Origin of the sequence: Streptomyces xantholiticus (genome assembly GCF_014651015.1) — a bacterium.
Classification (GTDB): Bacteria; Actinomycetota; Actinomycetes; order Streptomycetales; family Streptomycetaceae; genus Streptomyces; species Streptomyces xantholiticus.
The window spans coordinates 1-57,173 of record NZ_BMWB01000034.1 but is presented as its reverse complement, the minus strand read 5'-3'; the positions used below and the strand labels follow the sequence as shown (position 1 = coordinate 57,173).

The following is a 57,173-nucleotide window of genomic DNA, read 5'->3' as shown; positions in this document are numbered from 1 at the left end:
CATCGCACCCCTTGAACTGGGGTGTTGCGACGACCACTAGAACCTAAGGGACGGCTCCGGCCCCTTCTTCTACGACAAGCGCTGCCGATCAGCCGCGCAGGGCCTGGACCGCGGCCTCGAGCCGCTTGCCGAAGTCGCCGTCCGCCTGACGGAAGTTGTTGATCGCACGCTCGGCGATGTCGTCGCGGGCGACGCCGGAGATGGCGCCCGCGAGGTTGTCGACGAGGCGCTGCTTCTCACCCTCGGACATCAGACGGTAGAGATTGCCCGCCTGGACGAAGTCGTCGTCCTCTGCATGCCGCGGCGTGGGCTGCTCGCCGGTCTCGCCGGTGACGGCGATCGGCTGCCACAGCGCACGGTCCGTCTGGTGCGGGCCGCCGAAGCTGTTCGGCTCGTAGTTCTTCGCACCCTTGTGGCGGCCGTCGTACAGGAAGCCGTCACGGGAGTTGGTGCGTGCCTCGGTGGCGTGCGGGCGGTTCACCGGGAGGTGGTCGGCGTTGATGCCGACGCGGTAGCGGTGGGCGTCGCCGTAGGCGAAGAGCCGGCCCTGCAGCATCTTGTCCGGGGAGGGGCCGATGCCGGGCACGAAGTGGGCGGGGCTGAAGATGGACTGCTCGACCTCGGCGAAGATGTTCTCCGGGTTGCGGTTGAGCTCCAGCTTGCCGATCTCGATGACCGGGTAGTCCGCGTGGGGCCACACCTTGGTGAGGTCGAACGGGTTGAAGCGGTACGTCGCCGCCTCCGCGACCGGCATGATCTGGACGCCGACGGTCCAGGACGGGAAGTCGCCGCGCTCGATCGCCTCGCGCAGGTCACGCTGGTGCGAGTCGGGGTCCTTGCCGGCCAGTTCCTCGGCCTCGGCGGCGGTGAGGTTCTTGATGCCCTGGTCGGTCTTGAAGTGGTACTTGACCCAGAAGGCCTCGCCCGCCTCGTTGTTCCACTGGTAGGTGTGGGAGCCGAAACCGTCCATGTGGCGGTAGGAGGCCGGGATACCCCGGTCACCGAACAGCCAGGTCACCTGGTGGGTGGACTCCGGGCTCAGCCCCCAGAAGTCGAAGACGTTGTCCGCCTCCTGCGAGCCGGTGTACGGGTCGCGCTTCTGGGTGTGGATGAAGTCGGGGAACTTGATGGCGTCCCGGATGAAGAACACCGGGGTGTTGTTGCCGACGAGGTCGTAGTTGCCCTCTTCGGTGTAGAACTTCAGCGCGAAGCCGCGTGGGTCGCGGACCGCGTCGGCCGCACCGAGGCTGCCCGCGACGGTCGAGAAGCGCAGGAACGTCTCGGTCTGTTTGCCGACCTCGGAGAGGAACTTGGCGCGGGTGTACTCGGTCACGTCCGCGGTCACCGTGAAGGTGCCGTAGGCCCCGGCGCCGCGCGCGTGGACGACGCGCTCCGGGATGCGCTCGCGGTTGAAGTGCGCGAGCTTCTCGAGGAGCAGCTGGTCCTGGACAAGCACCGGCCCACCGACGCCCGCGGTCTCGCTGTTCTGGTTGTCGGCGACCGGCGCCCCGGCCTCCGTGGTGAGCGGTCCCTGCGTCACGTGCGCCTCCTGCGTCATGTACTGCCCAGTCATTGCTTCCGGCACTTCCTGCCCTTGGCCTGTGCCGCTGTCGATCCTACAATGGACTTTGTCCAAGTCAAGGAGGCATCCAAAGTCATACCCATTCGGAACACCGTCCCCCACTGTTAGGCTGACCCCATGAGTGACCTTTTGGAGCGACTGCGCGGACGCGGCTGGCGCATGACCGCACAGCGGCGTGTCGTGGCCGAGGTCCTCGACGGCGACCACGTTCATCTGACCGCCGACGAGGTCCACGCTCGCGCGGTCGAGAAGCTGCCGGAGATCTCCCGGGCGACCGTCTACAACACCCTGGGCGAGCTGGTGAGCCTCGGCGAGGTCCTCGAGGTGTCCACCGACCGCCGCGCCAAGCGGTACGACCCGAACGCGCACCGGCCGCACCAGCACCTGGTCTGTGCCCGTTGCGGCGCCATCCGCGATGTTCACCCGGTGGGCAATCCCCTGGCGGACCTGCCCGACACCGAGCGTTTCGGCTTCACGATCTCCGACGTCGAGGTGACGTACCGCGGCACCTGCCCCAACTGTGCGGCCGGCTAGCCCTTACCGACGACGAGAAGGCCCCGACGCGAGCGTCGGGGCCTTCTCGTGGTTCGCGACCGAAACGCCACAAAGGTCTGCGGGAAACGCCCAAGGGCCCGGATCCTTGAAAGATCCGGGCCCTTGGATTTCAGTAGCGGGGACAGGATTTGAACCTGCGACCTCTGGGTTATGAGCCCAGCGAGCTACCGAGCTGCTCCACCCCGCGTCGGTGAACACAACCTTACGGTACCCCGCCGACCAGCGCAAATCCCTATGCCGTGAGCTCCTGGAGCAGCGCCTCGCGCAGCCGCGCGGCCCGCTCCGACACCTCCGCCGGGCCGAGTTCGACGGCCGTCGCGCACCACCGCTGCCCCTCGGCCAGCTCTCCCCTGCGGGCGGCCAGCAGCGCGAGACGCAGTGCGGCCCTGCCGTGGCCGGCCCGTGCGGCGCGGGTCCACCACAGCGACGCCTCACGCTCGCTGCCCTCGCGGGCGAGGAGCAGCCCGAGGTTGAACGCGCCGCTGCGGCTGCCCGCCTCGGCCGCCTCCCGGTACCAGCGGGCGGCTTCCGTCATGTCACCGCGGCCGGCGGCCAGCATGCCGACCCGCACCTGGGCGCGGCGGTGCCCCTGCTCGGCGGCCCGCTCGTACCACTCCTCGCACTCGCTCTTCTCCGCCACCGGCTCGCCGAGCGCCGGCGGGCCCGGCAGCGGGCGGCGGGAGTCCAGCACGGTGGCGAGCCGGAACGCCGCCTCTGCGCTGCCGCTGCCCGCGGCGCAGCGCAGATGACGCTCCGCTCCCTGGTCGTCGCCGTCCCTGAGCAGGGCGATGCCCACCTGGAGCGCCGCCTCCGTGTGGCCGGCCTCGGCGGCCCGCTCGTACCACGTGAGAGCCGTACGGTCGTCGTCCCGGCCCGCGTGCAGGATGCCGAGGTTGAAGGCCGCGTCGACGCTTCCGGCCTCGGCCGCCTTGGAGAACCACGGCTCGGCGCCCACCGGGTCGCCGGCCTGCAGCAGAAGGACGGCAAGCGCGTTGGCGGCCTCACGGTGACCGGCGTAGGCGGCACGGCGGTACCACTGCTCCGCCTGGGGCGTGCGGTCCTGGGCGGCACAGAGCAGCCCGAGGTTGTACGCGCCGTTGACGTCGCCCGCGTCCATGGCCGCGCGGTACCAGCGCTCAGCCGTCTGCTGCTCGCCGCGTGCGGCGTGCAGGGCACCGAGGGCATTGGCCGCGTTGCCGTCTCCGTCCTGGGCGGCACGCAGCCACCACACGGCGGCACTCTCCTCGTCGCCGGCGTCGCGCAGCAGGAAACCGAGCGCGCACGCGGCACGGGCCTCGCCGTCCTTGGCGGACGTGAGGTACCAGCGGCCCGCCTCCCTGAGCTCCCCGCGCTTCTCGAGGATCGCGCCCAGGTGCAGCGCGGCCCGCCGGTGGCCGCGCGCGGCGGCCTGCCGGTACCACTGGGCGGCCTCGTCGAGCAGGGCCTCGCCCGGGCCCGATGGCCGGCGGTCCGCAGCGGGGCTCTCGCCGCTCCGGTCGGTCACAGGCCGACGGTCGGCGCCGGTCCCGTTCACGGCGCTCCGTGCCCGGCGTCCGGCCCGGCCCGTACCGTGCGCTTCGGTGTCGGCAGCCGGATCGGTGTCGACCCGGCCGGCGGCGGCCTCCGCGTCCGCGAGCCTGCGCAGCGCGGCGTCCGTCTGCCAGACGGCGCCGGGGTGCGCCGCGTCGCCCTGCCCCCAACCGCCCGCAGCCGGCTGGGCGGCCTCGGCGGTCCGTGCACGCCGCGCGGGGGCAGCCTTGCCGGCCGGGCCCCCGTCGATCGATCGCGGCAGCGCGGCGCCGGCTCGCCCACCCTGGACACCGCCGGTCCGCGCGGCGTCCGTGGTCGCTCCCTGGTCGGCCGGAGCTCGGTTGACCAGCCGGCCGATCTCGTCGCTCTTGCGGCACTCCTCCGCCGCACGCCGCTCCAGGGCGCGGGCGAGCCGGTACTCCGCCTCACGGTGGCCCTGCTCGGCCGCAGTGCGCAGCCAGCGCTCAGCCCCCGTGTCGCCTCGATGCTCCAGCAGGTCGGCGAGCGCGTACGCGCCCAGCGCGTGGCCCTGCTCGGCGGACTGCCGCAGCCAGTACTCGGCGGCGGGCTCGTCGCCCCGCTCGCGGAAGTGGCGTCCCAGGGCGTGGGCCGCGGCGGCCGAGCCGGCCACGGCCGCGATCCGCCACCAGCCGGCAGCCTCGTCCGCATAGCCGCGCTGGTGCAGGAGCACGCCGAGGTTGTTGGCCGCGGCTCGGTCACCGTCGGCGGTCGCGCCCCGCAGATAGGGCTCTGCGCCGTCGAGGTCTCCGCGGCGCAGCAGCAGCGCACCGAGGACGCTCATGGCCGCGGTGTCCCCGGCGTCGGCGGCGCTCCGGTGGCGCGCCTCCGCGCCGGCGGTCTCCAGCGCGTCGGTGTTGCTGTCGTCGGTGTCGTTGTTGCCGTGGCGGTCGGCGCCGACTACCGCGTCGATCGCGTCCGCCACCTTCCCGGCATGCGGCTGCACAAACCGCCCTGTCTCCAACAGAGTTGCCCTGTCCCCCATAAAATCCATCGTCGCACCACCTGCAACCCGCGTAAACCTGGTATACCGCAGCCAGGGAGGTCACTTCAGCGTTTTGTCGACATGCCCACAGAGAGACAAGTCAAACACGTTCGGCCCCAACTCACGGCGCGCGGCACGCACTTCCGCGCCACAAAGAAGCGGGCAGCATGCCGGACAGCACGAAGAGGGCCCGGATCCTGGAAGGATCCGGGCCCTCTTCTTCAGTAGCGGGGACAGGATTTGAACCTGCGACCTCTGGGTTATGAGCCCAGCGAGCTACCGAGCTGCTCCACCCCGCGCCGTTGTGATGCAACCGTATCACGGCGCGGGACGGTGCCTGCTCAGTCCCCTGGAGCCCCTTCGTCCGGTGTGGACTCCGGTTTCGCGTCGGGCTTCGCATCGGACTCGGCGCCCGGCGCGGAGTCCGGCTGGGCCTTCTGCGCCTCGGCCGCCCGCTTCAGGGCCGCCTCCAGATCGGCCTGCGCCTTGCCGTAGGCCGCCCAGTCCGTCGGCTCCTTCTCGAGAGCCGCCCTGGCGTCGTCGTACGCCTTCTGGGCGTCCGCGATGGCGTCCCTGAGCGCCGCGTCGCCGGTGGCGGGGGGCTCGGTGGGCTCGGCCGGCGGCTCGTCCGGTTCCGTCGGCGGGGTCTCCTCGTCCGGTGCGCCCGCCGCTCCGAAGACCTGGCTCAGCGCTCCGGCGAGGTCGTCGGCGAAGCCGATCTTCTGTCCGTAGACGACGGCCACCTTGCTCAGCAGCGGGAACTCGGAGCCGCGTCCCTGTGCGTAGATGGGCTCGACGTACAGGAATCCGCTGTCGAGGGGAACGGTCAGCAGATTGCCGTACTTGATCGTCGAGTCCGCTCCCTTGAGGTCGCGGACGTAAGTGGCGATCGGCCCGTGTCTGTTGAGCCGGCTCTGCACCTGCTCGGGGCCGTCCACGTTGTCGTCCGTCACCCGCAGCAGCTCGATCTTGCCGTAGTCCGCGCTGTTGGCGTCCGCGTCGACCGCCATGAAGGCCCGGAGGTTGGGCCGTCCACTGGGGGTGAACGTCGTCGTCAGCGAGAACTGCTGCGCCTTGTCACCCGGCAGTTTCATCGACAGGTAGTACGGCGGAACCGCGTTGCTGTCCGACTTGGTCGGGTCGTTGGGCACCTGCCAGGCGTCACTCGCGTTGTAGAACTGGTCGGCGTCCGTGACGTGGTAGAGAGCGAGCAGTTCACGCTGCACCTTGAACATGTCCTGCGGGTACCGCAGGTGGTCCTCCAACTCGTCCGGGATCTCGGCCCTGTCCTTCACCGTGCCCGGGAAGGCCTTCTTCCAGGTCTTCAGGACCGGGTCCTTCTCGTCCCACTCGTACAGCGTCACGGTGCCGTCGTAGGCGTCGACGGTGGCCTTCACCGAGTTACGGATGTAGTTGACCTGGTTCTGCTGTGCCACCACGGCACGCTGCCGGTCGGTCAGCGAGTCGGCGGTGGTGTCGCCCAACGTGGTCCGCGAGGCGTAGGGGTAGCCGTTGGTAGTGGTGTAGGCGTCGACGACCCACTGGACCCGCTTGCCGATCACGGCCGGGTACGCGTCGCCGTCGATGGTCAGCCAGGGAGCGACCGCCTCGACGCGCTGCTTGGGCGTGCGGTTGTAGAGGATCTTGGACCCGTCGCCGATGGCTCCCGAGTACATGATCTGCGGCTCGCTGAAGGCGACGGCGTACGCGGCACGGTTGAGCGGGCCGGAGACGTCGATGCCGCCCTTGCCCTTGTAGCTCGTGGTGACCTGGCTGCCGCCGTCCTGCTCGTAGTCGAGCTCCTTCTGCGGGCCGCCGACGATCGAGTACTGCGTGGTCTTCTCGCCGTAGTAGATCCGCTGCTCGTAGTCGCCGAGCATGCCCTTGGTCGGCAGGCCGGACTCCGTGAAGGCCGGGGCACCGCTGGTGCCTTCGGCGGTCGCGGTGCCCTTGGCCGTGACGGCGCCGAAACCGTGGGTGTAGGTGAAGTGGTCGTTGATCCAGTTGCGCTTGTCGACCCCGGCGAGGTTGAGCTCACGCAGACCGATGATCGTGTCCTGGCCCTTGTACCGGTCGATGTCCAGGGTCGAGGGGAACTGGTAGTACTTCCGCTCCTGTTCCAGCTGCTGGAACGTCGGCGAGACGATGTTCGGGTCGTTGATGCGATAGCTGGCGGCGGTATCCGCGTTCTTCCGCTGCTGCTCCGGGTTCTTGACCTCACCCCTGCCGGTGTAGTCCCCGGGCTTCACCCCGTCGATGCCGTAGGCCTTGCGCGTCGCCTCGATGTTCTTCTCGATGTACGGCGCTTCCTTGGCCTGCTCGTTCGGCTGGACCTGGAACTTCTGCACGATCGCCGGGTACAGGCCGCCGATCAGGATCGCCGACAGGACCATCAGACCGAAGCCGATCACCGGCAGCTGCCAGGTGCGGCGCCAGAGCGTCGCGAAGAACAGCAGGGCGCAGATGACGGCGATGCAGAACAGGATCGTCTTCGCCGGCAGATAGGCGTTGGCGTCGACGTAACGAAGGCCCGTCCAGTTGTCGGTCGCCTTGAAGTCGCTGGACTTCACCGCGAGCCCGTACCGGTCCAGCCAGTACGCCACGGCCTTCAGCGTGACGAAGAGACCCAGCAGCACCGACAGATGGCCGGTGGCCGCGGCGGTCGCGCGGGCTCCTGGACTGGTGATGCGCAGCCCGCCGTACAGGTAGTGGGTCAGCGCGGCGGCGATCAGCGACAGCACGATGGCCGCGAAACCGAAGCCGAGCAGGAACCGGTACCAGGGCAGGTCGAACGCGTAGAACGCCACGTCCATCTTGAACTGCGGGTCCTTCTCGCCGAAGGACACCCCGTTCACCCACATGAGCCAGGTCCGCCACTGGCTCGTGGCGGACGCTCCGGCGATCAGCCCGACGAGTGCGATGATCCCGAGGAGCACCCACTTCTTGTACGGGGCGATGCCCATGCGGTACCGGTCGAGGCTCTGCTGCTCGAGCGACATCGCGCTGAGCGGCGGCCGCAGCCGGTGGGCCAGCCAGATGTTCACACCGACGGCCACGGCCATCAGCAGACCGAACACGGCGAACAGGCCGATCTTGGTCCACAGGGTGGTGGTGAACACGGACGAGTAGTCGACCGAGCGGTACCAGAGCCAGTCGGTCCAGAACCCGGAGAACATGACGAACACCATGGCCAGGACGGCCAGGACACCCAGTGTCATGAGCAGGGTGCGGACACGCCGGGACGGCCGGCCCACTCTGATCCGTGGCCCTGTCGGGCCTCCGCCGCGGTCCGGCATCTGGAAAGCCAACGTGCGCACCTCGAAGTTCGCGGTTGTGTGAATCGGGCCCCGCGATCGTAGAGCCCCACTCATGCAACTTACTGAGGCTTTACCTAGTTCCCGTCGCGGGGCAGGAAGGAGGCAGGATATTGGCCATGCCCAACGTTTCCTCTTCCGGCCCCCCGATGGCCGCAAGCCCGCTCACCCGCGCCGTGCTCGAGATCGACGAGTACGCAGCCGGTCTCGGCTGGGACCAGCCGGCCCGCCTCTTCGCTCTCGTCGACACCGTCCGCCTGCGCTCCCAGGAGCCGGGGCTGGCCTCCCAGCTCGGTCTCGACAGCGGTGAGGCGGCCGCCCCGCTCACCCCCGTCGAGCAGGACGAGATCCCGGCCGGCACCCCGCTGGACGAGTTCCTCGGCACCATCGCGTGGCCCGACGCGGTCGCCGGCTGCGCCCTGACCGTGGAGCGGCTCATGCTGCCGCCCTCGGCGGAGGCCGACGTTCCGGTCGGTCTCGACGACACCGCCCTCACGAAGTGGGTGGCCGAGCACCCCGACCGCCAGGAGGTCCGGATGACGGTGGCCGTCCTGCGGGACGGCACGCGCGAGTCCGCGCTGCGGCTGCGCGCCAAGGACTCCCCGAACGAGGTGCTCACCGGAGCAGGCCTGGTCCCCGGGCTGGCCGAGGCCCTGACCGCGACCTTCGAGGCGTAACCCGCGCAACGGCCGACGCCGCGCCACCCGGTTCGGGGGCGCGGCGTCGCTGTTCGTCCTTCGTGGTCCCGCCGGTCGCGGCTCGTGGACCTGGCTCGCGGGTCGAGGGGTCAGCCGGCCGTGCAGCTCGGCAGGGCGGCGGCGTCGCCCGCGTCGATCTTGGCCAGGGACGCCCGCGCGTCCTTGATGGTGTCCACCTTCACCAGGGTCAGCCCGTCCGGGATGTCGGAGGCCGCGGCTGCGCAGTTGTCGCTGGGCGTGAGGAAGTACTCGGCACCGGCGTCGCGGGCGCCGACGAGCTTCATCTCGATGCCACCGATCGGTCCGACCTTTCCGGACTCGTCGATGGTGCCCGTGCCGGCGACGAAGTTGCCGCCCGTCAGGTCCCCCGTCGTGAGCTTGTCGACGATGCCGAGCGCGAACATCAGACCGGCGCTCGGCCCCCCGACGTCCGCCAGATTGATGTCGACCTCGAACGGGAACGTGTGGTCGATCCCGGCCTGGATCCCGACGATGGCCCGGCCGTCGTCCTCCGCCTTCACCGTCCTGACCGTGACCTTGTCGGTGCCCCCCGGCTCCTTGCCGGCCTTCTCCGCGGCGGCGGCCTCGTCGGCCGGTACCACGGTGAAGACGACGTCCTCGCCGGGCTTGTGCTTCACGACGGCCTTCGCGACGTCCTCGGGCTGTTCGACGGCGGTGCCGTCGACGGCACGGATCACGTCCCCGGCATGCAGCCTGTTCTGCGACGGCGAGCCCCTGACCACGGAGGAGACGACGACGCGCTCCTTGACAGGGATCTTCAGCTCACGGAGCGCGGCGACCTTGGCGCTCTCCTGCGACTGGCTGAACTCCTCGGCGTTCTCCTGCGTCGACTGCTCCTCCGTCTTCCCGTTGGGGTAGAGGGTGTCGTGCGGCACGACGACGTTGTCGTGTGCCAGCCAGCCGTAGACCGCCTCCAGGAGGTTCATCTGATAGTCGGCGCCCGTGACCCTGACCGTGGTCATGTTGAGATGACCGGTCGTCGGATAGGTCTTGCGGCCGGAGATGTCGAGCACCGGCTCGCCGTCGGCGGACCCGAGGGTGTTCACCGTCGGTCCGGGCGACATCTCCGCGTAGGGCACTTTGAGGAACACACCGGCACAGAGCAGCGCAATGAAGATGAGCGTGGAGGCGAGCATCGTCGCGGTGCGGCGTGGCATGGAACGACAGTACGGGACGGGCCTGTGGGCGCACCGTCGGGGCCGGTCCGTCCGGGGCCGCTCGGCGGCTGCGGAACGGGCGGGTCAGGGACGTACGGCGTCGGTACCGGAGGCGGCCTTCTCCATCGCGTCACGAAAGCGCTCGTAGCCGGCGAGCTCGGCGACATCGCCGGTCGTACGGTTTCTGGACGCCCAGCCCGCCCATATCGCCGCACCGACAGCGGCGAAAAGCGGAATCAGCAACCAGGCCAGAACTGCCATCGCGACCTCCCTACCCCATGAGCGAACGCAACCAAGTGATCAGCAGATTAGCCGTCTGCCGCTTCAACGCTCACGGCAGGGGTGCGGTTACGCAAATCGGGCGGATGGGTACCGACCGGGTTTCAGGCCCGCCGGATCAGCACGTGCCGTCAACAACTCTCAGCAGGCGCCGACCACCACCCCTCGACGACGGCGCTGATCGCCGGCCCGCCCGTAGCCCGATCGCCCCCTCATGGACGGCGCTATGCGCCGACCCACTCTTCCGAGCCGTCCGAGAAACGCTGGTGCTTCCAGATCGGCACTTCGTGCTTGAGGTCGTCGATCAGCTTCCGGCAGGCCTCGAACGCCTCACCCCGGTGCGGGCACGACACGGCGACGACCACCGCGAGATCACCGACCGCCAGATCACCCACACGGTGGACCGCGGCCAGTGCCCGGACGGGGTACTCCGCGGCGACCTTCTCCGCGATGCGTCGCATCTCCGCCTCCGCCGTGGGATGGCAGGAGTAACCGAGGTGGTCGACATCGGCGCCGCTGTCGTGGTTGCGCACGGTGCCGACGAACAGCGCCGTGCCTCCCGCGGCGTCATCGCCGACCGCCGTGAAAACCTCGTCGAGGGACAGCGGTGTGTCCCGGATCGCCAGCAGTCGGATCGGGTCCTTCGCCGCCTGCTCACCTGGGTGGTCGTACGTGCGTGCCATGGCGTCCATCGTGCCGTACCGCACCGACAACGCGGAATAGCCCATTCGACCGTTCGGGGGCGATCCCGCCTGGAGCCTCGTACAAGCCGGGCGCCCCGGCCTGTGAGCCGGCCCGTCTCCTCAGATCCTCCGCCGTGCCTTGCGCGCCCGGCGGACCAGAGCGGCCGTGCCCAGCAGCGCGACGGTCGCGCCCGCGGCGCCCGCGGCCGTGGCGTCCTTGCGGCCGAGGCGGCGGCCTGCCACCGTGTGGCGGCCCTCGACCTCCTCCAGGAGTGCGGCCAGCACCTCCTCATTGGTCCATTGCGGACGCCAGCCGGCGTCGTGCAGCCTGCTGACGCTCACCACCCAGGGGTGCATCGTGTACGCGAGGTCCCCGGCCGGCGAAGGCGTGAGCCCGATCCGGTGGAGGCGTGCCGCCGCGCCGAGGGCGACCGCCGACGGCAACTCCATGCGCCGGATACCGCTGAGCTCCTCGACCTCCTCCTGCTCGAGCCACCCGTCGCAGCCAACGACGAGCTCCCCCTCGACCTTCTCCAGAGCGGCGTACTCCAAGGCGCTCACCAGGTCCTCGACATGGCAGAACTGCCAGGTGGGGCGCGATCCGGCGACCACGAGCAGGCGGGGCGACTCGAAGTAGCGGGTGAGCGCCGTGTCCGTGCCGCCCACCAGGACGGCGGGCCGGACCACCGTCACATTGAGGCCCGGGTGCGCACGGGGCGCACGGCGGGCCAGCCGCTCGATCTCCAGGAGGTCGCCGACGCCGGTGGCCTCCGCCGTCGCGCGCAGCTCGGCGTCCTCGGAGAGCGGGATGTCGTTCTCCGGCAGTGCCCCGTAGACCATGGCCGAGGTACACAGGACGACCCGGTGGACCCCGGCGGCGGCAGCCGCGGTCAGCACAGTCTGGGTGCCGCGGACGTTGTACGCGGTCCGCGCGGCGGGGTCGGACTCCAGGCCGAGGTCGAGCGCCAGATGCACCACGACGTCGACGCCGCGGAGCTTCTCGGCGATGGCCGGATCCCGTACGTCGAGAATGTGCCACTGCGCCTCGGACACCTCGCCGCGGCGCTCGTCGAGGGCAACGACCTGCTTGACCTCCTCGGACACGGCGAGGCGCCGGGTGAGCAGGTCGCCGACGCCGGTGGCGGCACCGGTGACCGCGACGACGGGGCCACGGCCGGACGGCCCGCGGCCGGCGGCCGGGGTTGAGTGGTTTCGCGCTGCGCGAACCTGCGGATCTGGGGAACTCACCAGGCGTCTCCAGCGGTTGTCTTCAGTACGTAAGCGAATGACGCATACGCACCAGGTGGCGTCCATCCTGCCGCAGGCGAAGTGTCGGCGGAGCACCGAGCCCGTAAGCGGTTCGGATGTCTACGCTGGTGGTGTTGTCGGGCAATCGCCGCCGGCAGGCAGCCGGCGGCCCTACGAGCCGAGGAAACCCGTGAGTGACACCCCATTCGGATTCGGCCTTCCGCCGGAGGAGCCGGAAGACGGCGACGAGGGCAAGAAGAAGAATCCCGGCGGAGGTGGCCAGGGCTCCGGCGGGACCCCGGCCGACCCCTTCGGGTTCGGTTTCGGCAGCGGCGGCGGGGACAACCCCTTCGCGGCCATGTTCGGCTCCCTGAACCCGAACGACCTGGGTGCGGCCTTCCAGCAGCTCGGCCAGATGCTGAGCTACGAGGGCGGCCCGGTCAACTGGGACATGGCGAAGCAGATCGCCCGCCAGACCGTCTCCCAGGGCACGCCGGACGGCACCAAGGACTCCAGCGTCGGCCCCGTCGAGCGGACCGCGGTCGAGGAGGCGGTGCGGCTGGCGGACCTGTGGCTGGACGGCGCGACGTCGCTTCCTTCGGGAGCGAGCACCGCCGTGGCCTGGAGCCGTGCCGAGTGGGTCGAGGCGACCCTTCCGGCCTGGCAGCAGCTCGTCGACCCGGTGGCCGAGCGCGTCGGCCTCGCCATGGGCGATGTGCTGCCCGAGGAGATGCAGGCCATGGCCGGGCCGCTGATCGGGATGATGCGGTCCATGGGCGGTGCGATGTTCGGTCAGCAGATCGGGCAGGCCGTCGGTGTGCTGGCCGGTGAAGTGGTCGGCTCGACCGACATCGGACTGCCGCTCGGCCCCGCCGGCAAGGCCGCCCTCCTTCCGCTCAACGTCGACGCGCTGGGCAAGGACCTCGGCGTCCCCAAGGAAGAGGTCCGGCTCTACCTGGCCCTGCGGGAGGCCGCCCACCAGCGGCTCTTCGCCCATGTGCCGTGGCTGCGCTCGCACCTGTTCGGCGCGGTCGAGGGGTACGCCCGCGGGATCAAGGTCGACACCACCAAGCTCGAGGACGTCGTCGGCCAGTTCGACCCGACGCATCCCGAACAGCTGCAGGAAGCGCTCCAGCAGGGCATGTTCCAGCCGGAGGACACCGCTGAGCAGAAGGCGGCGCTGGCCCGTCTGGAGACCGCGCTCGCGCTGGTCGAGGGCTGGGTGGACGCGGTGGTGCACGAAGCGGCCTCGTCCCGGCTGACGTCGGCGAGCGCGCTGCGCGAGACGCTGCGCAGGCGCCGGGCCTCCGGTGGTCCCGCGGAGCAGACGTTCGCGACCCTGATCGGCCTCCAGCTTCGTCCGCGCCGGCTGCGGGACGCCTCACGGCTGTGGGCCTCCCTCACGGACGCCCGGGGCATGGACGGGCGTGACGCGCTGTGGGAGCACCCGGACATGCTGCCGACGGCCACCGACCTCGACGACCCGGACGGCTTCGTCCACCGCGAGCAGCTGGACTTCTCCGAGCTGGACAAGATGCTCGGCGAGGCCGCCGGAGGCAAGGGCACGAAGCTCGACAAGGATCTCCCCGAAGACTCAGGGTCCTCCGGTGCCCCGGGAGCCTCCGGGACTGACGAAGCCCGCGGGACCGACGAGGGCGACGCCGACAAGTGAGCCTCCACGACGACGCGGTCCTCGTGCTGAAGGGCTACGACGCCCAGGAGGACCAGGCAGAGCTGCGGCAGACCTACCTCGATCATCTGGCGGCGCACCCGGACGGGACGTGGAAGTCCTGTCATGCCGGGCATCTGACGGCCAGCGCCCTGGTGATCGACCCCGAGCGCGGGCGGGTGCTGCTGACACTGCACAAGAAGCTCGGCATGTGGCTGCAGATGGGCGGCCACTGCGAGCCGGACGACACCAGCCTGGCCGCGGCGGCGCTGCGCGAGGCGAGGGAGGAGTCCGGGATGCCCGGGCTCTCGCTGCTGCCCGGCGGGCCGGTCACCCTGGACCGGCACCCCATCCCGGCACCGTGTCACTGGCATTTCGACGTGCAGTACGCGGCGCTCGCCCCGGCAGGGGCGGCCCCCGCGATCAGTGACGAGTCACTCGATCTGCGCTGGTTCCCGTACGACGAGGTGGCGGGTGTCGCCGACGCCTCTGTCGTACGGCTGATGGAGCGCACCCGCGCGCTCCTCTAGCGCGTCGGACGGCACGGGTAAGGGGCGGTTGCCCGGGCGACCGCCCCTTGTCCGTGCCTGTCGTGTGTGGATCAGTTCCAGGCGTTGTTCTGGTTCTGGGAGCGGGACCCGTGCTGGCCGACTCCGAACTGGGCGCGGACGCCCTGCCCGAGGTCCGCGTTCTGCGGGGGCATGACCTCGCTGGGCTGGACCAGCGCGAAGCCCTGGCCGAGGAAGCTCAGTTCCCAGCCTTCGCCGGTGTTGCCGCGGCGGCGGCGCACACCGGAGGAGTGCGTCTGCGCCTGCATCTGCACCCGCAGCCCGGAGGACCAGGCGACGATGGCGTCGGCGTCGGCGTTGACGTACTTGTCCGGGGTGACCTGCATCATCAGCGGCTGGCCGGAGGTCATCAGCGCGACCTTGCCCCGGCCCGAGATGTTGAGCTGGTACTTGCCGGACCCGGAGATGCCGTACTGGCTGTCCACCGCGATCACCTCGGTGTGCAGCGTGGAGTCGAGCGCCAGGACGTAGGCGCTGTCGACGGTCATGCCCTCCTGGTCGACGTCCACCACATGGATGTACTGCGCGAGGTTGGCGAAGTAGACCGTGCCCTGTCCTGAGCAGCGCATCAGGTCGAGGCCCTCACCGGTGTTGGCGCGGGCGCGGCGCTGGGTGCTCGTCTGGTACTCGCCGTCGAAGTCGACCAGTCCCTGGTACGCCACCATGGCGCCCTTGCGGGCGAGGACGTCGTCGTGTCCGGTCAGGGCGACCCGCAGCAGCTGCGGGTTCTGCACGACGTACCGGTCCTGGCTCTGCTGTTCTGCGTAGCTGAAAAGCGGGCTCTGCATGATGTGTTCTCGCTCCCCCTCAGTGCCGGATCCGCAGGCGGTCGGTACTGTCCTCGCTCGGCTGTACGACGACGATGCCCTGGCCCGAGAAGGCCATCTGGTACGCCTCTCCGCTGCCCCGCCCTATCAGCGAGGACGCCTTGAAGCTGCGCTTGCCCTTCACCTTCAGGTTCGGGGACCAGGCGACGAGCGCGTCCGGGTCGACGTACGTCTCGTCCTCGCCTCGGCCGCAGTCGACCACGATCGGGGTGCCGCGGGAGGTCAGGGCGACCCAGCCGGTGCCCGCGATCTCCACGTTCCACAGGCCCTGGCCGGCGAACTTCGCCAGCCCCTTGACCTTCTCCACGCCCCACTGGAGGTGTGCGTCGAAGGCGAGCACATTGGTGCCGTTGACCGAGATGGAGTCGTTGTTGAGGTTGATGACGACTACGTCCGCGCCGTAGTCGGCGAGGTAGAGCAGTCCGTCACCGGAACACTTCATGATGGGCGCGCCCTCGCCGGTCACCCACTGGGCGGCGATCTGACGGACGGCGGGCGGGTTGGGCTCGTACTGGACGAAGCCCTCGTAGGCGACCATCGAGCCGGTGCGCGCGTACAGGTCCTGGCCGGCGGCCATGGCGACCTTGAGCATGGTGCGGCCGTGGTTCTCCATCCGGGCCGTCACGGGGGTCGGGGCGAAGCCCGCGAGTTGCTGGTTCATGATCCGGGCTCCCTCAGACCTCGTACGGCTGAACGACGATGAAGTTGCCGGGGGCTCCCCGGAACTGGAGGTTCACGGTCTCCCCGCTGTGCCCGGGGTACGCGTTGCGGCGCAGCCGGACCTGGCTGGAGAGGATGACCTGCGAGGCCGCCGACCAGGCGACGACCGCGTTGCAGTCGGCGAACGTGGTGGGAGTGACCGGCAGGACGACCGGAATGCCGTGGGTCTTGACGACGACCGTGCCCGTGCCCTGGAACATCATCGTGAACAGGGCGCCGCCGGGGATGCCGTGACCCTCGATGCGGCGGACCTCGTGCTGCAGGGACTCGTCGAAGGCGAGGACGTTCTCCGCGGAGACGCAGATGCCGTCGCCCTGCAACTCGATGGAGTGCAGATGCGCTCCGTCCTCGGCGAGGAAGACCTGGCCGCGTCCCGAGCAGCGCATCAACTGCATTTCCTGGCCGGTCGCATTGCCGACAACACGGCCGGCGAAACCGGCGCCCTTGTAACTGAACTCGACCTTGCCCTGGTACATGACCATGCTGCCCTGGCGGGCCAGCACGGGCGTGCCGCCCATGGTCAGGTCGACACGCATGAGCTGCTGGTTCTGCGGGGTCCACCGCTGGCCGGTGGCCGTCTCGCGGTACGGCTGCAGGGCAGCCTGCAGACCGGCACCGCCCTGTGGGGCGCCCTGGGGCACACCGCCCTGGGGCATACCGGGAGGCTGCTGGCCGTACGCGGCGGGGGCCTGCTGGCCGTACGGCGACGGCATGCCGGGCTGCGGCATCTGGCCGGGGACCTGGCCCGGCATCTGTCCGGGGGCCTGACCCGGCATCTGTCCGGGGGCCTGGGCGGGGACCTGGCCGAACTGGGGCTGCTGAGGCGGCTGTCCGTAGAGGGACGGGGCGGGCGGCGGCACCGTCCCGGCCGGCGGGCTCATCGGTGCGGCCATGGTCGGCGCGGCGTGCATCTGCGGGTTCTGCGGGGCGGCGGGAGTCTGGGCGACGGGCGCGCCGAAGGAGGGCGCGGGCTGCGGAGCCTGGGGGGCGGCCGGTGCGCCGAACGCCGGGGCCGGCGCGGACGCCTGCGCAGGCGGCGCGAACGACGGAGCCGCTCCCTGCGGTTGCTGCGCGGCCGGCTGCTCCTCCGCGACCTCGCCGCCGAAGTTCTTCAGCAGCGCCTCGAGGCCGCCGTCGAAACCCTGGCCGACGGCAGCGAAACGCCACACGTCCTTGAGGTAGAAGTCGCCCAGCATCACAGCGCGCTCGGTCGTGAACTCGGAGCCGGTGAAGGCGTACCGGACGACCTCCTCGCCACCGGCGACGACCCGGATGTACCCGGGGCCGATCTGCGACATCTGGCCGGCACCGTCGATCGTGGCGGTGAAGGAGAGTTTGTGGATGTTCGCCGGGATGCGGTCGAGTGTGACGCGGAACGACTCGGTGTCGCCGGACTGCGCACCGAGCAGCTGAATGGACTCCTCGGGCGACTTCGGCTGATTGAAGAAGATGAAGTACCGGTCGTCAGAGAGCTGCTCGTTGGCATCGAGTCCGAAGCAGCTGATGTCGAAGGTCAGACCGGGGGCGGCGATCTGCACACCTACGTACAGATCCGTTCCCGGAGTGAGATCACTGATCTTGGCCTTGTGGCCGCGTTGGAATTCCCTGGCCATACGTTACGACCGTCCCCCATCCCGAATTGATTGCGTCGCGCCAGGCTATCCGCTGAGTCCGACATCGAGGCAAGCCGGTACACATTCGGTACAGGACCGTCGCCCCGTCACTCTCCCCGGGCGGCGGGCAGATGGGGCAGCCGGTCGGCCGAGACGACGCCCTCCAGATAACCGCGGGCCCGCTCGGTGCGCGGATACGCCTCCAGCAGCCGCCAGAACCCAGGTCCGTGGCCGGGAACGAGCAGATGAGCCAGCTCGTGGACGAGTACGTAGTCCACCACGTACTCCGGCATGCCCTGCAGCCGGTGCGACAGCCGGATGCTGCCCTCCGCCGGAGTGCAGGAACCCCAACGGGTGTTCTGGTTCGTCACCCACCGTACGGAAGCGGGCCTGGCGCGCCCGTCGAAGTACTGGGCGGACAAACGCTCCGCACGCTCCGTGAGTTCGGCGTCACCGAGAACACGCCTGTTCTCCTGAGCGGCGAGCTTTTCGAGCATGACGCCGACCCAGCGCCGCTCCTCCGCCTCCGACATCCGGGCCGGGATCAGCACGATGGTGCGGTCACCCTCCCGGTACGCGGAGACCGTCCTGCTGCGCCGGGCGCTGCGGCGGACCTCGACCGCGCTCGTCACCGATCCGCGGGACGGGTGGCGTGGCGCACTGCGCTGCTGACCTGCCGCGCTGCGCGGTGAGGTCTCCCCAGCGAGGCGAGAGGGAGGGTCGACGGGCACGCCCCGACGTTACCCGCTGTCCCTGGGAGAAGTCCCGTCCCGGGAACGCCTCCCGCTTGATCCACCCCATGGCTGCACCATTTGAACGACTAATACCCCGCACCTGTGGACAACTTTTCACACCCCTCGCCGCGGCCCTGCATTCTGACAACGGTTCGCCACGGCTCGCAGATGAACCGTGCCAAAGATCGACGGGGGAAGCGGATATGCATCCGATGATGAAGCCTGCTTTGCGGCGGGCATGGCGGGACCGCCAGTCCGTGCAGTTCGGGGTGACGCCCGCGCATGCGGTGACTCTTGGACCTGTGGACACGGCGACCGGTGCCCTGATGGAGTTGCTGGACGGAACACGCGGCCTCCCGCTGCTGCGCGAGGAGGCGCGGGCCATGGGGCTGCCTGACGGCAGAGCGGAAGCTCTGGTGAACCGTCTGACCGCGGCGGGCCTCCTCGACGACCCCACGGCCGGAGGCCCGGCGGTCGCCGCTCTGCGCAAACGGGCGGCGGCCCATGACCGGCTACGGCCGGACATCGCCTCGTTGTCCGTGATCCACCCCGAACCGGGCGGCGCGGCAGGCCGCGTCGCGGCCCGGCGGGCCATACGGGTCCAGGTGCGCGGAGCGGGGCGGGTGGGGGCGTCGATCGCCGCGACGCTCTCGGCCGCCGGGGTGGGTCGGGTCGAGGTGCTGGACGGCGGATACACGGAGCCCGGTGACGTGGCACCCGGTGGCCTGTCCGCGGAGGCGGTCGGGGACCGCAGGGACGCGGCAGCCCGTCGGCTGGTCCGGCGGGCCGCCCCCGACCGTCCGCCGCGTGCCGCCGAGACGCAGGACCCGGTCGGCAGGGAGCCGGGGCTCAGCCTGGTCGTCCTGGCTCCACGTGACGGGCTGGCCGCCTATGCTCCCTCGCTCCAGCAGACCGAGGACTGGATCGCCGGAGGCATTCCCCATCTCTACACAGGCGTTGTGGAAGCCACCGGAGTCGTCGGCCCCCTGGTGCTGCCAGGATGCACGGCATGCGCAGGCTGCATGGAGCGGGAGCACGCCGATCTCGACCCGGGGAGGCCACGGTTGCTCGCCCAGTGGCGCTCCGGCCGCCGAAGGACCGTGGCCGCCTGTGACGTCGCGCTGGCTACAGCCGTGGCAGGCCTGGCGGCCTGTCATGCACTTTCCTTCCTCGACGGCGGAGCACCGGCGAGCGCCGGAACCAGATGGGAGGTCTCGCTGCCCCAACTGTCATGGCGCGCCCAGCGGATCAGACCCCATTTCGACTGTGTCTGCGGTGCTACGGGGAAAACTGAGAGGGAGCACACCTCGGCGATCGCCCCGACGCACGCGACAATGAACGGGTAACCGCGGTCGGCGGAGCAATGCCGCCGGCAGACGCGGCAGGCTGTCTGGGATTTGGAGGGGCGCATGTCTGATCTTCCCCGGAAGGCGGTCACCCGGACCGCCAAGTTGGCAGCGCTGCCACTGGGCTTCGCGGGCCGGGTCACCTGGGGGCTGGGGAAACGGATCGGCGGCAAGTCGGCCGAGATCGTGGCCCGCGAGCTGCAACAGCGCACGGCGGAACAACTGTTCCGCGTTCTCGGTGAGCTGAAAGGCGGTGCGATGAAGTTCGGGCAGGCGCTGTCCGTGTTCGAATCGGCGCTGCCCGAGGAGATCGCCGGTCCGTATCGCGCAGCCCTGACCAGGCTTCAGGAGGCGGCCCCTCCGATGCCGACCCGGACGGTCCACGCGGCGCTGGCGGAGCGCCTGGGTGAGGACTGGCGCGAGCTGTTCCTCAGCTTCGAGGACAAACCGTCGGCCGCCGCGTCGATCGGGCAGGTGCACCGTGCCGTATGGCACGACGGGCGTGACGTCGCCGTGAAGGTGCAGTACCCGGGCGCGGGCGAGGCACTGCTGTCCGACCTGGCGCAACTGAGCAGGTTCTCCCGGCTGTTGGGGCCGCTGGTACCGGGCATGGACATCAAGCCCCTCATCTCCGAGCTGCGCGACCGCGTCTCCGAGGAGCTGGACTACGAATTGGAGGCACAGGCTCAGCGCGAGCACGCCGCGGAATTCGCCGGCGACCCCAGCGTGCTCGTCCCCGACGTGGTGCACCAGAGCGACCAGGTCCTGGTGACGGAGTGGATCGACGGCATACCGCTGGCCGACGTCATCTCCGGCGGCACGGCCGAGGAGCGGGACCGCGCGGGCCAGTTGCTGGCCCACTTCCTCTTCTCCGGTCCGGCGCGCACCGGGCTTCTCCATGCCGACCCGCACCCCGGCAACTTCCGGCTGCTTCCCGACGACGACGGCGCCGGCTGGCGCCTGGGCGTGCTGGACTTCGGCACTGTGGACCGGCTGCAGGGCGGGCTGCCCGACACCATCGGCGAATGTCTGCGGATGACCCTGGAGGGCGATGCGGACGGGGTCTACGGGCTGTTGTGCGAGGAGGGCTTCGTCAAGAAGACCATCGATCTCGACCCGGACGCGGTGCTGGAGTATCTGCTGCCGATCATCGAACCGGCCGAGGTGGATGAGTTCACCTTCACCCGCAGCTGGATACGTACCCAGGCCGCCCGGATCGCCGACGTCCGGTCCCCCGCCCACCAGCTGGGCAAGCAGCTCAATCTGCCGCCGGCGTACCTGCTCATACACCGCGTGACGCTGAGCACGATCGGGGTGCTCTGTCAGCTCAACGCGACGGTACGGCTCCGGGCCGAACTCGAGGAGTGGCTGCCGGGGTTCCTGGCGGAGGAGGCAGAAGAGGCAGAGGGCGCCTGACGCGCGGTCACCACCACTGCGAATCGAGCCTGCCCTCGATCGCCCTGATATTGGCCCGGGCGCAGTCGTCGCAGAGGTGGTGCCGGACCCCGCCCTCCACGGAGAAGGCCCAGGTCACCGGCTTCTCCTCGGCGACTTTTCCGCAACCGGCGCACACGATGCCGGCGTCGCCACCCGGCTGCTCGGGTTGGGGGTTCGTGTCGTGTTCCACCTCGCGACGATACCGCCGCCGGTCGGCCCGTCCTGGGCGCAACGCACCGCGGGGGCCGGTCCGAAAGGACCGGCCCCCGCGGTGACTGAGTTGCCGTCAGTGCATGACGGCCATGGCCAGGGCGCGACGCGCGCGCATCGACGCCCGCTCGGCGCGGCGCTGCATGCGTCGAGCGGCGACCAGGCGCACGGCCTGGCGTTCCGCGTCGGCTTCACGCAGGCGCTCGTCCATATGCGCACGCGCCAGGGCTTCTGGGATGAGTTGCATTTCGCGGGTCCTGTTCTGACGCGAGGCGTTCGCGCCGATGGTGGTGACAGCTCGGCTGGCGGAGCCCTGCGGCTCGCTCGGGGAAGAGGTCATCGGGGCCTGCTTCTTGGGGTCGTGCGTGAAGGGTCGATCGATGGTTCCGATGGCGTTCATGCCGCAACCGGGTTCTTGCGCGGGCGACCACGCGGCCGCTTGCGGGCGACGACCACACCCTGGACAAAGAGCTCTCCGCCCCAGACGCCCCACGGCTCACGCCGTTCCTTGGCGCCGGCGAGGCAGGCCTCCATCAGCGGGCAGGTGCGGCAGAGGGACTTGGCGTACTCGACGTCGGCCGGCGACTCGGCGAAGAAGACCTCCGGGTCGTAGGAGCGGCACGGGACGGGTACGCCCAGGTTCTCGATGGCGTCGTCGAGCGCGGTCAGCGCGGTGAGGGGAGTCAAGTTCGAGTCCTCGATAGGAGCGGGCGGGGAGATGGTCTCGGAAGGCGGTACGGACGGGGCGTGCGCTTCGAGTTGCACGGTGTGTATTTCCTCGTCTGGTCGTTCCGGCCGGTCGGCCGGGTGGCAGTTGGTACCGGGTGCTTCTGGTCCCGAGGCCCCTTCGCGTCGTCTTCCCGCCGGGGAAAACAGAAGGGCCGCGGATCCCGGGTGGGGTTCCGCGGCCCTGAAGGCGCCGGCCTGATGTCGTATCAGGCTGGATCACTCCAGGGTTCGAGCCCGCGGAAGGCCCACTTCGTGTGGTGCTGCGTCGTCTGCTGCTCGGTCTCGGCACTGGCCGCCGCAAAGGCATAGGCCTGAGCCTCTGCCGCTGCTACTCCCGCTTCCAGTGCCTTGGTCGGTCGCTCATTGCGCTCACGGACGGGCATGCCGCCCAGGCCGGACACGGGCAGAGCGGCGGGAATGCCGGACATACCGGTGCCGTGGAACGCGGACGAGAAGCCGAGCGAGCAGGCGGAGACGACCGAGCGATCGGTCATTTTGACGGTGCTGACGAAGCTGGTCTTGATGCTGATCACTGGATTCGCCTCCTCTCGGCGTCTCGGGGACCGGACGAACCGGTCGCGCTATTCGGATAAGTACAGCACGAAGACAGGGCTTCAGAGAAGCCGCTGTTCTCGTGGTTAAGAACCTATGGGGCTGGCCGGGGCGTGCGCAAACTATTTTTTCGACGAGTTTGTATCAGTCGTCCTCGTCACCCTCGTCAGGCTCCTCACCTGCGCAAATGGCAAGAACATCGGCTCCGAAGCGATCCAGCTTGCGTCCCCCGACCCCCGAGATCCCGGCCAGCTCGGTCTCGTCGCCCGGCACGGCCTCCGCGATCGCCATCAGCGTCTTGTCGGTGAAGACGCAGTACGCGGGCTGGCCCAGCTCCTTCGCCTGGACGGACCGCCATTCGCGCAGCCGCTCGTACAGCGCCTCGTCCATGTCCGAGGGGCAGTCCTCGCAGCGCATCAGCTTCATCTCGCCCGCGTCCGTGAGCGACTTGCCGCAGACCCGGCAGAGAACCGGTCCGCGCCGCTTGCGGCGACCGGCGCCGCGCTCGACACCGCCCCCGCCGCCCGCCGCTCGCGGTCCGGCAGCGGCGGAGCCGGGACGGATGCCGTTCAGGAAGCGGGTCGGACGGCGTGAGGCGCGGCCGCCGGGGGCGCGTGAGAGAGCCCAGGAGAGGGACAGATGCAACCGTGCTCGGGTGACCCCCACATAGAGGAGCCGACGTTCCTCCTCCACCTGCTCGTCCGTCTTGGCGTAGGTGATCGGCATCATGCCTTCGGTGAGACCGACGAGGAACACGGCGTCCCACTCCAGGCCCTTCGCCGAGTGCAGGGAGGCGAGTGTGACGCCCTGGACGGTGGGCGCGTGCTGGGCGGCGGCCCGCTCGTCCAGCTCGGCCACGAGATCGGCAAGGGTCGCCTGCGGCCTGGCCCGTACGAAGTCCTCGGCAAGGCGGACCAGAGCGGCCAGCGACTCCCAACGGTCGCGTACCGCGCCGGATCCGGCGGGCGGCTCGGTGGTCCACCCCTTGGTGGACAGCACGGCCCGCACCTGGGCGGGCAGATCCTCCACGTCGTCGAGCAGCGCGTCGTTGCCGCCGGCGCGGGCGGCGCCCCGCAGGGCGATCCCCGCCTCGCGCACCTCCTGCCGCTCGAAGAACCGCTCGGCCCCGCGCAGTTGGTACGGGACGCCCGCGTCGGCCAGCGCCTGCTCGTAGACCTCGGACTGGGCATTGATCCGATACAGCACGGCGATCTCGCCGGCCGGGACACCGGCGGCGATCAGCTCGCGGATCCGGCGAGCGGTGCCCTCGGCCTCTGCCGGCTCGTCCGCGTATTCCACATGGGCGGGCTCTGGCCCGGGGTCGCGCTGGGAGATCAGCTCCAGGCGGTGCTCCGCCGCGCGGCCGCGGGCCTGGCCGAGCAGACCATTGGCCAGATGGACGACCTGAGGGGTGGAGCGGTAGTCACGGACCAGCTTGACCACGGTCGCGCCGGGGTGGCGGGTGCGGAAGTTCAGCAGGTGGTCGGGGGTGGCGCCGGTGAAGGAGTAGATGGTCTGGCTGGCGTCCCCGACGACGCAGAGGTTTTCCCGGTCCCCCAGCCACAGGTCCAGCAGGCGCTGCTGGAGAGGGCTGACGTCCTGGTACTCGTCGACGACGAAGTGCTGGTACTGGCGGCGGACGTGTTCGGCGATGTCGTGCCGGTCCTGCAGGATGCCGACGGTGAGCAGCAGCACGTCCTCGAAGTCGATCACCGAGCGGTCGCGCTTGAGCTGCTCGTACATCCCGTAGACCTGGCTGATCTCGGCGGGATCCCGGGGGGCGTCACGCAGCGACTTGGCGACCGCCGCCGGGTAGTCGGCGGGAACGGTCTGGGTGACCTTGGCCCACTCGATCTCACCCGTGACGTCCCGCAGCTCGTTGCGGTCGAGGCGGATGCGGCAGCGGGCCGCGGCCTCCGCGACCAGCTGGATCTTGCGCTCCAGCAGCCGGGGCAGCTCGCCGCCGACCGCCTTCGGCCAGAAGTACTGCAGCTGGCGCAGCGCGGCGGAGTGGAACGTACGCGCCTGGACGCCGGCCGCGCCGAGCTGGCGCAGCCGGCCCCTCATCTCACCGGCGGCGCGGTTGGTGAAAGTGACGGCCAGCACACTGGCGGGCTGGAGTATGCCCGCACGGACGCCGTACGCGATGCGGTGGGTGATCGCGCGCGTCTTGCCCGTGCCGGCTCCTGCCAGCACGCACACCGGTCCGTGCAGGGCGGTCGCCACTTGGCGCTGCTCGGGATCGAGCCCCTCGAGCACGGCGTCCGCGGACTCGGGAACCTGCGGGAAAAGGGAGGAGTGCGTTGCTGCTGTCACCCCGCCATGCTGCCAGGTCGCCCGGGGCGGATGCGGCGGTTGTCCACAGGGGTGGGTCATTCGTCGTACCGATCCGGCCGAGGCCCGTGCCGGCGGTCACAGCAGGGTCACAGCAGGGTCGGGAATCGTCACCGCGTCACGTACGTTCTAGGCGGAGGTGATGACACACCCCCGATCCGAGACCCAGGAGCAGAAGACGATGCAGGGCACTGTGACGATGTACAGCACCACGTGGTGCGGATACTGCCGTCGGCTGAAGAGCCAGATGGACCGCGAGGGCATCGCATACACCGAGATCAACATCGAGCAGGACCCTGACTCGGCCGCCTTCGTCGAGAAGGCCAACGGAGGCAACCAGACGGTGCCGACCGTGCTCTTCCCGGACGGATCGACCCTGACCAACCCGTCGCTCGCCCAGGTCAAGCAGAAGGTGGCCGTCTGACGGCCGGCGGGCCGCTGCAAGCACTCAGACGACGTCTCCGGGCTTGGGCAGCGGCTTGCCGTACCAGAGCTCCATGAGCCGGGCCGCGATCGAGATCCCGAAGGGAGGCAACACCTCCCCGGACTCGAACGCGGCCCGCAGTTCTTCGCGGGAGAACCAGCGCGCCTCGTGGATCTCCTCGCCGTCCACATCGATCTGCGACGAGGTGGCGCGGGCCATGAAGCCGAGCATGAGGCTGGAAGGGAAGGGCCACGGTTGGCTGGCGACGTACTCGACGTCGCCGACGTCGACGCCCACCTCTTCGCGGACCTCGCGGCGCACCGACTGCTCGATCGACTCCCCCGGCTCCACGAAGCCCGCGAGCGTCGAGAAGCGGCCCTCCGGCCAGTGCACCTGGCGGCCGAGGAGCGCCCGGTCCTCGTCGTCGGTGACGAGCATGATCACCGCAGGGTCGGTACGGGGGTAGTGCTCGGCCCCGCACGCCTGGCAGCGGCGGATGTGGCCCGCGGCGGCGATGACGGTGCGCTCGCCGCAGCGGGAGCAGAAGCGGTGCAACCGCTGCCAGTTCTCCAGAGCGACCGCGTGCACCAGCAGACCCGCGTCCCGCGGGGACAACAGCAGCCCGGCCTCGCGCAGCCCGGCGGGTCTGGCCGACTGGTCCATACGGCCCGGCAGGGCGTCCTTCTGGAGCGCGAAGTAGCGCACCCCGTCCTCGTCGGTGCCGAGGAAGTAGCGATGGGTCTCCGTGACCGGGGCCTCGAAGGCCGGGGTCATGACCAGTTCGGTCCGCCCGTCGGGGGTGTCGTCGATCAGCGCCTGGCCGCCGGAGACGACGAAGACGCGTGTCGTGGGGTGGCTCCACGCGGCCGCGAGCCATGCCTCGTCGAGGCGGTTGTGCGCCTCGCGGTCGATACCGCTGGGCGCGGTGAGGCTGATCGGGCGGCCTGCGGCGTCGGCGTAGCTGTTGGTGCTCACGGTTCTTCCAACTCCCCCGGACGGATCGGTGAATGTGTTCAGCGAAGGGATTCGGCCATGTCGCCCCACAGATGGGCGGTCGTCTCCACACCCTTGAGGAGCAGGTCCAGCTCGACCTTCTCGTTCGGTGCGTGCCAGCCGTCGGACGGTACGGAGATGCCCAGGAAGAGCACGGGCGCGCCGAGCACGTCCTGCAGGTCGGCCGCGGGTCCTGATCCGCCCTCGCGGGTGAAACGGATCTTGTGGCCGTCGAAGGCCCGGCCCATCGCCCGTACGACCGACTGGAGGGCCGGGTGGTCGAGCGGGGTCAGACACGGCCGGGTGGCGGCCCCGAAGACGATCTTGTGGCGGATACCGTCGGGGACCTGTCCGGCCACCCAGTCGGCGACGGCCCGCTCGATCTTGTCCGGTTCCTGCCCGGCGACCAGCCGGAACGACAGCTTGAGCTGCGCGGTCGACGGGATGATCGTCTTGCCGCCGGGGCCCTGGTATCCACCGCCGATGCCGTTCAGCTCGGCCGTCGGGCGGGCCCAGATGCGCTCGAGCGTGGAGTAGCCCGCCTCGCCGAGCGTCCCGTGGGACTTGGCGGTGCCCAGCCACGTCTCCTCGTCGAAGGGGAGCTCGGCGAAGAGCTCCCGCTCGGCGTCTGTGAGCGGCGCGACTCCCTCGTAGAAGCCGGGGATGGTGACCTGCTCGTTCTCGTCGTGCAGCGCGGCGACGAGCCGGGCCGCGACGGTAGCCGGGTTGGGGACGGCGCCGCCGAAGGATCCGGAGTGGATGTCCTGGTCGGGGCCGTACAGCGTGATCTCGCAGTCGGCGAGGCCGCGCATGCCGGTGCAGACCGTGGGCGTGGTCTTCGACCACATGCCCGTGTCGGAGACGATCACGACGTCGGCGGCGAGGCGCCCGGCCTGCCGTTCGACGAGGGCACGGAAGTGCGTGGAGCCCGATTCCTCCTCACCCTCGATCAGCAGTTTGAGGTTGACGGCCGGGGCGGTGCGGCCGGTGGCCGCGAGGTGGGCGCGCACGCCCAGGGTGTGGAAGAACACCTGGCCCTTGTCGTCGGCGGCGCCGCGGCCGTACATCCGGCCGTCCGCGATCCGCGGCTCGAAGGGGTCCGAGTGCCAGCCGTCCTCGCGGGCGGCGGGCTGCACGTCGTGGTGGCCGTAGACCAGCACGGTCGGCGCGTCCGGTTCGCCGGACGGCCACTCGGCGAACACCGCGGGGGCGCCGGGCGTGGGCCAGATCTCGGCGACCGGGAAGCCGGTCCGGGCGAGCTTGACCGCGAGCCACTCGGCGCTGCGCCGTACGTCCCCGTCGTGCTCGGGCTGTGCCGACACCGACGGGATGCGCAGCCACTCGGCGAGGTCGTCGAGGAAGGCGGCGCGGTGCTGCTCTATGTACGTACGGACGGCATTGTCCGGGGTCTCGCTCATGCTCCTGAGCCTAACGGGCGACGGCGTCGGCCTCGTCGGCCGTCCCACCCAGCAGGATGCGCTCCAGTCCGGCACGGTCTGGCAGACCGCTCGGATGCACGACCTCGCCGGTGCGGACGAACACGAATGTGGCAGTCACGGCGTCGAGCGGTATGCCGTGCTGCTCGGCCCACGCGAGGCGGTAGACGGCGAGTTGGAGGGGGTCCGCGGTGCCGCCCCGCGCGGTCTTCCAGTCGACGATCTCGTACGTGTCCTCCCCGGTCCGGTACACGGCGTCGATACGGCCCCGGACGACGCGGCCGGCGAGCGTGAACTGGAACGGCACCTCGACGCGGTGCGGGGTGCGGCGGGCGTACGGCGTGCGCTCGAAGGCCTCCTTGAGTGCGGCCAGGTCCTGCTCGTCGGCGATGTCGTGCTCGTCGGCGCCGCCGATGTCCCCGGCGCCGCCCGGAAGCTCGTCGGGGCCGAGCATGGGCAGCGGGAGCTCCTCGAAACGCGACTCCACCCAGGCGTGGAACCGGGTGCCCCTGCGGGCTGCGGGCTGCGGCGGACGGGGCATGGGGCGGGCCAGCTCCCGGGCGAAGCCGTCGGGGTCGGCGGCGAGACGGAGCAGTTGGGACGCGGAGAGGGAGGGCGGCACGAGGACGTCGCGGACGGTGGCACGGTTGCGGCGGAGTTCGCCGACGAGGGCGTCGAGGTCGCGGTCCCAGGAGGCAATGGTGCGGGCGTCCTCCGGGGTGAGGTTCGCCACCGCCCCGCCGCTTCCCGGAAGGGGGGCCAAGCCCCCGGCCCCCCGGTCCTCGGAGTCTGACGGCCCCGCCCCCGAAGCAGCGGTCGCTCCGGCACTGCCGGGGCCGAAGCCGTCCCCCTGCGGGGACGCGCCGGAACCGGAGGACGCCACCGCGTCGCCGCGCGGAAGCGGCGACGCGGCGGCGTCGCTCAGCGCACCCGGCGCGTCCGCGTCGGGGCCCCGACGCGGACGCGCCGACTCGCCGGTCCCGGCGCCGGCCTCCCGGGGCGCGCCCACGCCGACCGGGCGGCCCGGCGCGGCGGCGTCGCCCGGCCCGGGCGCGTCCGGCGCGGCGGACCGTCCCGGGGTGTCGGCACCGGGCCGAGGAGACGGCGGTGGCGGGGCGTCGGGCGGAGTGGACTGGTGGGGGATGGCGAGGTCGTCGAAGGGGGGTGGGACGTCGTCCTCGGCAGGGGGCTCCGGGGGCCAGTCCCATTCCTCGGACTCCTCCGAGGCGGGCGGTGGCGTCGTCAGTGTCTCGAGGTGGGCCAGGACCGTGTCGGCCGCGGCGCGGCGGCGGGAGAGGGAGACGGGGTCCAGCGGCAGCGGCCAGGCGTGGTCAGCGGTGGCAGCGCCGAGCGCCGGGTTCTCCGCGTCCTCCTCCGGTTCCTCCGCCCAGACCTCGATCTCGCCGTACCCCTGCTCACAGTGGTCGTACAGCGCCTGCAGGAACTCCGACGGACCGCGCCGCCGCTTCTGGCTGGGCCCCCACCAGTGCGCGGAGCCGAGGAGCAGCGAGCGGGGACGGGTGAAGGTCACGTATCCGAGGCGGAGTTCCTCCGTGTGCTGATGGTCCTTCATCGCCTCCTTGAAGGCCTTCAGCCCCCAGGCGTCCCACGACCCGACGTCGGGCAGCGTGTCCGCGTCTCCCCGCAGGGCATGCGGAAGGACCTTGGACTGGGACGTCCACGCCTCCCGCGCCTGGTCGTTCGGGAAGTGTTTGGCGACGAGCCCGGGGACGGCGACGACGTCCCACTCCAGGCCCTTGGACTTGTGCGCGGTGAGCACCTTGACCGTGTTCTCGCCGCCGGGGAGGGCGTTGTCGAGGCCCTTCTCGTACTGTGCGGCGGTGCGCAGGAAGCCGAGGAAGGCCAGCAGGGTCGCTTCCCCGTCCAGCGCGGCGAAACCGGCGGCCGTGTCGAGGAAGTTGGCGAGGGTCTCGCGGCGGCGCGCGGCCAGGGCGTGGGGCGAGGCGGACAGTTCGACCTCGAGGCCGGTGGTCGAGAGCACCCGGTGCAGGACGTCCATCAGCGGGTCGGCCAGCGAGCGCCGGAGGTCCCGCAGTTCGGCGGCGAGTCGTGCGAAGCGGACCCGTGCCTCCGGGGAGAAGGGCAGTCCGTCGTCCTCGCCGCCGGCCGACTCGAGGAACGTGTCGAGCGCGTCGGCGAGGGAGACGATCTCGGCGGGGTCGGTACCCTCCACCGCTGCGGCGAGGCGCTGGTCGGGGTCGTCGTCCGCGGTGGCGCGGTGCACGAGCAGCCGAGCCCTGCGGCCGAGGAGCGCCAGGTCGCGCGGCCCGATGCGCCACCGGGGGCCGGTCAGGAGACGCACGAGCGAGGCGTTGGCGCCCGGGTCCTGGAGGACCTCGCACACGGCGACCAGATCGGCGACCTCCGGCAGATGCAGGAGCCCGGACAGGCCGACGACCTCGACAGGGACGTCGCGGGCGACCAGGGCGCCCTGGATCTCGGGGAAGTCGCCCGCGGTACGGCACAGGACCGCGATCTCGCCGGGCTCCTTGCCGGTGCGCACCAGGTGGGCGATGGAGTCGGCGAGCCACTCGATCTCCTCGGCGTGCGTCGGCAGCAGGGCACATCGCACCATGCCGTCCCGCTCCGCCCCGGGGGCGGGCCGCAGCGCCTCGACGCCTTCGTGCATGGCGCGCAGCGGGGTGGCGAGGCGGTTGGCGAGGTGCAGCAGCCGTCCGCCGCTGCGGCGGTTCTCGCTGAGCGAGTAGCGGGTGGCGGGGCTGCCGTCGGCGTACGGAAAATGCAGCGGGAAGTCGTCGAGGTTGGCGACGGAGGCTCCGCGCCAGCCGTAGATCGCCTGGCAGGGGTCGCCGACCGCGGTGACCGCGTGGCCCGTGCCCTGTCCGAACAGGCCCGACAGCAGCAGCCGTTGCGCCACCGACGTGTCCTGGTACTCGTCGAGCAGGACGACCCGGAATTCGTCGCGCAGGAGGGCGCCCACCTCCGGGCGGGTGAGCGCCAGTTCCGCGGACAGGGCGATCTGGTCGCCGAAGTCGAGGAGTTCCCGCTCCTGCTTGGCCGCGCGGTACCGGACCGTCAGGTCGAGCAGTTCACGGCGGGCCTCTGCGGCCTCCGGGATCTTGCGGAGGTCGGCGTTGCTCAGTCGCGCGCCCTCCAGGGTGCGCAGCAGCTCGGAGTCGTACGCCTCCAGCCGGTCGGGGGCCACCAGGTGTTCGGCGAGCTCCCCGTCGAGCGCGAGCAGATCGCTGACGAGGGACGGGAAGGATCGGGTGAGCGCCGGATACGGCCCTGGGGCCTCACGCAGCACACGGGCGGCGAGCTGGTAGCGGGTGGCGTCGGCGAGCAGGCGGGCGGTCGGTTCGAGTCCGATGCGCAGGCCGTGGTCCGTGAGGAGCCGGCCCGCGAAGGCGTGGTACGTGGAGATGCGCGGCTCGCCCGGCAAATTGTCCGGATCGATGACGTCGGGGTCCGTCACCCCCGCCCGGACGAGGGCGGTGCGGACGCGCTCGGCGAGCTCGCCCGCGGCCTTGTTGGTGAAGGTGAGGCCGAGGACCTGCTCCGGGGCCACCTGCCCGGTACCGACGAGCCAGACCACCCGGGCCGCCATGACCGTCGTCTTCCCCGAACCGGCTCCGGCCACGACGACCTGAGGGACGGGCGGCGCGGTGATGCAGGCCGTCTGCTCCTGCGTGAAGGGGATGCCGAGGAGCTCCTTGAGCTGCTCGGGGTCGGTGATGCGTGCGGTCACCCCGTAGAGGCTAGTGGGGACCACTGACAGCAGTGGTCCCCATATGTCTCCCGATATGCCCAGGGAGAGGTCTAGGACGGCGTCTCGCCGTCCGCGGCGGAGCCGGCGCCGGATCCGGTGTCGGTACCGGGACCGGAGTCGGAGTCGGTACCGGAATCGGAGTCGGTACCGGAATCGGAGTCGGTACCGGAATCGGAGTCGGCACGGGAGCCGGCGCCCGAGTCGGTGTCGCCGTCGGACTCGGCATCGGCGCCCCTCCCGGTCCCGGTCCCGGAGTCCGCCTCGGCTTCCGTCGCGGCGTCCGCCGGCTCGTCCGTACCCGCCCCGAGGCCGACGTCCGGCCGCGTGCCGGACTCCTCGTCCATGCCGCCGTCCTCCCCCGTCTCCTCGCCCGTCTCCTCGCCCGTCTCCTCGCCCGTCTCCTCGCCCGCCTCCTCGCCCGCCTCGAACCCGAGGCCCGCACCCCCGGTCAGATTGTCCAGGTCGACGACCTCGTCGGACGGTGGGGCCTCGACATCGACCGGCTTGTCGTAGCCGGAGAGGAGGACCGTGCCGGTCTCGTCACCACCCGTCCTGACGATCTTGAGGATTCGAGGCTTGCCCTTCTTGGCGACATGGACCCTCGTCGTCTCGCCCTGCTGCCGCTTCACCAGGGTCACCGTCGGTTCGCCGTCGACCTCCGAGTCCGGTCCCTTGGTCATCTGCTTCCGGTCCGCCTCGTCCACGTCCATCCGGGCGAAGATCGCGTCCAGGTCGCAGACGCGGTCCGTGTCCTTGATGGCCCCAGCGGGCATCTTGATCCAGCGGCCCGTCATCAGCTCCGTCACGGCCCCGCTGTCGGGCCCGTCGGGAGAGGCGGAGGAACCCTCCTGAAGCGAGGCCAGCCAGAACTGGGCATCGCCTTTCAGGTACATCGTCTCGTCCACCTGGCGAAGCTCGGCCCTGCCGCCCTTGATGCCGAGCCGTCCGGAGCAGTTCTGCGCGGAGGCCAGGGCGAGGTCGATGGAGACCGGCTCGCCGTCCTTCTCGATCCGGCCCGCCATGGCCAGCGACTTGGCGGTCTTGGTGGCCTCGACCGCCTTGTCGGCGATCTGACCCGCATTCAGGCCGGCCAGCGAGTCACCGGAATCGCCGCTCGTCGCGGCCACCGGCCCCTTTCGCTCCCCGGAGGCCCCCTTGGCCTTGATGTCACCGTCCTGGGAACAACCTGCCAGCGCGACGATGGCGCTCGCGCAGGCCACCACCGTCGCCAGGGACTTCCGCTTGGCCGTCATGTCGTCTCTCCTCGCAGATCCGGGTGGGCCCCCGCCATCGGCCGGTTGCGGCGGCCGCGATCTCCATTGGATCCACGCGAATGTGACGTCGCATGACAAACACACCGGTCATCCGACTCATTCGACTATTTGGCGGCCCTCCGGCTGCGCGCTGCACGAGGCGCGGAAGGTGCAGTGCGCACAGTGCTGGCCGGTGGAGGGCGTGAAGCGCTCATCGAGCACACGGCCGGCCGCGGTGGCGAGCAGATCGCCCACCCACTCACCCGCGAGCGCCTCCTGCGCCTGGATCTTGGGCAGGGCCTCGCCACCCTCCTTCTTGGCGGCCGGCTGACGCAGCTGTACGAGTTCGGCGCCGCCCGGCTCGGGCCGGTGACCGTCGAAGACCTCGTCGAGTGCGCCTTCGCGGACGGCGAGCTGGTACACGGCCAGCTGCGGATGGCGGGCGACCTCTTCCTTCGTGGGCGTCTGCTTGCCCGTCTTGAAGTCGACGACGTACGCACGGCCCTGCTCGTCCTGCTCGACACGGTCCATGGAGCCCCGGATGCGTACCTCGAACTCGCCTGCGGCCAGGGTCACGTCGAAGTCGTGTTCGGTCGCGGCGGGGGTGCGTCCGCCACGGTCCATGACGTGCCAGCGCAGGAATCGTTCGAGTGCGACCCGCGCGTGCTGCTTTTCCTGCTGCGACTTCCACGGGGCGTCGAAGACCAGCGCGTCCCACACCGAGTCGAGCCGCTCCATCAGGACGGCGAGATCGGCGGGGGTACGGCCGGAGGCGACCTCGTCGGCGAGCACGTGCACCACGTTGCCGAAGCCCTGGGCAGCGGTCGCGGGGACGTCCGCCTTCACCTCACGGCCGAGGAACCACTGGAGCGCACAGCTGTTGGCCAGCTGGTCCAGTGCGCTGCCGGAGAGCGTGACCGGCCGGTCCCGGTCGCGCAGCGGTTTCGCGCTCTGGGTGGTGTCGTACAGGCCCCACCAGCGGTAGGGGTGTGCGGCGGGCACGAGCGGCCGGCCCTCGTCGTCCGTCAGGGCGGCGAGGCGGGCGAGCCGACGGGCGGCGGTGTCCCGCAGCTCCGGGGAGGCGTCCGGGTCCACGGTGGTGGCACGGAGCTCGGCGACGAGCGGGGCGACGGCGAGAGGGCGGCGCGGACGGCCCGTGACGTCGCACGGCTCCACGCCGAGCTCGGTCAGGAAACGGGAGGGCTGGTCGCCGTCGTCCGCGGCGGCCTTGACCGCGGTGACGACGAGACGGTCCCGGGCGCGGGTGGCCGCAACGTAGAAGAGCCGGCGCTCCTCCGCCAGCAGGGCGCCGGGGGTGAGCGGCTCCGCGAGACCGTCGCGTCCGATGCGGTCCGCCTCCAGGAGGGAGCCCCGGCGGCGGAGGTCGGGCCACAGGCCCTCCTGCACCCCTGCGACGACGACCAGGCTCCACTCCAGACCCTTGGAACGGTGGGCCGTCATCAGCCGGACGGCGCCCGGGCGGGCCTCGCGCCCGGAGAGGGTGTCGGCGGCGATGTCCTGTGCCTCGATCTCCTCGATGAAGTTCAGGGCGCCGCGGCCGCCGGTGCGCTCCTCGGCGCGGGCGGCGGTCTCGAAGAGAGCGCAGACGGCGTCAAGGTCGCGGTCCGCGTTACGGCCGGCCGCGCCACCGCGGAAGGCGGCGCGCTCCAGGCGGCCGGGCCACGGAGTGCCGTCCCACAGCTGCCACAAAGCCTCTTCGGCGGTGCCGCCGCCCTCGAGGAGCTCGCGCGCCTTGCGCAGCAGCACGCCGAGCCGCTGGGCACCGCGGGCGTACGCGGGGTCGTGAGCGACGAGTCGCTCCGGCTCGGCAAGGGCGCGGGCGAGCAGTTGGTCGGAGGGCGGCGGCAGCAGGTTGCCGCCGGCCCGCTCCTCGTCCCGCAGGGCCCGGCCCAGACGACGGAGGTCGGCGGTGTCCATGCCGCCGAGGGGGGAGGTGAGGAGGCTGATGGCGGTCTCGGTGTCGATCCAGCCCGCTGCCCCCTCCCGCCCGGGGAGGTCGGGGCCCCCGGCGGTGTCAGCCTCTGGGCCGCCGGGCGTGCCGTCGAGCGGGGCGGCCCCGTGGCGCTCGCCGTCGGCCTCCTCGTGCCCCTCGGCCGCACCGGCCGGCCGCGGCGCCGCCGGAACCTCCGCCCCGGCTGTATGACCGGATGGGTGCGCCCCATTGCCTGACGCGGCACCCACCGCCGCCCTGCCGGGCAGCGCCTCGGACACGGACGCCGCCACATGTCCGGTGTCGCCGCCGGCCCCGGTGCCCGCCGGGGCAGCCGTCGCTTCGGTCACGCCGCCGTCCGCCGCCGCACCGGGCGGGGCAGCGCCCACCTCCGCGTCCGGCGGGGAGGTCGGCCCTTCCGGCGCGCCATCGCCGTGCCCGGCACCCGCCCCGCGGCCCGCCGCGGCCGTCGCGACCGTGCGGAGGGCGGTCAGGAGCGGGGCGACCGCAGGTTCGTGGCGGAGGGCGACGTCGTCGCCGTCGATCTCGAGGGGGACACCCGCCGACGTCAGGGCACGGCGGATCGACGGGATCGTTCGGCCGCCCGCGCGGACGAGGACCGCCATCTCGTGCCAGGGGACGCCGTCCTCGAGGTGGGCGCGGCGCAGGATGTCCGCGATGTTGTCGAGTTCCGCCGAGGCCGTCGGGTAGGTGTACGCCTCGACCCGGCCGCCCTCGCGTACCGGCGCGAGTTCGCGGTGCGCGCGCACCTTGTCGGACGGCAGCCGCGTCAGCGGCATCCGTCGGGTCAGCAGCCGGGTCGCCTCCAGCAGCGTCTCTCCGCTGCGCCGGGCGGTGGTCAGTACCGCGACCCCGGCCGGCCGGCCGCCGGCCTGCGGAAAGGCGTCGGTGAAGTCGAGGATGCCGTTCACGTCCGCGCCGCGGAAGGCGTAGATCGACTGGTCCGGGTCGCCGAAGGCGACCAGCGTCCGCCCGCCGCCCGCGAGCGCCCTCAGCAGCCTCACCTGCGCGGGGTCGGTGTCCTGGTACTCGTCCACGAACACCGCGTCGTAGGAGGGGAGGGGCGCGTCCTCGGCGAGCAGCACGGCCCGGTGCACCAGTTCCGCGTAGTCGAGCACGCCCTGGAGGTCGAGGACGTCCAGGTACTCGGCGAGGAAGGACGCGGCGGCCCCCCAGTCCGGCCGCCCGGTGCGCGCCGCGAAGCGCGCCAGGGAGTCGGGACCGAGGCCCAGCTCCCGGCTGCGGGCGAGCACGGCGCGCACTTCGTCGGCGAAGCCGCGGGTGGTGAGGCAGGCCCGCAGCTCGTCGGGCCAGCGCACCCTGCCGCCGGGGAGGCCGATCTGGCCGGCGAGCAGGTCCCGGACGGCGACGTCCTGCTCGGGGCCGGACAGCAGCCGCAGCGGCTCGGAGAACAGGTCGGCGTCCTGGCGGGCGCGGACCAGCGCGTAGCAGAACGAGTGGAACGTCGTCGCCTGCGGCCCCCGGGCGTCGCCCAGCCGCAGTGCCATCCGGTCGCGCAGTTCCACCGCCGCCTTGCGACTGAAAGTGAGGACGAGGATGCGGGCCGGGTCCGCGCCCTTCGCGATCCGCGCGGCGACGGCCTCCACGAGCGTTGTCGTCTTGCCGGTGCCGGGTCCGGCGAGCACCAACAGCGGCCCTTCTCCGTGGTCAACCACCGCGCGCTGAGCTGCGTCAAGGAGAGGGGGAACCACCGGGCCCGGAGGGGTCCGCACCAGCCGGTACGCGCCCGGGGACCCCTCCCTGCGGCTCTGCGGGCGCGGGGGGATCCCCTGCCGTACCTGCTGCGGGTACGGCATACGCCCGGTGGTGGAGGAGGAGGAGCTCACGTGGTTCGCCGGTCCTGGTGGGTCTGCTGGTGGTGAGACTGAGGTGCGCGCCGCGCGCTGAAGACGCTACGGCAGGGGGTCGGCGTCGGACGGCGGTGCCGTCCCGTACCCCGTACGGTCTTCGCACTCCCCTTACGGTCGCCGCTTGGCGGAAGCTGTCATATGTGAGCTTCGTCGCTTTGCGCCCCGACGCCGTCCCATCGCGCACGTTTCATGTCGAGGCGCGGCAGATGGCCCTCCGCTGCGCGGGACGCTCCGCGCAGCGGGGTTCCTTCCGCGCGGTACCGATCCAGGGCGCGCAGCTCGTGGCCCGGGAGCAGGACCCCGTCGGAGCGCACGACACGCCACCAGGGCACGCCGCCGCCGTACAGCGCCATGACCCGGCCGACCTGGCGGGGGCCCGCCTCGCCGAGCCACTCCGCGACGTCCCCGTAGGTCATGACCCGGCCCGGCGGGATCAGCTCGGCGACCTGCAGAACCCGCTCGGCGTACTCAGGCAGCTCGTCCATCCGACCCATCCTGCCGTACGGCACCGACAGTGCTGTGGCCGTGAGCTCCCCGGCGACCGGGGGGAGAATCGGCACATGGGAGGGCACATGGGAGGCAAAGAGGTGTACCGTACGCGCCTCGTGCCCCCGCACTGCACCCTGCTGCCCCCCTCTGTCGGCCGGTCGTGCCACCATCATGCGGGCGGTGACTGGTGATACGAGATCAAGAAGAGACCGAGACGGCGAAGGAGCAGGGAGTGCAGCCTTCGAAGGCAGCAGGCACCCCTGATTCCGAGCCGCAACCGAAAACGCCGGTCCCGGACGGGGTGACCGAAGTGGCCCACGCGGACCGCGTCTCCGGGGACGAGCCGCTGCTCGCCGCCCGTGTGCACCGCCCGTCGGACCTGATGCGGCTGCTCATCGGCATTCTGGCGATCGCGGTCGTCCTGGCCGTCGCGGCGTTCGCCCAGGGCACCACGAGCGGTCTCGAGCAGGACATCAACAAGGGCACCGGACAGGCCCCCGACCTGCTGGTCAAGATCGCCGGCCTGGCGTCCAGCATCGCCGTGCTCCTCGTCCCCGTCGCCTTCGCCATCGAGCGACTGATCAAACGGGACGGGCTGCGGATCGCGGACGGTGTGCTCGCCGCGGTCCTCGCCCACGGGGTCACTCTCGCCACCGACCTCTGGGTCTCCAAGAGCGCGCCGGGCACCCTCCAGGACGCCCTGACCCAGCAGCAGACCGGCGGCGAGCTGACCGACCCGGTGCACGGCTATCTCGCCCCGGTCATCGCCTACATGACGGCCGTGGGCATGGCCCGCAGGCCACGCTGGCGCGTGGTGCTGTGGATGGTGCTGATGCTCGACGCCTTCGCGATGCTGGTGGCCGGCTACACCACACCGTTCTCCGTCCTGCTGACCGTGCTGCTGGGCTGGACCGTCGCGTACGGCACCCTGTACGCCGTTGGCTCGCCGAACGTCCGGCCCACCGGCCAGAACCTGCTCACCGGACTGCGCCACGTCGGCTTCCGCCCGGTTACCGCCATGCGCGCGGAGGACGACGTCCCGGAGAACGCGGACCAGGACCGCGGCCGCCGCTATCTGGTGTCGCTGGAGGACGGCCCGCCGCTCGACGTCACCGTCGTCGACCGGGAGCAGCAGGCGCAGGGCTTCTTCTACCGGGTGTGGCGCCGGCTGACGCTGCGCTCCATCACCACCCGGCGCTCCATCCAGTCTCTGCGCCAGGCCCTGGAGCAGGAGGCCCTGCTGGCGTACGCGGCGATCGCCGCCGGCGCCAACGCCCCCAAGCTGATCGCCACGTCCGAACTCGGCCCCGACGCCGTGATGCTCGTCTACGAGCACTCCGGCGGCCGTTCCCTGGACTCGCTGTCGGACGACGAGATCACCGACGACGTGGTGCGCGGCGCCTGGCAGCAGGTGAAGGCACTGCATTCGCGCCGCATCGCGCACCGCCGTCTCGCCGGCGACGCGATCCTGGTGGACCCCGGCGGCCAGGTGATCGTCACGGATCTGCGCGGCGGCGACATCGCCGCCGGCGACGTGGTGCTGCGGATGGACATCGCCCAGTTGCTGACCACCCTCGGGCTGCGGGTGGGCGCCGGCCGCGCGGTGACCGCGGCAGTCGACGTGCTCGGCCCCGACAAGGTCGCCGACTGTCTGCCGCTGCTCCAGCCGATCGCGCTGAGCCGCTCGACCCGGGCGACCCTGCGCCAGCAGGCACGCGAGCGGGCGGAGCGTGAGCGTGAGGCGGTGCTGGAGGCCTCCGAGGCCGCGAAGCGGGCCCGGACCGAGGCGCTCGCGGCCGACGACCGCAAAGCGGCCCGCAAGGTGGAGCGCGCGGAGAAGCAGGCCGACAAGCGGGCCATGGACGAGGCCATGGACGAAGCGCGCGAGGAGGACCTGCTCTCCCGGATCCGCCGGCAGGTGCTGCTGATCAGGCCACAGGCGCCGGTGGAGCCGGTCCGGCTGGAGCGGATCAGACCCCGCACGCTCGTCAGCTTCATCGCCGGCGCCGTCGCCGCCTACTTCCTGCTGTCGCAGATCGCGGGCATCGACTTCGGCACGGTGTTCGCGAACGCCCACTGGGGCTGGGTGGCGGCGGCCCTGCTGTTCTCCGCGCTCAGCTACTTCGCGGCGGCCATGAGCCTGCTGGGGTTCGTCCCGGAACGGGTCGGTTTCCTGCGGACCGTGCTGGCGCAGGTCGCCGGGTCGTTCGTCAAGATCGTCGCCCCGGCGGCGGTCGGTGGCGTCGCCCTGAACACCCGGTTCCTGCAGCGCTCGGGTGTCCGGCCGGGTCTCGCCGTGGCCAGTGTCGGCGCCTCGCAGCTCTTCGGACTCGGTGCGCACATCCTGCTGCTGCTCTCGTTCGGTTACCTCACCGGCACGGAGAAGACCGCGTCGCTCACCCCGTCCAGGACCGTGATCGCCGGTCTGCTGACGGTCGCCGTGCTGGTGCTGGTGGTGACGGCGATCCCGTTCCTGCGGAAGTTCGTCGCGACGCGGCTGCGGTCCCTGTTCGCCGGGGTGGTGCCGCGCATGCTCGACGTGCTGCAGCGGCCGGTGAAGCTGCTCACCGGCATCGGCGGGATGTTGCTGCTGACGGGCGTGTTCGTGCTCTGCCTGGACGCGTCGGTCAGGGCGTTCGACGGCGGCAACCAGCCGGTGAGCTACGCCAGCATCGCGGTGGTGTTCCTCGCGGGCAACGCGCTGGGTTCCGCCGCGCCGACTCCCGGCGGTGTCGGCGCCGTCGAGGGCGCGCTGCTGGGTGGTCTGGTGCTGGTGGGCGTGCCGAAGGAGGTCGCTGCGCCCGCCGTGCTGCTGTACCGGACGATGACGTTGTGGCTGCCGGTCCTGCCGGGCTGGTTCGCGTTCACGCATCTCACCCGCAAGGGCTCTCTCTGACGGAACGTCCCGCCACCCGGCTCACCCGGGTGGCGGAGCGCACGGCACCTCCACCCGCATGGACGTTCGCCCATGCGGGGCACGCGGGTGCGGCGCACGATGGCCGTATGCCGATGACTTCGCCCGCCGCGCGCGCCGCGGCCGCCGCCACCGTGACAGCCGTGCTGCTGGCCGCCGCCGGGTGTTCCGACGGTGGGAACGGGGACGAGGACCGGCCGAAGGACCTCGCCGCCCAGCAGCTGGAGTGGCGCCCGTGCCCCGCCCCGTCGGAGGCGGAGGGCGGCGGGCCGCCGCCGTCGCCGCTGCCGGGTGGCGCGAAGTGGGAGTGCTCGTTCATGGACGTCCCGCTGGACCACTCGAAGCCCGACGGCGAGACCATCGAGCTGGCCCTGATCCGGGCGCCGGCACGCGACACCGAGAACCGCATCGGCTCCCTCCTGTTCAACTTCGGCGGACCGGGTGCCTCCGGCGTGCATACGCTGCCGTCCCTCGCCTCCGACTACGACGGCCTGCGGGCCCGTTACGACCTGGTGAGCTTCGATCCGCGCGGAGTGGGCCGCAGCGTGCCCGTGGAGTGTCTCGACGACAGGGAGCTCGACAGGCAGGCCGCGGAGGATCCGACGCCGGACGACGCCGCGGAGGAGAGGAGGTTCCTGGAGGGGATCGAGACGTTCTCCGAAGCCTGTGAGGAGAACTCGGCGGGCGAACTCCCGTACGTCGGCACCCTCAACGCCGCCCGCGACATGGACCTGATGCGCCAGGTCCTCGGCGACGAGAAGCTGCACTACTTCGGCATCTCGTACGGCACCGAGCTGGGCGGGGTCTACGCCCACCTGTACCCGAAGAACATCGGGCGGGCCGTCTTCGACGCCGTCGTCGACCCGACGCAGGACTCCGTCCAGGGCGCCCTCGGCCAGGTAAGGGGATTCCAGCAGGCCCTCACCAACTTCGCCGAGGACTGTCTGGACCGCGGCGACGCCTGCCGGCTCCCCGGTTCGTCCGTACGGGAGATCGAGGCCTGGATCATCGCTTTCCTCGACCGGCTCGACAAGAAGCCGATCCGGGGCATCGGGGAGCGGATGCTCACCGAGGGCCAGGCCGCGAACGGCATCATCCAGACCCTCTACTCGCAGGAGTACTGGGAGCTGCTGGAACAGGCCCTCGACGAGGCCGACGGCGGCAACGGAGCCCTGCTGATGGCGTTCTCCGACGCGTTGAACGGGCGCTCCGAGGACGGCAATTACAGCAACATTCAGGCGGCGGGCGCGGCCATCGGCTGTGTCGACTCCAAGGCCCGCTACACCCTGGCCGAGGCCAAGGCCATGGTGCCCGAGTTCCGCAAGGCCTCCCCGGTCTTCGGCGAGTACCTCGCCTGGGCACAGGCGAGCTGCAGCAAGTGGCCGGTGCCCGGTACCTGGGTCCATCCGGACGTCTCCGCGCCCGGCGCGCCGCCCGTTGTTCTGGTCGGCAACACCGGCGACCCGGCGACGCCCTACGAGGGCACACGGGCGATGGCAGAGGCGCTGGGCAAGGGCGTGGCGGTCGAGGTCACCTACGAGGGTGAGGGGCACGGCTCGTACAACAGCAGTCCGTGCGTCCAAAAGGCCGTGAACACGTACCTGCTGAGCGGCAGACCGCCGACCGGCGGCACGGTGTGCAAGTAGGCCCGGGTGCCCGCCTAGGATGTCGAAACTGTCTTCGAAAAGCCGTGGGGGGCGTCATGGGACATCGGGTACGGGCGGGCGCGCTGGCCGCAGCCGTCGTGTTGGCGGCGGGCACGATCGCCGGGTGCGACGACGGGAAGGGTGCAGCGGCGGACGGCCGGAACGCGCCGTCCGTCTCCGCCGGGCAGCCGACGGCCGGCGGTGAGCCGCAGGGGGCGCTGCCCGCGGCACTGACCGGCCAGAAGCTGGACTGGACGGGTTGCGAGGCGCCGGTCGAGGCCCTCGGCAGCAACGCGGAGAGGCCCGGCACGCCGTGGCAGTGCGCCACGCTCAAGGCGCCCCTCGACTACGCGGACCCGGACGGCGAGACCATCGGCATCGCGCTGATCCGCGCGAAGGCCGGACAGCCGGATCGGCGGATCGGCTCGCTGCTGTTCAACTTCGGCGGTCCCGGCGGCTCCGGAGTGGCCACCCTGCCCCACGCCGCCGACGACTACCGCAATCTCAACAAGCGCTACGACCTGGTCGGCTTCGATCCGCGCGGTGTCGCCCGGAGTTCGGCGGTGACCTGCCGCGACGACGCGGAGACGGAGAGGTCGCTGGCGATCGACCCCACTCCGGACGACGCGGCGGAGGAGAAGGCGTACCTGGCCGACGCGGCGGACTTCGGCGCGGACTGCGCCCGGCGGTCGGGCCGGCTGCTGCCGCGCGTCGGCACGCTCGACACGGCCCGCGACATGGATCTGATTCGCCAGGTCCTCGGCGACAGGAAGCTCCACTATGTCGGCTTCTCCTACGGCACCGAACTGGGCGGGGTCTACGCCCACCTGTACCCGAGGAACGTCGGGCGGCTCGTCCTGGACGCCGTCGTCGACTCGACCGCCGACGACGTGGCCCACTCGCGCAACCAGGTGCTCGGCTTCCAGCGGGCCCTGGAGAACTACTTCAAGAGCCGCGGCATCGGCGCGGAGGAGGGCACGGCGCGCATCGTCGCGCTACTCGAGAAGCTGGACCGGCAGCCGCTGCCCACGCAGGACGGCAGGAAGCTGACCGAGGGCCTCGCGATCATCGGGATCATCAAGCCGCTCTACTCCCAGGGCGACTGGCAGTACCTGACCATCGGACTCGAGGCCGCCGAGCGGGGTGACGGCAGCGTGCTGCTGGCCTTCGCGGACGTGTACCACAACCGCGACAGCGAAGGGCACTACTCCGGTCAGAACGAGTCGCATGCCGCCATCACCTGCGCGGACACCGAGGTCGCGAGGAGTACGGCCGAGGAGAGGTCCCGTCACCTCGCCGACTTCACCGAGGTCTCGCCCGTGTTCGGTCCTCCCCTCGCATGGGGGCTGGCCGCCGGGTGCGCGGACTGGCCCGTCAAGGGCGCGGCCACGACCCCGGACGTCTCGGCGAAGGGCGCGGCACCGATCCTGGTGATCGGCACGACGGGCGACCCGGCGACACCGTACGAGGGCGCGCGGAAGACGGCCGACGAGTTGGGCGAGGGCGTCGGGGTACTGGTCACCAACAAGGGCGAGGGCCACGGCGCGTACGGCAACAGCACCTGCGTGACCAAGGTCGTGGACGCCTATCTGCTGGACGGCACGGTGCCCGAGGACGGCACGACCTGCTCCTCCTGAACATCGCAACGGCCCCCGACCGCTCGCCGCGGTCCGGGGCCGTTCCGATGTGCGCGCGATCAGTAGATCGGCTTCTCCGGCTCGATCTGGTTGACCCAGCCGATGACGCCGCCGCCGACGTGCACCGCGTCGGCGAAGCCCGCCGACTTCAGCACGGCAAGGACTTCCGCACTGCGGACACCCGTCTTGCAGTGCAGGACGATCTTCTTGTCCTGGGGCAGGTCCTGGAGCGCGGTGCCCATCAGGAACTCGTTCTTCGGGATCAGCCGGGCGCCCGGGATCGAGACGATCTCGTACTCGTTGACCTCGCGGACATCGATGATGTCGATGTTCTCGCCGTCGTCGATCCACTCCTTGAGCTGCTTGGGAGTGATCGTCGCGCCGGCCGCCGCCTCCTGGGCCTCCTCGGACACGACGCCGCAGAAGGCCTCGTAGTCGATGAGCTCGGTGACGGTCGGGTTCTCGCCGCAGACCGCGCAGTTGGGATCCTTGCGGACCTTGACCTGGCGGTACTGCATCTCCAGGGCGTCGTAGATCATCAGTCGGCCGACCAGGGGCTCACCGATACCGGCGAGCAGCTTGATGGCCTCGTTGACCTGGATGGAACCGATGGACGCGCAGAGCACGCCCAGCACGCCGCCCTCGGCGCAGCTCGGGACCATGCCCGGCGGCGGGGGCTCCGGGTAGAGGCAGCGGTAGCAGGGGCCGTGCTCGGACCAGAAGACGGAGGCCTGGCCGTCGAAGCGGTAGATCGAGCCCCACACGTACGGCTTGTTCAGCAGCACGCATGCGTCGTTGACGAGGTAGCGGGTCGCGAAGTTGTCCGTGCCGTCGACGATCAGGTCGTACTGGCTGAAGATCTCCATCACGTTCTCGGCCTCGAGCCGCTCTTCGTGGAGGATCACGTTCACGTACGGGTTGATGCCCTTGACGCTGTCGCGGGCGGACTCGGCCTTGGAGCGGCCGATGTCGGACTGGCTGTGGATGATCTGACGCTGCAGGTTCGACTCGTCGACCTCGTCGAACTCCACGATGCCGAGCGTGCCGACACCGGCTGCCGCCAGGTACATCAGGGCCGGCGAGCCGAGGCCGCCCGCGCCCACGGCGAGCACCTTGGCGTTCTTCAGCCGCTTCTGCCCGTCCATCCCGACATCCGGGATGATCAGGTGGCGGGAGTACCTGCGGACCTCGTCTACGGTGAGCTCGGCAGCCGGCTCGACCAGGGGTGGCAGCGACACGGGGGCTCCGTTGGTCGGTAAGTCAGTACGGTTGTTCTCTCCGTAACACTGCCACGCCCCTTCTCATTCCGAGACACCACGTCCGATCTGCGAGACGATTTCGTCCCAGTAACCGGGCAGTGTCTCGAATGGTCTGATCTGCCCCCTTCCTCCGCCGCGGCCGCCCCGGTCGGTGAAGAAGATCGTTCCCGCGCCCTGCCAGCGGGCGATGCGGAAGGCCTCCTCCAGGTGGGTGCGCGGCACACCGTGGACGAAGTGGACGAAGCGCTCAGGCGGATACTCCGCGGTCCACTCCGCGACCTGCGACCAGCGGTATTCCGCCCATGGGCCGGAGAAGGTGACGAGCTGGTCCGCCGCCTCCGCGTAGCCCGGGTACGGGTGCGAACCATGCCCGAGCACCAGGTGCCCACCGTCCAGAACCGCGTCCAAGGTGGCCGTCGTCCGCCGTACCTGAGCAAGATCGGCCCGCTCCGTGGGGCAGCGGTCCACCAGGAAACCGTCGGTCTGGTACCAGTCGACGAAGTGCTGAGCATCACGTACGAGATCGCCGAAGACGCGCGACCCGTGGGCCATGTCGAGGTGTCCCAGGACGCGGACGCCGGCGTTGCGCAGCCGGCCGGCGGCCTCCAGGCAGTGCGGGTCGGGCCGGTCACCCGGTCCCTCCGCGACATTGAGGACGACCCAGTGCAGCGGCGTCCCCGGCCGTGTCAGCTCCGCCCACTCGACGGGCGCGACCAGCGGATGCGCATAGCCGGGGACCCCGAAGCCGAGCCTTTCCGCGCCGGTGGCGGAGAGCGGCGTGTCCGTGGTGGTCAGATGCGGCATGCCGCCTCCATCCAGATGTCGGCGAGGGATTCCTCGAGGTTGATACGGGGACGCCAGCCGAGCCGGTCACGGGCGGTGCGGACATCGGCCTGCTGCCAGCCGCCGCAGCCGTCCGGGTAGGGGGAGGGCGTGGCGGCGAGGTGCTCCACGATCGACTCGGAGCGCGGGCCGCCGATGACCGCGCGGCCGGGCGGCGTGTCCAGTTCGTGCAGCGCTCCCGCGTAGCCGGCGACCCTGGCGAGGGTGGCGGCGGCGTCCCTGAGCTTCACGGCCCGGCCGGTGCCGATGTTGACGACGCCCTGTGCCGCGGAGAGCGAGGCGGCGTGCACCGCGCGCGCCACGTCGCGCACGTCGACGAAGTCGCGCTGTACACCGAGGCCGCTGAGCTTGAGCTCCCCTTCGCCGGACTGCATGGCGCGCCGCATGGCCTCAGCGAGCCGGCCCAGCGGAGAGCCGGCGGGCGTGCCGGGACCGACGGGCGAGAAGACGCGCAGGACGACGGCGTCCAGGCCGGAGCCGAGCACGAGCTCGGTCGCGGCGAGCTTGCTCACCCCGTACGGGCCGCCGGGGCGCGGGATCGCGTCCTCCGCCGTCGACGAACCCTGCTGCGAGGGCCCGTACTCGGACGCGCAGCCGATCTGGACCAGCCGGGCGCCGCAGCCGCTGCGGCGCAGCGCCTCGCAGACGGTCGCGACGGCCACTGTGTTGTGCCGGGTCAGTTCGCGGGCGCCGCCGCGGGTGGCACCCGCGCAGTTGATGACCACGCCGGGGTGGACGGCGCCCAGGAAGCGGGTCAGCGCGCCAGGGCTGCCGCCGGAGAGGTCGAAGCGGACGTCGGCGTCGTCGCCGCGGCCCAGGGCGGTGAGATGCACGGCCGGGTCGGCGAGCAGCCGGTCGGCGACGAAACGGCCGAGGAATCCATTGGCGCCGAGCAGGAGCACCCTCATCGCGCGGCTCCTCGGGGCCGACGGGCCGGATCTGGGTGTTGCGGGGTCATGTCGCCTTCTCCTTAGGGAGTGTGCTGTCGATGTCATGGCGGCCGGTACTCCGAGGTGTCGGCTCCGCGGAGTGCGGCGGATGGTCCGGCGGCGTTCAAGGGCAGGTCAGGGGGTGTGGGCGGAGGCCCGGGCGAGGGCCGCAGCAGCATGGGCGAGCAGTCCGGCGGCGGCGGCGCCGCAGGCGAGCGCCGGCACGGCCGCCACGTCCCACGCGCCGACGACCGCTTCGACGGGACGCGCGAGGACGCCGAGACCGGGGAGGCGTCCCGCCAGCAGCAGGGCAGGTGCGGCGGCCTCCACGGCACAGGCGGCCGCCAGGGCGGTCGCCGCCGGCTCGGGGAAGCCGTGGACGATGAGCAGACGGGCGAGGAACAGCAGCGTGCCGAGCGCGGCGGTGGGAACGATCGAGCCGCCCGGCAGCACGCGCCCGGTGAGAGCCAGCAGCACGATCAGGGCGCCCAGGTGGAGCAGGAGGACCGCGAAGAACAGCGGCCGGGTGCCGGCTGCGAACTCGTCGAGGGCACGGCAGCGTTCGAGCCTGCGCCGCGCGAGTACGGAGAAGAGGTGGGCGCAGCAGGCCGCCGGGGCGACGGCCAGGGCGAGCCCGACGAGCGGTGCGGGGTCGATGGGCCATGCGGCGTCGGGGCCCCCTCCGGCCACCTCCTGCACGAGCCCCTGGCCGCACGCGGCGAACGCGAGCAGGCACAGCGTCCACATCCGTACGGAGTGGACGGTGCGCCCCCTCGCCCGGAGCGGCCCCCGGCGCAGGCAGAGCGCCACGGTGACGGCGACGCCCACGGCCCCGGCCACGCCCACGAGGAGCCGGAGTGTGCCCTCGACGGCCTCCGTGCCCGCCACCGCGAGGACGCTCACGGCCCCCGGGAGGAGCGCACGCAGGATCCACGAGGCGGGTCCGGTCCGGCCGGCGCGCGAATCGGCGGCGCGCGCCGGTCGGACAGGTGCGGGGGTGTGCTCCGTAGCACGGGGCACACGCGCGTACATCTCCTCGGCGAGGGCGAACACGTCCCGGTGGCGGAAGCGCGCGGCGGTGCGGTCGGTGACTCCGTGCGCCTCGAGCCCCGCGGCGATCTCCAACGGGTCGACGGCCCGCTCGCACAACTCGCGATGCCGATGCATGAGTCCCTTCACGGGATCCACCGTCCCCCGCCGCGCCACCCGCTCCCCGCCGGAATCGTCGTCGGCCGAAGCCGCTGTGCCCGTCCGGGCCTCGTGGCACCGGGACGCGGGCCCGGCCCCGGCGGGCCCCACCGGGGATACCGCTGTCCGGTGGCCCGGGGGCCCGTCCGTGCCGTCGGCCGGAGCGTCCGCGGTACGGCCCTTGCCAAGGGCGCTGTAGGCGCGCTCGGCGGCGGCCGGGGCCGTCGGGCTTACTTCCACCGGGTGGCGGGCCCGCGGATCGTCGGGCGGCAGCATGCCTCCGCCAGGCACCGCACCCGGTCGCCCCTCGGGAGCGGTCTCCGTACGGGCTTCCGGCGGTGCGGCCGGTTCCGCGTGGAGTTGCGTGGGGTCCTCGAGGGCCCATGTCGCGGTGCTCCCGGGGGCTCGTGGAGTGGTCATCGGTGGGCCTCCTCGGCCGATTCCTGGGGTGCTCCGGTCGCGACGAGACGCGGTTCCTCCGCCCAGCTCGGGGTGCGGGGGCCCGCCCCGGCCGTGGTCCAGTGGCCCGGCACATGGGACTCGGCGGGGTGCGCGAAGGGCAGCGGCTCGCCGTCGGCGTCGACGGCGTCCCGCTGCACCGGGGAGTGCGAGATCAACTCCAGGTAGATGTCCCGAAATGCGGTCAGGTTCTGTTCCACGGTGAAGAGTTCAAGCGCGCGGGCGCGCGCCGCCGCGCCCAGGCGCTCGCGGCGCGCCGGGTCGCGCAGCAGCGCCACACAGGCGTCGGCGAGTGCCCGCGGGTTGCGCGGCGGCACGACGAGCCCGGTGCCTCCGATGACCTCCACGACGGCGCCGACGTCCGTGGACACCGTCGCGCGGCCGCAGAACATCGCCTCGACCAGGCTGACCGGGAAGCCCTCGCCGACGCTGGAGAGGACGACCACTCCCCCGGCCGCGTACGCGTCGACGAGCTCCGGGGCCTCGGGCCCGCCGACCTCCTCGAAGGAGACCGGGTTGTCGCCGACGGCGTGCGCACCCTCGGCCTCGTCGGGGAAGAGCTGCGCGGCCAGCGCCTTGCAGTGCGCGAGATACGTGCCGGTCTCCGCGCTCTGCGCAGGGGCGCCGAACAGCCGCAGCCGGGCCGACGGCTCCTCCTTGCGGATCTCGCCGAAGGCGTGCAGCAGGGCGATGAGGTCCTTGGACGGCTCGATCCGACCGACCCAGACCAGGGTGTGCGGATCGCCGGTGCCGGCGCTCTCCCCGACGGCCGCGAAACGGTCCGCCTCCATGCCGGGGTAGACGGTGCGCAGCTTCTCGCGGTCGGCCCCGCACTTCTCCTGCCACCGGCGCGCGTGGGTGTTGCCGGGCGTGATGACGGAGGCCTGCCGGTACACCTCGGCCGCCAACTGCCGGTGGAAGGCGGCGAGAAGGGCCCGCACCGGCGCGCTCAGGCCGGCGTCGGTCGCCGCGAGATAGTGGGCGCGCAGGTGGACGCCGTACTCGGTGACCAGCAGCGGGACCCCGCAGAAGCGTTTGGCCAACAGGCCGGGCAGGGCTGCCGGTCCGCCGGACGCCGCGTGGCAGAGATCGACCGCGCCGAGGCCTTCCTCGTCGTACCAGTCGAGGAGGAGCGGGCGCAGGGCACGTTCGAGGCGGTCGGCGAAGGAGAGGTGGTCGAGCACGGTGGCGCCGTGCACCGTGCGGCGTGTGCCGGGCGCGCGGCAGGCGGATTCGAGGGCCCGTACGGCGGTCTCCGACCGCAGTGCGGCATGGAGTCCACCGTGTTCGCGGGTGAGCTCCGCAAGTCCGTACAGCCCGTCGGCGAAGCCGTCGCCGTCGGCGCACACCGCGGCGGCGAGGTCCTTGAAGTGGCCCGCGAAGCGCCGGCGTTCGCGCCGTCCGTAGGTCCGGCCGTCGTCCGCCGGGGCCCACAGCCGGGCGGTGCGCACCCTGCGCACATGCGGGGGAAGCCGGATGCACCCTTCCTCCTCCTGCTGGGCGCTGCGGCTGAGGGCATACAGGTCGAACTCGTGCTGCCCCAGTCCGCGCACCAACCGGTCGCACCAGAGCCTTGATTCACCGGTCGCATACGGATAGCCACCCTCCGTGAGCAGTCCGATCCGCACGGGTGCACCCCCGATCTCCCTTGTGGGCGGTCGCCGTTGGTTTCCGGCGACTCGACGCGGAATGACGTTAAGCGGACACGTCGGTGGCACGACGGACGGTTGTCCGTCGCACCACCGGAAGGGGTGAATGCACGTAACTTTCGCACGCAGGTAGCGTTCTGTCGCGCTACGGTTTCATTCACTCACGGAGCGTCATGCGCGGGCCAGTCCCGAGGTCGCAGGCGTCGTCGGGTGGTGCTGCGCCCTCAATCGCCGGGGTGAACCCAGGGGTTGGCGCGGCACTTGATGCCGCCGACGTCCAGCGTCTTGGTCTGCTGCTGCATCACGGGTGCGAGCGCCCCGGGCGTGCTGCAGTTCACGTGGTTGTACCCGAGCCGGTGCCCGACCTCGTGGTTGATGAGCATCTGCCGGTAGGCCAGCATCGCGTCGTCGCCGTACGTCGCGGCACCCTGTGCCCACCGGAAGGCGTTGATCATCACGCGCTCGGTCGAGGCGGAGTCGCAGGAGACGTTGTCGACGGTGGTGTCGAGCCCGGACTTGGCGCACCAGACGGCGGTGGTCCCGGGGCTGGCCAGGGTGATGACGAACTCGGGCTCGCCGGAGGAGATCCGCTCGAAGGTCATCGCCCCGCCGTGCGCCCAGCTCCGCTCGTCGTTGAGCGTCTCCTGGATCGCCCTGGCGAAGAGTCCGGCGTCCATGCCGAGCCCCTTCTCGACGTCCACGCGGTACTGGATCTTGCGCCCCTTGCCGGGCGCCTTGTCGAAGCCGCGGACGGCCTCGAATTCACCGGTGGCCGTCAAATTCGCGTCGATCGGGAACTGCTGCGCCATCAGCTGCCGATAGCTCGGGGCGTTGGCCGGTGGTTTCGCCGCCTGCGGCGGGGTGGGCCGGCCGTCGGAGCGGCCCGGGCGTTCCTCCGCCGGGCGTTCGCCGGAGGACTGGGCGCTGTTCGCGTCCGGCCGCTCGGCCGTGACCTGCCCGGTGACCACCACGGCGAGCACGGTGGTCACCGCGGCGGCAGCGATCCCGGTGAACGTACGCCCCTTGCTCCCCTTGGCCGGCGGCTCACCTTCCGGTGCCTCCTCGACCAGGAGGGCGTCCGCCTCGGTGTCGGCCGCGATTTCGGGAGGGCGCCCGTGCCCCGCGTCCCAGTCGGCGAGGGAGGCGTACGGGTCCGGGCCGGGCGTGCGCCCAGAAGGTGCCTGGTCGAAGGCGTCGACGTACTCCCGGCGCGGGCCCGGTATACGAGGTCCGGCGATCGTAGGCGTCTGCGGCATCTGCGGGCGCTGCCCGCGCTGCGTCCAGTCGCCCCAGCCGCCGCCGGGCTCATGGTGCTCCGGGTGGCCGCCGCGCGCCTGCGGCGTCCCGGGCCAGGGAACGGTGTCGGCCCCTGCCGAACGCCGGCGCCGGCCATTTCCGGGTACGGCCGTCACGGCCTCCCGATCACCGGAGGCCGGTCCGCCGTCCGTGCCGGTGCGCTCCCCCTTGGGTGCGGAGCCCTTGCGGCTGTGTCGTCCCACGCCCCGGATCAGCTCCTACCGCAGTCGTCGAGCAGTTCCCGGATGGCCTTGGCGACCGTTTCCGGGTACTCCATCATCGCAACGTGCCCGGCCTCCGGGAGCGTCAGCAGCCGGGAGTCCCGGAAGGCCGCTGCCGCCTTGCGGGCCATACGGTACGAGACGAGCTGGTCCTTGCGCCCGTAGACGAGGAGTGTCGGGGCGAGCACCCGTTCCGCCTGACGCCACAGCCCGTGCTGCCCGCCGAGCGTGTACGCGTCCACGATTCCCCGCGCCGACCTGGTCATGACGTCCCAGAAGTACGGCAGGCTCATGCGCCGCTCCATCTCCTCGATGGCATGGCGCAGGGCCTCGTCCGTCACCCGTGAGGGGTCTCCGTAACAGAGCGCCAGCACCCCGCGGGTGCGCTGCTCCGGGCTCCAGCCCCTGGTCATCCGTGCGAAGAGACCGGCCAAACCGGGCAGCGCGAGCAGCCCGGTCGGCACGGCGGAGCGCTGCACACGCAGCTCCGGCAGGGCGGGCGAGACGAGCGTCAGCGAGCGCACCAGGTCGGGTCTGACGGCCGCGACGCGGGTGCAGACGGCACCGCCCAGGGAGTTGCCCAGCAGATGCACCGGGCCTCGGTCGCCGGCGTCGAGGAAACGGATCACCGCCCTGGCGTGACCGGTGACCGAGTAGTTGCCGTCGTCCGGCGGCGGGGAGTCCCCGAAGCCGGGCAGGTCGAGCGCCTCGCCGTGCACGGTGTCCTCGAGCTTCGCCATCAGCGCCGACCAGTTCAGCGACGAGCCGCCCAGTCCGTGTACGTACAGCGCGGGCGGCAGCCCCGTGCGGGCCGGAGGCCGCGAGCGGACGGTCAGGGTGAGTCCGGGCAGGGCGACGGAGCGCAGCTCCTCCCCGTCGGCGACGCGCACGGTCGCGACCTTGGGAGCCGCTGCGGCGTTGAGGGCGCGGGCTCCCGGCAGCTCGGTCGAAGGCATGCGGCAATGTTACGAGATGATCACGCACCTTCCCGTGTGTTCGGCGTCACACATCGCCGACCCCGTGCGGGGCACCCGGAGCTGGTCACGGATTCACCACGTAGCGCCATGAATCAGGACCTCCTAGGCTCGTAATGAAGGGCGCTCTCCAGGGAAAGCGGTGCCGCATGTCAGTCGATCCGACCGATCCCGAAACCTTCGAGGAAGAGGACGACCAGAACACCGAGACGCGTGGCGAAGAGGTTCCCGAGGCGGACGCCGCCGAGCAGCACGCCGAAGTGCGCTCCGAGCGCGACGACCCGATGAACCGCGTCGACCCGGCCACCGCCAACGAGGCGGACGTCGTCGAGCAGACCCGTGTGGTCAAGCTCGATGAGGACGACTATCGGTGACCTGCCGCCCGTTGCCCCGATTTGTCCGGGGTCGATTCGTGAACCGGCAGCTACCGAGACTGTCCGGTCCGTGAAATCCTGCGTCCGCGCGACACGCAGCCGGGTTACCCAAAAGTACGATGGCGGGCGCGGCGCACAGCGCACGTGGGAGACCGCGACGGTCCAGGCAGTGCTTGTTCAAACAGGCGCCTGTTCAAACTGTGCTTGTTCGAACTGTGCTTGTTCTTACATTGGGAGGCGGCGTGACAGCCATCGAGCAGACAGAGGCGGCGCGCCCGCGGGGCACGCGCCTACCACGCCGAGCCCGCAGAAACCAGCTCCTGGGCGCCGCCCAGGAAGTCTTCGTGGCTCAGGGCTACCACTCCGCAGCGATGGACGACATCGCCGAGCGGGCCGGGGTCAGCAAGCCCGTGCTCTACCAGCACTTCCCGGGAAAGCTCGAGCTCTATCTCGCGCTGCTGGACCAGCACTGCGAGTCGCTGCTCCAGGCCGTCCGCGGCGCCCTGGCCTCGACGACGGACAACAAACTCCGCGTCGCCGCCACGATGGACGCCTATTTCGCGTACGTGGAGGACGAGGGCGGCGCCTTCCGGCTGGTCTTCGAGTCGGACCTGACCAACGAGCCCGCCGTCCGCGAGCGCGTGGACCGGGTGTCCCTGCAGTGCGCGGAAGCCATCTCCGACGTGATCGCGGAGGACACGGGTCTGTCCAAGGACGAGTCGATGCTGCTGGCCGTGGGCCTCGGCGGGGTCTCCCAGGTGGTCGCCAGGTACTGGCTGTCCAGCAGCTCCGGCATCCCACGGGACACCGCGGTGCAGTTGCTCACCTCGCTGGCCTGGCGCGGTATCGCGGGCTTCCCGCTGACGGGCGGCGAACAGCAGCACTGAGACGGCGCCGCTCCGGCGGCTCCGGCACGCGGCGGCTGTTCGCTCCTGGCGTTTCCCGGCGGGTCCTGACGCGTCCCGACTCCGGGCTAGTGTGTGGTGCGTACGGCGCGGCTGACCGCGCAACGCACTGACCGTTCGGAGGGACATAGCCGTGGAGGTCAAGATCGGCGTGCAGCACGCGCCCCGGGAGATCGTTCTGGAGAGCGGGCAGTCCGCCGAGGAGGTCGAGCGCGCGGTGGGCGATGCGCTGGCCGGCAAGGCGCAGCTGCTCAGTCTCACGGACGAGAAGGGCCGCAAGGTCCTGGTCCCGGCCGACCGGCTCGCCTACGTCGAGATCGGCGAGGCGACGGAGCGACGCGTGGGATTCGGCGTGCTGTAGGCGCGGCGGCGCGCACCGGACACGGTCCGGACGAGCGCGTGAAGCATCCGGGAGAGGGCCCGGCGGGACGACCGCCGGGCCCTCTTCCGCTGCTCAGCGCCGCTTGCAACCGTTCGAAGGAGGGTTGCGTTCCCTGTACGGGGGGTAATACGGGCTACGACCGTCCCTGCCCGTGCCCGGTGTTCGTGAGGTGATCGGCAGTGCTCTTGGAATCGCTCGGTTCTGTTCTGCTCGGGCTCGCCCTCTCCTGGGCCGCGGTCCGGCACCTCGCCGATCGTCTTCCCTCCCGCAGGGCGGTCTTCGCCACCGGCGCGCTGGGCGCGCTCTTCGGCGCGTATGTGACGCATGTGGCCCTGGGGCCCGGACACACCCTCGCGACCCTGCTGGGTGCCGTGGCGATCGGAGCGGTCCTGCTGTCGCTGCTGCTCCGCCCGTCCACCCGCAGACTCCGCCGCGCGTTCCCTTTCTGAGCCCGCACGACGACCGCCTGCCGCACCGGCGGGCGGGGCAACAGTCCGGATCTACCGACGACGTAACGACACCGCCCCCGGGGAAGCCCGCTCCGCACGGGGCAGCGACCCACAGGAAGACCGGGCGGCGGCGGCAGGCCACCCCGCCGCCCGAGGACCGCTCCTGAGCGGTGCCTACGCCGCCAGTCCCAGCGCGGCCATTCGCTTGGTGTGCGCCTTGGTGATCCGGGAGAACATCTCGCCGACCGCCGCCAGGTCGAAGCCGTCCGCCACACCGCCCACGAGCATCGTGGACAGCGCGTCGCGCTCGGCCACCACCCGCTGCGCCTGCGACAACGCCTCGCCCATCAGCCGCCGCGCCCACAGCGCGAGCCGGCCGCCGACCCGCGGGTCCGCCTCGATCGCGGCGCGGACCTTCTCCACAGCGAAGTTGCCGTGCCCGGTGTCGTCGAGCACCGCGAGCACCAGGGCCCGGGTGTCGCTGTCCAGGCGGGCGGCCACCTCGCGGTAGAAGTCACTGGCGATCGAGTCGCCGACGTAGGCCTTGACCAGGCCCTCCAGCCAGTCCGAGGGCGCGGTCTGCCGGTGGAAGTCGTCCAGGGCCTGCGCGAAGGGCTGCATCGAGGCCGTCGGCTCCGCGTCGATGGCCGTCAGCCGGTCCCGCAGCTGCTCGAAGTGGTGGAACTCCGCGGAGGCCATCTTCGCCAGCTCCGCCTTGTCGGCCAGGGACGGCGCCAGCTTGGCGTCCTCCGCGAGCCGCTCGAATGCCGCCAGCTCGCCGTACGCGAGCGCCCCGAGCAGGTCCACGACGGCGGCACGGTACTGCGGTTCTGCGGAGGCCGCAGCCCAGTCCTGGGCGGCGATTCCGGTGTGACCGGTGGATTCAGTGGCGTTGTCAGGCGTCTCCATGGACGGCACAATAGCCCGCCAACCGCAGGGAGGAAGGGCCTGGTCAGCCACGCCCGGAACACAGTTCTCGTGAATTCGCCCGACACACATGCGCGAATCCGGGGTACAGTGGTAATGCGCCTGCTGAGCGTCAGAGTATTTTTGCGTCCTCAGTAGGCCGTCTGATGAATGAGGATGCCCGGTCGGTGCCACGATCGGCTCCGACCCGACCGCCCTCACCGCGGATCGTGCGCACAGTTGCGCACGACCGCAGACGAGGGGCCCCCTCAGCGGTACGAGCGCTCGAGCGACGGCAGTGGTCCCGCGCCGTCCGGCCGACCCAAGGCCGGTCAGATACCGGGCGCGGTACGACCCCCTGCGTTCGCCTCGCGCCGCGTCTCACAGAAGAGGCAACACCCTGACTACGCAGACTTTCCGGGATCTCGGGATCCTGCCCGAGACCGCCGAAGCCCTCGAGGCCGTCGGCATCGTTTCCCCCTTCCCCATCCAGGAGATGACGCTCCCCGTCGCGCTCTCCGGCAGCGACGTCATCGGCCAGGCCAAGACCGGCACCGGCAAGACCCTCGGTTTCGGCCTGCCGCTGCTGGAGCGCGTCACCGTCCCCGCGGACGTCGAGGCAGGCCGGGCGAAGCCCGAGCAGCTGACCGACGCCCCTCAGGCGCTGGTCGTCGTCCCCACCCGCGAGCTGTGCACCCAGGTCACCAACGACCTGCTGACCGCCGGCAAGGTCCGTAACGTCCGGGTGCTCGCCATCTACGGCGGCCGTGCCTACGAGCCGCAGGTCGAGGCCCTCAAGAAGGGCGTCGACGTCGTCGTCGGCACGCCCGGCCGACTGCTGGACCTGGCCGGCCAGAAGAAGCTGGACCTCTCGCACGTGCGCGGGCTCGTCCTCGACGAGGCCGACGAGATGCTCGACCTGGGCTTCCTGCCCGACGTCGAGAAGATCATCCAGCAGCTGCCCGCCAAGCGGCAGACCATGCTGTTCTCGGCGACCATGCCGGGCGCGGTCATCGGGCTCGCCCGCCGCTACATGTCGCAGCCCACGCACATCCGCGCCACCGCACCGGACGACGAGGGCGCGACCGTCGCGAACACCACGCAGCGCATCTACCGTGCGCACTCCATGGACAAGCCGGAGATGGTCTCCCGCATACTGCAGGCCGAGGGCCGCGGACTCGCGATGATCTTCTGCCGTACCAAGCGGACCGCGGCCGACATCGCCGACCAGCTCGCCCGGCGCGGCTTCGCCTCCGGCGCCGTCCACGGCGACCTGGGCCAGGGCGCTCGCGAGCAGGCACTGCGGGCGTTCCGCAACGGCAAGGTGGATGTACTCGTGTGCACCGACGTCGCCGCACGCGGCATCGACGTCGAGGGCGTCACGCACGTCATCAACTACCAGACGCCCGAGGACGAGAAGACCTACCTCCACCGCATCGGCCGCACCGGCCGCGCGGGCGCGAAGGGCACCGCGATCACGCTGGTCGACTGGGACGACATCCCGCGCTGGCAGCTGATCAACAAGGCGCTGGAACTGGACTTCAACGACCCGGTCGAGACGTACTCCACCTCGCCGCACCTGTTCGAGGAGCTCAGCATCCCGGCCGGGACGAAGGGCGTCCTGCCCCGCGCCGAGCGCACCCGCGCCGGTCTCGCTGCGGAGGAGCTCGAGGACCTGGGCGAGACGGGTGGCCGCGGCCGCCGGTCCGCGGCCGCCCCGGCCACCCGCGAGGAGCCTGAGGCCCGTACGCGGACGCCGCGCCAGCGCCGCCGCACGCGCGGCGGAGAGACGGTCGTACCGGAGCAGGCCACCGGCGACTCCCCGGCGGCGACCGAGGCCCGCACGCCGCGCCGCCGCCGTCGCACCCGTGTGGGCGCACAGGCGTCGCCCGAGGCGACGACCGCCGTGGAGACGGCGGAGGTTTCGACCGAGGTCGAGGCCGTGACCGCGACCGTTACCGCCACTGTGGCCAAGCCCCGCCGCCGCACGCGCAGCGCGGCGACGGACGTGGCAGTGGCAGAGCCTGGCTTCCAGACGCCCGAGAGCGCTGCCGTCGACATGGCGGAGGCCGCCGTGGCCGAAGCCAAGCCCCGCCGCACCCGCGCCGCCAAGGCCACCGACACGGCCGAAGCCGCCGAGGCG

At 71.3% G+C, this 57,173-nt stretch carries 45 protein-coding genes and 2 tRNA genes; 15 read left to right on the top strand and 32 right to left on the bottom strand.

The window, feature by feature from the left end; all coding sequences use genetic code 11:
* Window positions 1–88: 88 nt before the first annotated feature.
* Window positions 89–1,540, bottom strand: coding sequence for a catalase (locus IE198_RS31900; RefSeq protein ID WP_229834634.1), 1,452 nt, complete (start codon window positions 1,538–1,540; stop codon window positions 89–91).
* A 159-nt stretch (window positions 1,541–1,699) separates the two neighbouring features.
* Here IE198_RS31900 and IE198_RS31895 point away from each other — a divergent pair, with 159 nt between their 5' ends.
* Window positions 1,700–2,116 carry a Fur family transcriptional regulator gene (locus IE198_RS31895; RefSeq protein ID WP_189892975.1) on the top strand — a complete coding sequence of 139 codons (417 nt, stop codon included), beginning with the start codon at window positions 1,700–1,702 and terminating at the stop codon, window positions 2,114–2,116.
* Window positions 2,117–2,250: 134 nt separating this feature from the next.
* Here IE198_RS31895 and IE198_RS31890 read toward each other — a convergent pair.
* The 4 genes from IE198_RS31890 to IE198_RS31875 form a co-directional block, all read right to left on the bottom strand.
* Window positions 2,251–2,324 (bottom strand) — tRNA-Met (locus IE198_RS31890).
* Window positions 2,325–2,369: 45 nt separating this feature from the next.
* A complete protein-coding gene (locus IE198_RS31885; RefSeq protein ID WP_189892973.1) occupies window positions 2,370–4,679 on the bottom strand; it encodes a tetratricopeptide repeat protein in 2,310 nt (769 codons plus the stop codon).
* Between the two features lie 216 nt (window positions 4,680–4,895).
* Window positions 4,896–4,969, bottom strand: a tRNA-Met gene (locus tag IE198_RS31880).
* Window positions 4,970–5,011: 42 nt separating this feature from the next.
* Window positions 5,012–7,966, bottom strand: a complete 2,955-nt coding sequence (locus tag IE198_RS31875) for a UPF0182 family membrane protein (protein ID WP_189892981.1) — start codon at window positions 7,964–7,966, stop codon at window positions 5,012–5,014.
* A gap of 137 nt (window positions 7,967–8,103) precedes the next feature.
* Between IE198_RS31875 and IE198_RS31870 the strand changes: the two genes are divergently transcribed.
* Entirely contained in the window at window positions 8,104–8,661 is a 558-nt protein-coding gene (locus tag IE198_RS31870) for a PPA1309 family protein (protein ID WP_189892970.1), read from the top strand.
* A 110-nt stretch (window positions 8,662–8,771) separates the two neighbouring features.
* On the opposite strand, the gene IE198_RS31865 is transcribed toward IE198_RS31870, so the two are convergent.
* The 4 genes from IE198_RS31865 to IE198_RS31850 form a co-directional block, all read right to left on the bottom strand.
* On the bottom strand, window positions 8,772–9,860 hold the full coding sequence (locus tag IE198_RS31865; protein WP_189892968.1) for a YlbL family protein: 1,089 nt from the start codon (window positions 9,858–9,860) through the stop codon (window positions 8,772–8,774).
* Window positions 9,861–9,944: 84 nt separating this feature from the next.
* Complete coding sequence (locus IE198_RS31860) at window positions 9,945–10,121, bottom strand: hypothetical protein (RefSeq protein ID WP_189892966.1); 177 nt, start codon at window positions 10,119–10,121, stop codon at window positions 9,945–9,947.
* Window positions 10,122–10,363: 242 nt separating this feature from the next.
* Complete coding sequence (locus IE198_RS31855) at window positions 10,364–10,822, bottom strand: molybdenum cofactor biosynthesis protein MoaE (RefSeq protein ID WP_189892964.1); 459 nt, start codon at window positions 10,820–10,822, stop codon at window positions 10,364–10,366.
* Window positions 10,823–10,942: 120 nt separating this feature from the next.
* Complete coding sequence (locus IE198_RS31850) at window positions 10,943–12,070, bottom strand: SDR family oxidoreductase (RefSeq protein ID WP_189892962.1); 1,128 nt, start codon at window positions 12,068–12,070, stop codon at window positions 10,943–10,945.
* A gap of 190 nt (window positions 12,071–12,260) precedes the next feature.
* Here IE198_RS31850 and IE198_RS31845 point away from each other — a divergent pair, with 190 nt between their 5' ends.
* Together IE198_RS31845 and IE198_RS31840 are read left to right on the top strand one after the other, a co-directional pair.
* A complete protein-coding gene (locus IE198_RS31845) occupies window positions 12,261–13,742 on the top strand; it encodes a zinc-dependent metalloprotease (protein ID WP_189892960.1) in 1,482 nt (493 codons plus the stop codon).
* Window positions 13,739–14,269, top strand: a complete 531-nt coding sequence (locus IE198_RS31840) for an NUDIX hydrolase (RefSeq protein WP_189892958.1) — start codon at window positions 13,739–13,741, stop codon at window positions 14,267–14,269. The genes IE198_RS31845 and IE198_RS31840 overlap by 4 nt, the downstream gene beginning before the upstream one ends.
* Window positions 14,270–14,340: 71 nt before the next feature.
* Here IE198_RS31840 and IE198_RS31835 read toward each other — a convergent pair whose 3' ends face one another.
* From IE198_RS31835 to IE198_RS31820, 4 genes are all read right to left on the bottom strand, one after another.
* On the bottom strand, window positions 14,341–15,096 hold the full coding sequence (locus IE198_RS31835; protein ID WP_189892956.1) for an AIM24 family protein: 756 nt from the start codon (window positions 15,094–15,096) through the stop codon (window positions 14,341–14,343).
* Between the two features lie 19 nt (window positions 15,097–15,115).
* Window positions 15,116–15,796 carry an AIM24 family protein gene (locus IE198_RS31830; protein WP_189892954.1) on the bottom strand — a complete coding sequence of 227 codons (681 nt, stop codon included), beginning with the start codon at window positions 15,794–15,796 and terminating at the stop codon, window positions 15,116–15,118.
* A gap of 13 nt (window positions 15,797–15,809) precedes the next feature.
* A complete protein-coding gene (locus IE198_RS31825) occupies window positions 15,810–17,468 on the bottom strand; it encodes a TerD family protein (protein WP_189892952.1) in 1,659 nt (552 codons plus the stop codon).
* A 107-nt stretch (window positions 17,469–17,575) separates the two neighbouring features.
* Window positions 17,576–18,199, bottom strand: a complete 624-nt coding sequence (locus IE198_RS31820) for a SprT-like domain-containing protein (protein WP_189892950.1) — start codon at window positions 18,197–18,199, stop codon at window positions 17,576–17,578.
* A gap of 206 nt (window positions 18,200–18,405) precedes the next feature.
* On the opposite strand from IE198_RS31820, the gene IE198_RS31815 reads away from it, so the two are divergent.
* Window positions 18,406–19,548, top strand: coding sequence for a ThiF family adenylyltransferase (locus IE198_RS31815; RefSeq protein WP_189892948.1), 1,143 nt, complete (start codon window positions 18,406–18,408; stop codon window positions 19,546–19,548).
* Between the two features lie 63 nt (window positions 19,549–19,611).
* Window positions 19,612–20,964 carry an ABC1 kinase family protein gene (locus tag IE198_RS31810; protein WP_189892946.1) on the top strand — a complete coding sequence of 451 codons (1,353 nt, stop codon included), beginning with the start codon at window positions 19,612–19,614 and terminating at the stop codon, window positions 20,962–20,964.
* A gap of 7 nt (window positions 20,965–20,971) precedes the next feature.
* On the opposite strand, the gene IE198_RS31805 is transcribed toward IE198_RS31810, so the two are convergent.
* The 5 genes from IE198_RS31805 to IE198_RS31785 form a co-directional block, all read right to left on the bottom strand.
* On the bottom strand, window positions 20,972–21,175 hold the full coding sequence (locus IE198_RS31805) for a hypothetical protein (protein ID WP_189892944.1): 204 nt from the start codon (window positions 21,173–21,175) through the stop codon (window positions 20,972–20,974).
* A 96-nt stretch (window positions 21,176–21,271) separates the two neighbouring features.
* A complete protein-coding gene (locus IE198_RS31800) occupies window positions 21,272–21,595 on the bottom strand; it encodes a putative WhiB-interacting protein (protein WP_189892942.1) in 324 nt (107 codons plus the stop codon).
* Window positions 21,592–21,960 carry a WhiB family transcriptional regulator gene (locus tag IE198_RS31795; RefSeq protein ID WP_189892940.1) on the bottom strand — a complete coding sequence of 123 codons (369 nt, stop codon included), beginning with the start codon at window positions 21,958–21,960 and terminating at the stop codon, window positions 21,592–21,594. Before IE198_RS31795 ends, IE198_RS31800 begins: the two co-directional genes overlap by 4 nt.
* A gap of 170 nt (window positions 21,961–22,130) precedes the next feature.
* Entirely contained in the window at window positions 22,131–22,457 is a 327-nt protein-coding gene (locus tag IE198_RS31790; RefSeq protein ID WP_189892938.1) for a hypothetical protein, read from the bottom strand.
* 163 nt (window positions 22,458–22,620) lie between these two features.
* Entirely contained in the window at window positions 22,621–24,852 is a 2,232-nt protein-coding gene (locus IE198_RS31785) for an ATP-dependent DNA helicase UvrD2 (RefSeq protein ID WP_229834632.1), read from the bottom strand.
* Between the two features lie 139 nt (window positions 24,853–24,991).
* On the opposite strand from IE198_RS31785, the gene IE198_RS31780 reads away from it, so the two are divergent.
* Window positions 24,992–25,234, top strand: a complete 243-nt coding sequence (locus IE198_RS31780; protein WP_189892979.1) for a mycoredoxin — start codon at window positions 24,992–24,994, stop codon at window positions 25,232–25,234.
* A gap of 24 nt (window positions 25,235–25,258) precedes the next feature.
* Here the strand turns inward: IE198_RS31780 and nudC are convergent, their stop codons facing one another.
* The 6 genes from nudC to IE198_RS31750 form a co-directional block, all read right to left on the bottom strand.
* The gene (gene nudC / locus IE198_RS31775) at window positions 25,259–26,209 is read right to left on the bottom strand and encodes an NAD(+) diphosphatase (protein ID WP_189892935.1); all 951 of its coding nucleotides are present in this window, start codon (window positions 26,207–26,209) and stop codon (window positions 25,259–25,261) included.
* Between the two features lie 38 nt (window positions 26,210–26,247).
* The gene (locus tag IE198_RS31770) at window positions 26,248–27,645 is read right to left on the bottom strand and encodes a dipeptidase (protein ID WP_189892933.1); all 1,398 of its coding nucleotides are present in this window, start codon (window positions 27,643–27,645) and stop codon (window positions 26,248–26,250) included.
* A gap of 10 nt (window positions 27,646–27,655) precedes the next feature.
* Complete coding sequence (locus IE198_RS31765; RefSeq protein ID WP_189892931.1) at window positions 27,656–31,393, bottom strand: ATP-dependent helicase; 3,738 nt, start codon at window positions 31,391–31,393, stop codon at window positions 27,656–27,658.
* A 71-nt stretch (window positions 31,394–31,464) separates the two neighbouring features.
* Window positions 31,465–32,667: a hypothetical protein gene (locus IE198_RS31760; RefSeq protein WP_189892929.1), complete on the bottom strand. Its 1,203-nt coding sequence runs from the start codon at window positions 32,665–32,667 to the stop codon at window positions 31,465–31,467.
* A 117-nt stretch (window positions 32,668–32,784) separates the two neighbouring features.
* Window positions 32,785–36,456 (bottom strand): ATP-dependent helicase, encoded by a 3,672-nt coding sequence (locus tag IE198_RS31755; protein WP_189892977.1) that lies wholly within the window; start codon window positions 36,454–36,456, stop codon window positions 32,785–32,787.
* Window positions 36,457–36,644: 188 nt separating this feature from the next.
* Window positions 36,645–36,995 carry an MGMT family protein gene (locus tag IE198_RS31750; RefSeq protein ID WP_189892927.1) on the bottom strand — a complete coding sequence of 117 codons (351 nt, stop codon included), beginning with the start codon at window positions 36,993–36,995 and terminating at the stop codon, window positions 36,645–36,647.
* A 236-nt stretch (window positions 36,996–37,231) separates the two neighbouring features.
* Between IE198_RS31750 and IE198_RS31745 the strand changes: the two genes are divergently transcribed.
* From IE198_RS31745 to IE198_RS31735, 3 genes are all read left to right on the top strand, one after another.
* The gene (locus IE198_RS31745; RefSeq protein ID WP_189892925.1) at window positions 37,232–39,895 is read left to right on the top strand and encodes a lysylphosphatidylglycerol synthase transmembrane domain-containing protein; all 2,664 of its coding nucleotides are present in this window, start codon (window positions 37,232–37,234) and stop codon (window positions 39,893–39,895) included.
* A gap of 107 nt (window positions 39,896–40,002) precedes the next feature.
* Window positions 40,003–41,559, top strand: a complete 1,557-nt coding sequence (locus IE198_RS31740) for an alpha/beta hydrolase (protein WP_189892923.1) — start codon at window positions 40,003–40,005, stop codon at window positions 41,557–41,559.
* 56 nt (window positions 41,560–41,615) lie between these two features.
* A complete protein-coding gene (locus IE198_RS31735; protein ID WP_189892921.1) occupies window positions 41,616–43,196 on the top strand; it encodes an alpha/beta hydrolase in 1,581 nt (526 codons plus the stop codon).
* Between the two features lie 59 nt (window positions 43,197–43,255).
* Here IE198_RS31735 and moeZ read toward each other — a convergent pair whose 3' ends face one another.
* From moeZ to IE198_RS31700, 7 genes are all read right to left on the bottom strand, one after another.
* On the bottom strand, window positions 43,256–44,434 hold the full coding sequence (gene moeZ, locus IE198_RS31730) for an adenylyltransferase/sulfurtransferase MoeZ (RefSeq protein ID WP_100108964.1): 1,179 nt from the start codon (window positions 44,432–44,434) through the stop codon (window positions 43,256–43,258).
* Between the two features lie 63 nt (window positions 44,435–44,497).
* Window positions 44,498–45,259, bottom strand: a complete 762-nt coding sequence (locus IE198_RS31725; protein ID WP_189892919.1) for a spherulation-specific family 4 protein — start codon at window positions 45,257–45,259, stop codon at window positions 44,498–44,500.
* Window positions 45,247–46,206: an NAD-dependent epimerase/dehydratase family protein gene (locus IE198_RS31720; RefSeq protein WP_189892917.1), complete on the bottom strand. Its 960-nt coding sequence runs from the start codon at window positions 46,204–46,206 to the stop codon at window positions 45,247–45,249. The genes IE198_RS31725 and IE198_RS31720 overlap by 13 nt, the downstream gene beginning before the upstream one ends.
* 156 nt (window positions 46,207–46,362) lie before the next feature.
* On the bottom strand, window positions 46,363–47,835 hold the full coding sequence (locus IE198_RS31715) for a hypothetical protein (protein WP_189892915.1): 1,473 nt from the start codon (window positions 47,833–47,835) through the stop codon (window positions 46,363–46,365).
* A complete protein-coding gene (locus tag IE198_RS31710; protein ID WP_189892913.1) occupies window positions 47,832–49,502 on the bottom strand; it encodes a DUF3492 domain-containing protein in 1,671 nt (556 codons plus the stop codon). Before IE198_RS31710 ends, IE198_RS31715 begins: the two co-directional genes overlap by 4 nt.
* A 245-nt stretch (window positions 49,503–49,747) precedes the next feature.
* Window positions 49,748–51,022, bottom strand: coding sequence for a DUF3152 domain-containing protein (locus IE198_RS31705; RefSeq protein WP_189892911.1), 1,275 nt, complete (start codon window positions 51,020–51,022; stop codon window positions 49,748–49,750).
* A gap of 8 nt (window positions 51,023–51,030) precedes the next feature.
* Entirely contained in the window at window positions 51,031–51,996 is a 966-nt protein-coding gene (locus tag IE198_RS31700) for an alpha/beta fold hydrolase (protein ID WP_189892909.1), read from the bottom strand.
* 167 nt (window positions 51,997–52,163) lie between these two features.
* On the opposite strand from IE198_RS31700, the gene IE198_RS31695 reads away from it, so the two are divergent.
* The 4 genes from IE198_RS31695 (at window position 52,164) to IE198_RS31680 (ending at window position 54,124) form a co-directional block, all read left to right on the top strand.
* Window positions 52,164–52,388: an Rv3202a family protein gene (locus IE198_RS31695; RefSeq protein ID WP_189892907.1), complete on the top strand. Its 225-nt coding sequence runs from the start codon at window positions 52,164–52,166 to the stop codon at window positions 52,386–52,388.
* 242 nt (window positions 52,389–52,630) lie between these two features.
* Window positions 52,631–53,275, top strand: coding sequence for a TetR/AcrR family transcriptional regulator (locus IE198_RS31690; protein ID WP_100108958.1), 645 nt, complete (start codon window positions 52,631–52,633; stop codon window positions 53,273–53,275).
* A 151-nt stretch (window positions 53,276–53,426) separates the two neighbouring features.
* Window positions 53,427–53,654, top strand: a complete 228-nt coding sequence (locus IE198_RS31685) for a DUF3107 domain-containing protein (protein ID WP_189892905.1) — start codon at window positions 53,427–53,429, stop codon at window positions 53,652–53,654.
* A gap of 200 nt (window positions 53,655–53,854) precedes the next feature.
* Window positions 53,855–54,124, top strand: a complete 270-nt coding sequence (locus IE198_RS31680) for a hypothetical protein (RefSeq protein WP_189892903.1) — start codon at window positions 53,855–53,857, stop codon at window positions 54,122–54,124.
* Window positions 54,125–54,298: 174 nt separating this feature from the next.
* Here the strand turns inward: IE198_RS31680 and IE198_RS31675 are convergent, their stop codons facing one another.
* Window positions 54,299–55,033, bottom strand: coding sequence for a ferritin-like fold-containing protein (locus IE198_RS31675; RefSeq protein WP_189892901.1), 735 nt, complete (start codon window positions 55,031–55,033; stop codon window positions 54,299–54,301).
* A gap of 493 nt (window positions 55,034–55,526) precedes the next feature.
* Between IE198_RS31675 and IE198_RS31670 the strand changes: the two genes are divergently transcribed.
* Window positions 55,527–57,173: DEAD/DEAH box helicase (locus tag IE198_RS31670; protein ID WP_229834630.1), on the top strand; the 1,647-nt coding region annotated here is incomplete at its 3' end.

Bases quoted from the DNA above. Each gene is read 5' to 3' on its own strand.
- IE198_RS31875 (WP_189892981.1), bottom strand. From the start codon at position 7,966: ATGCCGGACCGCGGCGGAGGCCCGACAGGGCCACGGATCAGAGTGGGC.
- IE198_RS31815 (WP_189892948.1), top strand. From the start codon at position 18,406: ATGCATCCGATGATGAAGCCTGCTTTGCGGCGGGCATGGCGGGACCGC.
- IE198_RS31675 (WP_189892901.1), bottom strand. From the start codon at position 55,033: ATGGAGACGCCTGACAACGCCACTGAATCCACCGGTCACACCGGAATC.
- IE198_RS31825 (WP_189892952.1), bottom strand. From the start codon at position 17,468: ATGGCCAGGGAATTCCAACGCGGCCACAAGGCCAAGATCAGTGATCTC.
- IE198_RS31860 (WP_189892966.1), bottom strand. From the start codon at position 10,121: ATGGCAGTTCTGGCCTGGTTGCTGATTCCGCTTTTCGCCGCTGTCGGT.
- IE198_RS31715 (WP_189892915.1), bottom strand. From the start codon at position 47,835: ATGACCACTCCACGAGCCCCCGGGAGCACCGCGACATGGGCCCTCGAG.
- IE198_RS31835 (WP_189892956.1), bottom strand. From the start codon at position 15,096: ATGCAGAGCCCGCTTTTCAGCTACGCAGAACAGCAGAGCCAGGACCGG.
- IE198_RS31785 (WP_229834632.1), bottom strand. From the start codon at position 24,852: ATGACCCACCCCTGTGGACAACCGCCGCATCCGCCCCGGGCGACCTGG.
- IE198_RS31735 (WP_189892921.1), top strand. From the start codon at position 41,616: ATGGGACATCGGGTACGGGCGGGCGCGCTGGCCGCAGCCGTCGTGTTG.
- IE198_RS31865 (WP_189892968.1), bottom strand. From the start codon at position 9,860: ATGCCACGCCGCACCGCGACGATGCTCGCCTCCACGCTCATCTTCATT.
- IE198_RS31750 (WP_189892927.1), bottom strand. From the start codon at position 36,995: ATGGACGAGCTGCCTGAGTACGCCGAGCGGGTTCTGCAGGTCGCCGAG.
- IE198_RS31760 (WP_189892929.1), bottom strand. From the start codon at position 32,667: ATGACGGCCAAGCGGAAGTCCCTGGCGACGGTGGTGGCCTGCGCGAGC.
- IE198_RS31885 (WP_189892973.1), bottom strand. From the start codon at position 4,679: ATGGATTTTATGGGGGACAGGGCAACTCTGTTGGAGACAGGGCGGTTT.
- IE198_RS31780 (WP_189892979.1), top strand. From the start codon at position 24,992: ATGCAGGGCACTGTGACGATGTACAGCACCACGTGGTGCGGATACTGC.
- IE198_RS31720 (WP_189892917.1), bottom strand. From the start codon at position 46,206: ATGAGGGTGCTCCTGCTCGGCGCCAATGGATTCCTCGGCCGTTTCGTC.
- IE198_RS31740 (WP_189892923.1), top strand. From the start codon at position 40,003: ATGCCGATGACTTCGCCCGCCGCGCGCGCCGCGGCCGCCGCCACCGTG.
- IE198_RS31870 (WP_189892970.1), top strand. From the start codon at position 8,104: ATGCCCAACGTTTCCTCTTCCGGCCCCCCGATGGCCGCAAGCCCGCTC.
- IE198_RS31695 (WP_189892907.1), top strand. From the start codon at position 52,164: ATGTCAGTCGATCCGACCGATCCCGAAACCTTCGAGGAAGAGGACGAC.
- IE198_RS31725 (WP_189892919.1), bottom strand. From the start codon at position 45,259: ATGCCGCATCTGACCACCACGGACACGCCGCTCTCCGCCACCGGCGCG.
- IE198_RS31755 (WP_189892977.1), bottom strand. From the start codon at position 36,456: ATGCCGTACCCGCAGCAGGTACGGCAGGGGATCCCCCCGCGCCCGCAG.
- IE198_RS31810 (WP_189892946.1), top strand. From the start codon at position 19,612: ATGTCTGATCTTCCCCGGAAGGCGGTCACCCGGACCGCCAAGTTGGCA.
- IE198_RS31700 (WP_189892909.1), bottom strand. From the start codon at position 51,996: ATGCCTTCGACCGAGCTGCCGGGAGCCCGCGCCCTCAACGCCGCAGCG.
- IE198_RS31770 (WP_189892933.1), bottom strand. From the start codon at position 27,645: ATGAGCGAGACCCCGGACAATGCCGTCCGTACGTACATAGAGCAGCAC.
- IE198_RS31895 (WP_189892975.1), top strand. From the start codon at position 1,700: ATGAGTGACCTTTTGGAGCGACTGCGCGGACGCGGCTGGCGCATGACC.
- IE198_RS31830 (WP_189892954.1), bottom strand. From the start codon at position 15,796: ATGAACCAGCAACTCGCGGGCTTCGCCCCGACCCCCGTGACGGCCCGG.
- IE198_RS31855 (WP_189892964.1), bottom strand. From the start codon at position 10,822: ATGGCACGCACGTACGACCACCCAGGTGAGCAGGCGGCGAAGGACCCG.
- IE198_RS31800 (WP_189892942.1), bottom strand. From the start codon at position 21,595: ATGAACGCCATCGGAACCATCGATCGACCCTTCACGCACGACCCCAAG.